We start from the raw sequence: 51,257 nt of genomic DNA, 5'->3' as shown, positions 1-51,257 counted from the left end.
CGCACCAGGAGCACCAGGAGCACCAGGAGCCCCGGGCGGACCCGGAGGCGCAGGCCGGCCCGTCACGGCCGGACCCGCCAGCATCGTCGCCGCATGATCCAGCCCACCCCCCAGCGAACCCGGAGCACCGGGCGGACCCGGAGGCGCCGGCGGCTGACCCGCACCAGGAGCACCAGGAGCACCAGGAGCCCCGGGCGGACCCGGAGGCGCAGGCCGGCCCGTCACGGCCGGACCCGCCAGCATCGTCGCCGCATGGTCCAGCCCGCCGCCAGGCACACCGGGAGCCCCGGGAGCACCAGCCGCACCGGGAGCCCCCGGCGGCCCGGGCGGCGTCACCGGCTGCGCGCCCGGCCGGGAGACCTGGGCCTTGCTCGTCGGCGCATCGGCGATGGACCCGGAATCCGGGCCCGCGTCGGCCCCGAGGTGCAGCGCCGGCGCGATCGCCGTCTTCGGGAGCTGGCTGCCCCCGGCCATGAGGGTGGTCTTCGCCTCCGGGGCCGTGCCGGACGGCGGCGCCATGTCCTCCAGGTCCGACCCCGACAGCGGCGGCGCGAACACCGTCGCGGGCAGCGGCACGGACACGTCGTCCGCACCGGGGTTCACATCGGTCCCGGCCCACGGCGTGGCCCCGGCGGGCACCCCGTCGTTGGCGGTCGGCTCGTACGGCACCTCGCGGCGCAGCGGCACCGCCTCCACCGGCCCGGGCGCGGACACCTGAACGGGATCCGGCACAGCCGCCGGAACCGCAGCCGCCGGAACCGCCGGAACCGCAGACTCCGAAGCAGAAACAGGGCCAGGCGCAGCTGCAGGTGCAGGTGCAGGCGCCGCAGGGGCCGGCGCCGCCGGAATCCCCGCCCGGTCCGCCGCCTCCTGCAGCCACTCCGGCGGACTCAGCATGAACGAGGTCTGCTCCGAGTCGATCCGCGGCGTCGGCACCGACGCCTCCGCCACCGGCGCGGCCGCAACCCCGTACTCCTCCTCGTACCGGCGGATCACCTCACCCACCGGCAGCCCCGGCCACAGCGTCACCTCACCGCTGTCCCGCGCGATGACCAACCGCTGCCGGCCACCACCGGACACCGGGCCGGCCGCACGGTCCTCCGCCCACACCACGAACCCGAGCCCGAACTCCCGTACGCGCACCTCCCGGTGCTGGTACGCGGGCACGTCCCCGTTGATCCACTCCTCGGCGCGCTCCTGCGCCTGCGCAAACGTCACCATCGCGCCGTCACCCCTCCACCGGTGCCGCACCCGGCCCGGCAACCGACCCGGACACGGGAACCGAGCGTGCGAATCCGCCGTCCACCATCAGACCGGCCACCGTCTCCAACTCCGGCGGGTTCCCCGCCAACCGCTCGAGGAAGGCATCGAAATCGGCACCGCACGGCAGCAACAACCGCTCCACGCGCTCCTGCACCGACCAGCCGTCCCGGTCACGGGCGTCGTCGTACGGGGAGAACCACACCGAGCCGATGGCCTCGCCCTTCACCTTCACCGCGAGCAGACCCCCCTGGACGAAGGCCACGCACAGGTAGTCCTTCGTCAGATGGTCCCGCAGACACTTGTTGACGTACACGAGGTCGTTGACCGCCGCCTCCTCACGCACCGTGAAGAAGGGCTGGTCCACCAGCAGACCGAGCTCCACGTCGAGGCCCGCACCCACCGGCGCACAGCCACCCGCAGCCTTCAGGAACGCGCGGTACGCCTCCGGCAGCCGGTAGCCGAGGTCCTCCTCGACACCCTGCACCGCCTCCTCGGACACCGACACCACCGACTTCGGCAGCCCCAGGTGCACCGGACGCACCTCCTGCAAGGGCCGCGTCCCACGCTTCTCATGGTCGACCGGCGCCGTCGCCAGCCCCGCGTGATGCCGCAGCAGCGCCTTCACCTCGACCGGGACCAGCTCCATCCGCCGCGTCTTCGCCACGTGGTGCCAGGTCCAGCCGTGCGGGGTCGCCACCGGCCCGACGGTGTCCCACAGCGCATGGCCGGCCGCATGCATCGCCGCGTTCGCGGACACGCAGTCCGTCAGCCGCAACTCGTCCGCGCCGAAACCCTCCGGCGGCTCGGCGATCTCCACCGCCGCACGCGCGTACGGGGAGAGGTCGGGATGTCCGTCCCCGTCCATCCGCACACCGTGGGGATGCCGAGCGGCCCGGACCGGGTCCGGGAAATGCACGACCTGCCCCGAGTACGCGGCGTTGGGTGGCGCGGCCTGCTGCCCGAGCCGACCTGTCGTCATGGCGGTAGCCCCCTGCTGGATCTGGCTGGTTCACCACAGCCTATGTGCTCCGGCAAGAGGGACACCCGCCCGCAACCCCCGCACCCGCGCGAGGGCCAGGAACATCCGAATTGATACGAATATTCGACCCCGCTTCCACACGACAGGTGACATTTGACAGGCTGTCCCCTCAGCACGGGGGCGTGCGCGACAGCGGCCACCACCGCCGCCACGGGAGGGAAGACGCGACCATGCAGAACACCGCCACACGCACAGACACGGCCGACGGCGCCTCAGGAACGGGCGGACAGGCCACACAAGACGGACAGACCACCGGACAGACCGGCGGCCCGGCCGGCGACCCACGCCTGCGCTGGAGCACCACCGACGGCCGACCGGCCGCCCCCGTCCTGCGCTTCCGCCGCGACGGCATCCTCCCCACCGTCGCCGCAGCCCTCTCCGTACGCGGCGAAACCCTCACCGGCACCGCAGGCAAAGCCGACCAGCCACCCGCACTCCACCCCCTCGTCCAGGACTTCCTCGACACCCTCACCAGCGGCCAGCGGGAACGCTTCACCGGCCGCTGCCCAGAGGCGATCCTGCTCTCACGCCACCTCACCGCCACCGAAGGCGCCCGCAGCCGCCGCGCCTCCCGCAAACCCCTCACCGCGAACGAAGCCCGCCGCTCACTCAAACACTCCAAAATCACCGCCCGCCGCATCCGCGAAGACGGCGACCCGCTCCACGGCACCTACGCACCCCCCTGCCGCTCCTGCGAAGCCCTCCTCGCCCACTTCGGCGTACGCGCCGTCGACCTCACCCCCGCCTCAGAGAAGGCCTGACCCCCGACACCATGACCACCTCCTCCGCCTCCTACGACCGCTCCTCGGCCACCCGCTTCCCCACCGCCGTGGACACCGCCCTGCGCACCGCCGGCTGGGAACCCGGCCGCTGGGACATCAAGCAGGCCGAGTTCTGGGCCGACGCCCTCCGGGACCACACCACCCCCGCCGGACACCGGCACACCGTCTTCCCCGCCGCCGTCGAGGCCTGGGCCGAATTCGGCGGGCTCACCGTCACCGCCCCCGGCCCGGGCCGCCAGATAGCACCCGTCCCCGTGCGCCTGGACCCCCTCACCGGACTCCACCTCGCACGCACCTTCGCCGACCTCGGCCGCGCCCTGTCCACCGAGCTCTGCCCCCTCGGCATCGACACCGACGCCGGCTCACACCTCGCCATCGACCGCGAAGGCCGCGTCTACGCCATCGACCACACCGGCGACTGGTACCTCGGCGGCGCCCCGGACGAAGCCCTGACCCTCCTCCTGACCGGCCTCCAACCCACCCGCCTCACCACAACCCCCTGACCCCCACCCCACCCGGGGCCCGGCCAGGGAACGTGAGCCCGCCCCGGGGCGGGCTCACACCTGCCGGGAGCCGCCCGGCAGAACCGCCGAGACCTTGAAACCGCCCTCGTCCGTCGGGCCGGACACGAACACCCCACCCAGCCCGAGCACCCGCTCACGCATCCCGACCAGCCCGTTCCCGCCACTCGGCAGCCCCGGCTGCACCACATCCGCCCCGCACGGCCCGTTCTCCACCTGCATGGCCACCTCACCCTCCCGGTGAGCCAGCCGCACCACGACCCTCGCACCCGGCGCATGCTTGTGGCAGTTGGTCAGCGCCTCCTGCACCACCCGGTACGCCGTCTGCTCCACCTCCGCCGGATACCCCGCCCCCGCACCCCGCACATCCAGCTCCACGACCATCCCCGCCGCCCGCGACTGCCCGACCAGCGCCTCCAGCTCCCCCAGCGAAGGCCCGGGCCCCTCCTCGAAACCCCCCACCAGCGCAGCCACCGGCACCACCGCAGGAGCCCGCTTCGGCGACTCGGCCGCCCGCAGCACCCCCAACATCTCCCGCAGCTCGGTCAACGCCTGCCGCCCCATGTCACCCACCAGCGCCGCGTTCTTCGCCGCCCGCGCCGGATCCTTGACCGCCACCGCCTCCAGCGCCGCCGCATGCACCACCATCAGCGACACCCGGTGCGCCACCACGTCGTGCATCTCCCGCGCGATCCGCGTCCGCTCCTCCTTACGGGCCCACTCGGCCCGCTCCTCCGCCCGGTCCGCGAGCAGCGACAGCTCCCGCTCCAGCGAGTCCGCCCGCTCGTGCAGGCTCTCCATCAACCGCCGCCGCGCCCCTATGTACAGACCCAGCAGCACCGGCGGCACCGTCAGCGCCACCGCCACGAACACCGACAGCACGATGACGAGGGAACGCGAGGCCCCCTGGTCCCCGATGGTCCGCACGTACATCACGACGAACGTCGCGACCAGCGACATCGAGGCCAGCGTCGCGGTGATCCGCCGCGGCACCTCGCAGGCGGCCAGCGTGTACAGCCCCACCACCCCGAGCAGGAACCCCATCGCAGCCGGCGACACGGCGATCCCCACCAGCACCACCGCGATCGGCCACCGCCGGCGCAGCACGAGCGTGGACCCCACCAGGAGCCCGAACAGCACCCCGACCGCCACCGGCACCCCGGCCTCGCGCGCGAAGGGCACCCCCTCGACGGCGCACTCGACGGCGGACACCGCCGCCAGCCCCACATCGAGCACGGCCCCCCGCCGCCGCTCCCACCACAACGGCCCGTCGCGCCCGGCGCCGCCCTGCTCTTCCCCCGTAACGGTCATGCCGTCCAGCGTACGCAGGGCCCCCAGCACACATGCGAACGGAATTCCGGCAATCCGAAGGCAATCGCACGTACGGCTGAATCGTCCGCTGGGCGAGACCTGAATCCCGCATTCCGGACGACATTGGGGACATGACCGAAATCCGACGTCGCCCCGGCGACGGCACAGGCGGCCTCCGCACGGGCGCCGCAACCTTCGAGGATCTCCGCGAGCAGGCCATCGCCCTCCGCCGCGAGGGCCTCAGCCTCCGCCAGATACGTGATCGCCTCGGCGTCCACAACAACGACATCCTGGGCCGCCTCGTCAAGGGCGAGCCCCCGCCCGAATGGACCAAGCGCCCCAACGCGAAGGACGAGCTCCGCGCCAAGGCCCGCGAACTCCGCCTCCAGGGCATGACCTACGACCAGATCCAGGTTGAACTGGGCTGCTCGAAGAGCTCCATCTCCCTCTGGGTTCGCGACCTCCCGAAACCCGAGCCGCGCTACTCAGCCGAAGAACACCGGGCGCGCATGACCGCCGGCTTGGAGAGGCTCCAGAGGACGAGGGAGGAGAACCGCCAAGCGACGAAGGCGTCGGCGGAAGACGAGCTCGGCGGGATGACCGACCGCGAGCTGTTCGTCACCGGCGTCGGCCTCTACTGGGCCGAGGGACAAAAGAGCAAGCCGTACGCACGCCGCGAGCGGGTGATCTTCGTCAACAGCGATCCAGACATGATCCAGCTCTTTCTGGCCTGGCTCGACCTCCTCGGAGTCGAATCCGAGCGACTGCAGTACCGAGTGATGATCCACGAGACGGCCGACGTTCTGGGCGCCGAACGCTTCTGGGCTGACCAGGTACGAGTAGACCATTCACGCCTGCAGAGAACGACTCTCAAGAAGCACAACCCGAAGACCGTTCGCAAGAACGTTGGCGAGGACTACCGGGGTTGTCTGGTGATCGGCGTACTGGACAGCGCCGACCTGTACCGCCGAATCGAAGGGTGGTGGTCCCGTATGGCAGTGGAGGCGCGCCGCAGAAACGCGTAGGCTGACGGCGCGCAATCCCGGGTTGCTCTGTCGGCAGGGGCGACCAGACTTTGAATCTGGGTACGACGCAGGTTCGACTCCTGCCCCGGGAGCCGTCGGTTCGGGTCCTGACCTCCATGGTCGGGACCCGGCTTCGTTTCCGGGGGGCGGCCCCCCGGTATCCTTCACGGGTCCACCACCCGAAGCCGAAGGGCACACCCGTGAGCGCCAACCGCCCGGCAGCCGTCGTCGTACTCGCAGCGGGTGAAGGCACCCGCATGAAGTCGGCCACTCCCAAGGTTCTGCACGAGATCTGCGGGCGCTCGCTCGTGGGCCACGTCGTCGCCGCCTCGCGCGAGCTGGACCCCGAACACCTCGTGGTCGTCGTCGGCCACGCCCGTGAGCAGGTCACCGCGCACCTCGCTGAGATCGACGCCGGCGTCCGCACCGCCGTCCAGTACGAGCAGAACGGCACCGGGCACGCCGTCCGCATGGCCCTCGAAGAGCTCGGCGGCACCGTCGACGGGACCGTCATCGTCGTCTGCGGCGACACACCCCTGCTCACCGGGGAGACGCTGCAGCAGCTCGCGGCCACGCACGAGGCCGACGGCAACGCCGTCACCGTGCTCACCGCCGAGGTGCCGGACTCCACCGGTTACGGCCGCATCGTCCGGGACGGCGCCGGCGCCGTCACCGCCATCGTCGAGCACAAGGACGCCACCGACTCCCAGCGCGCGATCCGGGAGATCAACTCCGGGGTCTTCGCCTTCGACGGCGCCCTGCTCGCGGATGCGCTCGGCAAGGTGCGTACGGACAACAGCCAGGGCGAGGAGTACCTCACCGACGTGCTCGGCATCCTGCGCGAGGCGGGTCACCGCGTCGGCGCGGCGGTCGGCGCCGACCACCGCCAGATCCTGGGGATCAACAACCGCGTGCAGCTCGCCGAGGCGCGCGCGCTGCTGAACGCGCGTCTGCTGGAGCAGGCGATGCTCGCGGGCGTGACGGTGGTCGACCCGGCGAGCACGTTCGTGGACGTGACGGTGACGTTCGGGCAGGACGCGCTGGTCCACCCGGGTACGCAGCTGCTGGGCGCGACGCACGTCGCCGAGGGCGCCGAGGTCGGCCCGAACACGCGGCTCAAGGACACGCAGGTGGGTCCGCGGGCCCGCGTCGACAACACGGTGGCGGACACGGCGGTGATCGGCGAGTCGGCGTCCGTCGGCCCGTACGCGTACCTGCGCCCGGGTACGAACCTGGGTGTGAAGGCGAAGGCCGGTACCTACGTCGAGATGAAGAACGCGACGATCGGTGAGGGCACGAAGGTGCCGCACCTGTCGTACGTGGGTGACGCGACGATCGGCGAGTACACCAACATCGGCGCGGCGAGCGTGTTCGTGAACTACGACGGTGAGCACAAGCACCACACCACGGTCGGCTCACACTGCAAGACGGGTTCGGACAACATGTTTGTGGCGCCCGTCACGATCGGGGACGGCGCGTACACGGCCGCCGGGTCGGTGATCACGAAGGATGTGCCGCCGGGTGCGCTGGCGGTGGCCCGTGGTCAGCAGCGGAATATCGAGGGCTGGGTGGCCCGCAAGCGTCCGGGAAGCGCTGCGGCGACGGCGGCTCAGTCGGCGGTCCAGGAGGACTCCGACCCGCGTTGAGGCCTCGTTGAGGTGAACTGACCGGAAACAGGTACGCCCGGGACGGCGTACCGTGATAGGTGCACGCAATTCGGCTGGCTCACCGTGTGCGGGACGGACGCACACGGGGGCGAGCAGCTTTCAACACGTCTGAGGAGACTGTGCTGTGACCGGGATCAAGACGACCGGCGAGAAGAAGCTGATGCTCTTCTCCGGCCGCGCCCACCCCGAGCTGGCCGAGGAGGTTGCGCATCAGCTGGGCGTTGCCCTCGTGCCGACCAAGGCTTTCGACTTCGCGAACGGTGAGATCTACGTTCGTTTCCAGGAGTCGGCTCGTGGCGCGGACTGCTTCCTGATCCAGAGCCACACGGCTCCGATCAACAAGTGGATCATGGAGCAGCTGATCATGATCGATGCGCTGAAGCGCGCGTCGGCTCGCTCCATCACCGTGATCATCCCGTCGTACGGGTACGCCCGCCAGGACAAGAAGCACAAGGGCCGTGAGCCGATCTCGGCCCGTCTGGTCGCCGATCTGCTGAAGACCGCGGGTGCGGACCGCATCCTGACGGTCGACCTGCACACGGACCAGATCCAGGGTTTCTTCGACGGCCCGGTGGACCACCTTTCCGCGCTGCCGGTCCTCGCGGACTACGTGGGTGCGAAGGTGGACCGCTCCAAGCTGACGATCGTTTCTCCGGACGCCGGGCGCGTACGCGTCGCCGACCGCTGGTGCGACCGTCTGGACGCGCCGCTGGCGATCGTGCACAAGCGCCGTGACAAGGACGTCGCGAACCAGGTGACGGTCCACGAGGTCGTCGGTGAGGTCCGGGGCCGTGTCTGTGTCCTGGTCGACGACATGATCGACACGGGTGGCACGATCTGCGCCGCTGCCGACGCGCTGTTCGCGCACGGTGCGGAGGACGTGATCGTGACGGCCACGCACGGCATCCTGTCGGGGCCGGCTGCGGACCGTCTGAAGAACTCGAAGGTCAGTGAGTTCATCTTCACGAACACCCTGCCGGACCCGTCCGACCTGGAGCTCGACAAGATCACGGTCCTGTCGATCGCTCCGATGGTCGCGCGTGCGGTGCGCGAGGTCTTCGAGGACGGTTCGGTCACGAGCCTGTTCGAAGAGCAGCAGTGACCGGGAGCGGTAACCGGTAGTACAGAGATCCTTTTGGGTGCGGCCTCCGCGCCGGGTAGACTCTACGAGTTGCTCGGCGAGGGAGGCCGCACCTTTTGGTGTCGGTGCTCCGTTATCGACGCGCTCTTCGTAGCAGGCCGTTCAGGCCGGGTGACCGTTGTCCATTTCCGTCACCCCACGAGGAGTGAGCATGTCCGAGGTCAAGCTTTCCGCCCAGCTCCGCAACACCTTCGGCAAGGGCTCTGCCCGCCAGGCCCGTCGCGACGCCCTGGTTCCCGGTGTCATCTACGGCCACGGCAACGACCCGAAGCACGTCAACGTCGAGGGCCACGGCCTGGCGCTGGCGCTGCGTACCCCGAACGTCCTGATCTCCCTGGACATCGAGGGTGACGGCACCGAGCTGGTCATCCCGAAGGCCGTGCAGAAGCACCCCCTGAAGCGTTCGATCTCCCACGTCGACTTCCTGATCGTCAAGAAGGGCGAGAAGGTCACCGTCGAGGTCGCCGTCGTCACCGAGGGCGAGCTGGCCGCCGGCAACAACATGCTGGAGACCCTCCTCAACACCATCACGGTCGAGGCCGAGGCCACCCACATCCCGACCGAGGTCACCGTGTCCATCGCGGGCCTCGAGGCCGGTGCCTCCATCCACGCCAAGGACCTGGTCCTGCCGGCCGGCACCACGCTGGCCGTCGACGGCGAGACCGCCGTTCTGCAGGTCGTCGCCCCGCAGGCCGAGGAGCCGGCCGCCGAGGGCGCCACCGAGGGCGAAGAGGCCTGAGCCTCGCTTTCCCCCCTCAGCACTTGCTGATCGACCGCCGTCCGGCTCCACTGGGAGCGGGACGGCGGTCGTCCTCGTTAAGGAGCATGGATGTCGGACGACGCGGCGCCGTGGCTGATCGTCGGCCTCGGTAATCCCGGGGCGGAGTACGCGGGCAACCGCCACAACATCGGGTTCATGGTGGTGGATCTGCTGGCCGAGCGGATGCGCGGGAAGTTCAAGGCGCACAAGGCGCGGGCGCAGGTGGTGGAGGGCCGGATGGGTCCTCCGGGTCCGGCGAACCGCCGGGTGGTGCTGGCGAAGCCCATGTCGTTCATGAATCTGTCGGGCGGGCCGGTGACGGCGCTGCGCGATTTCTACAAGGTGCCGTTGGACCGGATCGTGGCGGTCCATGACGAGCTGGACATCGACTATCCGACGCTGCGGCTGAAGCTGGGCGGCGGGGACAACGGGCACAACGGCCTGAAGTCGATGACGAAGTCGATGGGGCCGGACTACCACCGGGTGCGGTGCGGGATCGGCCGTCCGCCTGGTCGTATGCAGGTGGCGGACTTCGTGCTGAAGGACTTCTCGTCGACGGAGCGCAAGGAGCTGGACTGGTTCGTGGACCGGGCGGCGGACTCCGTGGAGTGCCTGATCGCCGAGGGCCTGGAGCGGGCCCAGTCCGCGTACAACTCCTGACGGCTACAGCTCGTCGGCCCGGGTCAGGTCGATCTCCATGCGGAAGGGGACGTCGGTCGTGACCACGCCCTGCTGGGCACCCGTGTGCGCGTAGATCCGGTTGACCGGGTCCAACTGGAAGAGGTGCACGAGCGGGGGCCGCTCTCCCCGCTCTCGGCCCGCCGGAAGTTCGGGATGCCCGCGGCTGCATAGTTGTGCGGCTTGGTGCCGGTGTGCCGTGCTTCGGAATCCGGAGCGACCACCTCGAGGACGAGCGCGGTGTCGGCGACGGGGTAGGACCACTGGTCCCGGCCCGTACAGGCGCTTCCCATGGTGCGGTCCTCGTCGCTGCCGGCTGCGGCGGAGCCCGGTATCCGTGTCCGTCATCACAAAGGGTGACGGACACGGACACCGGGGCGCGGTGTCAGCCGGTGTTGCGCAGGCCTGCCGCGACGCCGTTGACGGTGAGGAGCAGGGCTCGGGCGAGCAGCGGGTCGGGGTCTTCGCCGCGGGCGGCGGCGGCGCGCTGGCGGGCCAGCAGGGAGACCTGGAGGTAGGAGATCGGGTCCAGGTAGGCGTCGCGGACGGCGAAGGTCTGCTGGAGGACCGGGTTGGAGTCGAGGAGCTTCTGGCCGCCGGTGATGCGCAGGACCTCGCGGACGGTGAGCTCGTGTTCGGCTTCGATGCGGGCGAAGACGTGCTTGAGGTCGTCCGGGACGAGGGTGTCGACGTAGTGGCGGGCGATCCGCAGGTCCGTCTTGGCCAGCGTCATCTCGACGTTGGAGAGGAAGTTGCGGAAGAAGTGCCAGCGCTCGCCCATCTCGGCGAGGGCGGCTTCGCCGCCTGCTTCGCGCAGGGCCTTGAGGCCGGAGCCGACGCCGTACCAGCCGGGGACGATCTGGCGGGACTGGGTCCAGCCGAAGACCCAGGGGATGGCGCGCAGGCCGTCGAGGCCGGCGCCGGAGTCGGGGCGGCGTGAGGGCCGGGAGCCGAGGTGGAGGTCGGCGAGCTGGTCGACGGGGGTGGCGGCGAAGAAGTACGAGGGCAGGTCCGGGTCCTCGACGAGCTCGCGGTACGCGGTGTGTGCGGCGTCGGAGACGGTGTCCATGGCCGCGTCCCAGCGGGCGAGGTCGTCCTCGGACTGGCGGGGGGCGGTGTGCAGGGCGGAGGCCTGCAGGGTCGCCGCGACGGTCAGTTCGAGGTTCTCGCGGGCGAGGGACGGTACGAGGTACTTGTCGGAGATGACCTCGCCCTGTTCGGTGACCTTGATCTCGCCTTCGAGGGTGCCCCAGGGCTGCGCGAGGATCGCGTCGTGGGAGGGGCCGCCGCCGCGGCCGACGGTGCCGCCGCGGCCGTGGAAGAGCCGCAGGCGCACTCCGTAGCGGTGGGCGACGTCGCGCAGGCGGCGCTGGGCGCGGTGGATCTCCCACTGGCTGGTGGTGATGCCGCCGAACTTGCTGGAGTCGGAGTAGCCGAGCATGACCTCCTGGACGTCGCCGCGCAGGGAGACGAGGCGCCGGTAGGAGGGGTCGGCGAGCATGGCGTCGAGGATGACGTCGGCGGCCTTGAGCTCGTCGGTGGTCTCCAGGAGCGGGACGATGCCGATCTTGGCCCAGCCGGCGTGGAGGTCGATGAGGCCGGCTTCGCGGGCCAGCACCGCGGCGGCGAAGACGTCGTCGGCGCCCTGGCACATCGAGATGATGTAGGACTCGATGACTTCGGGGCCGAACTTCTCGAAGGCGTCCTTGATGGCGGAGAAGACGCCGAGGGTCTTCTGGCCGGCGGCGTCGAGCGGTGCCGGGGTGGGCGCCAGCGGGCGGCGGGAGCGCAGCTCCTTGGCGAGCAGCTTCTGCCGGTAGTCGCGCGGCATGTCGGCGTAGCGCCACGACTCCTCGCCGAGGCGGTCGAAGAGCTGGCCGAGGGCGTGGTGGTGGGCGTCGGCGTGTTCGCGGACGTCCATGGTGGCGAGCTGGAGGCCGAAGGCGGCCAGCGTGCGGATGGTGCGGTCCATGCGGCCGTCGGCGAAGAGGGCGCCGCGGTGTTCGCGCAGGGAGGTCTGGATGAGGGTGAGGTCGGTGAGGAGCTCGGCGGTGCCGAGGTAGTCGCGGCCTTCCTCGTGGGGGGTGCCCTTGGCGAGGCGCTCGCGGGTGTTGACGAGCTTCTGGCGGATGCAGGTGGCCTTGAGGCGGTACGGCTCCTCGGCGTTCAGCCGCTTGTAGCGCGGGCTGATCTCGGGGAGGCGTTCGAGGTCGGCCTGGAGGGAGGAGAGGAGTTCCTCGGTGGCGCCGGTGTAGCGGATGGAGTTCGACAGCAGTCCGCGCAGGTAGTCGACGAGTTCGAGGGCGTCGGTGATGCCGTGCTCGTGCTGGAGGATCAGTACGTCGCGGGTGACGTCGGGGGTGACGTTGGGGTTGCCGTCGCGGTCGCCGCCGATCCAGGTGCCGAAGGTGAGGGGGCGGGTGCCTGCGGGCAGCTCGACGCCGACGCGCTGGAGTTCCGCGGCGAGGTCCTCGAGTACGTCCCCGACGGCGCCGGCGTGGAGCTCGTCGAGGTAGTAGATGGCGTTGCGGGCCTCGTCGGCGGGTTCGGGGCGTACGACGCGGAGCTCGTCGGTCTGCCAGACGAGGTCGATGTTCTCGGCGAGGCGCAGGTCGTGGCGGCGGCGTTCGCCGGCGCCGGAGACGGGCTCTTCGAGGAGGGCGGCGATGCGGCGCAGCTTGTTGAGGACGCTGCGGCGGGCCGCCTCGGTGGGGTGTGCGGTGAAGACGGGCCGGACGTTGAGGTTCCGGACCGTCTCGCGCAGGTGTTCGGGGTCTGCGTCCTTGAGCATGTCGGCGGTGCGGGCGAGCAGCCCGCCTTCGGCGGCTCGGTGGGCGCGCAGTTCCTTGCCGCGGTGTACCTGTTCGGTGACGTTGGCCAGGTGGAAGTAGGTGGAGAAGGCCCGTACGAGCTTGGCGGCGGTCTCCAGGTCGGTGTCGCCGAGCAGTGCGGCGGCGGCTTCGCCGTCGGTGCGCGTCAGGGCGCGCACTTGTTCGACGAGGTCGAGGAGGTCTTGCCCTTCCTGGCGGACGAGGGTCTCGCCGAGGAGGTCGCCGAGGCGGCGGATGTCCGCCCGCAGCTCTGCGTTGGCGGCGACGGCGGTGGCCTGGGCCTTGGCCGGGGTGGAGGAGGCCTGGTCAGCACTGCTCACAGGTGCGGCTCCTTGCAGTGTTCGAGCGCTACTGGGAGGTGGGCTCCGGGGTGCGCGGGGGTGTGCGTCCCGGAATTCCTCCCCCAGCGACGGCTGGGAGGGGCCCCGGGGGTGTCCCCCACCTGATGCGCAGCTCGGCTGCCCGTGCGGACCGCGCTGTCCGACGACACCAGGATAGGTGTCGTTGGCTCGCGCCCCGCTAAACGTCTCATCAGGCGGCGCGCGGCCCAGGGCGGGCGCCGTTTCGAGCGCCCCGGGCCCGGTCGTGCTCCCCTTGCCCCGGGCTGTGGCTTTGCCATACTTACGATGCCGTAGGTTACGCGTCCGTAGCCGGGGCGGGCGCCAGGGCGCCTGCCGATTCCTCACCCCCCAGGGGACCCTCATGACCACCAGTCCCGAGCTGATCGAGGACGCCTCGGCGACCTCCGATTCCGATTCCCCCGCACCCTCCGCGACCCTCGGAGGCGAGAGCAAGCGGTCAGTGGAGCAGATCGCCCTGCTGATGTTCATCGTCGTTCCCTTCCTCGCGCTGCTGGCGGCGATTCCGCTGGCCTGGGGCTGGGGGGTGAGCTGGCTGGATCTCGGCCTGATGGTGTTCATGTACTTCCTGGCCTGCCACGGGATCACCATCGGCTTCCACCGGTACTTCACGCACGGTTCCTTCAAGGCGAAGCGGCCGCTGCGGATCGTGCTGGCCGTGATGGGTTCGATGGCGGTGGAGGGGCCGCTGGTGCGCTGGGTGGCCGACCACCGCAAGCACCACAAGTTCTCCGACCACGAGGGCGACCCGCATTCGCCGTGGCGGTTCGGGGAGAGCGTCCCGGCGCTGATGAAGGGGCTGTGGTGGGCGCACATCGGGTGGCTCTTCGACGAGGAGCAGACGAACCAGCAGAAGTACGCCCCGGACCTGGTCAAGGACCCGGCGATCCGGCGGATCTCGCGTGACTTCGTGCTGTGGACGATCGTCTCGCTGGCGATCCCGCCGCTGGTCGGCGGCCTGGTGACGATGTCGTGGTGGGGTGCGTTCACGGCGTTCCTCTGGGGCTCCCTCGTGCGCGTGGCGCTGCTGCACCACGTGACGTGGTCGATCAATTCGATCTGCCACGCGGTGGGCAAGCGCCCGTTCAAGTCGCGGGACCGCTCCGGCAACGTGTGGTGGCTGGCGGTGCTCTCGTGCGGGGAGTCCTGGCACAACCTGCACCACGCAGACCCGACGTCGGCCCGGCACGGCGTGCTGCGCGGCCAGGTCGATTCCAGTGCCCGGCTGATCCGCTGGTTCGAGCTGGCGGGCTGGGCGACGGACGTGCGCTGGCCGTCCAAGGACCGCATCGATGCCCGGCGCAGGGAAAACGCGTCGAACGCGGCATGATGGGGGACGTGGCGATCGACGGCAGCAGTTCCAGCAGCGACAAGCCCCGGCGTGGCCGCCGGGTCCGGATGACGGGCGCCGAACGGCGTCAGCAACTGCTGGACATCGGCCGCGCCTTGTTCGCCGAGAAGGGCTTCGAGGGCACGTCGGTGGAGGAGATCGCGGCGAAGGCCGGGGTGTCCAAGCCGGTGGTGTACGAGCACTTCGGGGGCAAGGAGGGCCTGTACGCGGTCGTCGTGGACCGGGAGATGCGCCAGCTGCTGGACGGGGTGACGGGCGCGCTGACGGCCGGGCATCCGCGGGAGCTGCTGGAGCAGGCCGCGTTCGCGCTGCTGGACTACATCGAGTCGTACACGGACGGCTTCCGGATCCTCGTCCGGGACTCCCCCGTCGCCCAGTCGACGGGTACGTTCGCCTCGCTGATCAGCGACATCGCCACGCAGGTCGAGGACATCCTGGGACTGGAGTTCAAGGCGCGCGGGTTCGACCCGAAGCTGGCCCCGCTGTACGCGCAGGCGCTGGTCGGGATGGTCGCGCTGACCGGGCAGTGGTGGCTGGACGTGCGCCGGCCGAAGAAGGCGGAGGTCGCGGCGCACCTGGTCAATCTGGCCTGGCACGGGCTGGACGGGCTGGAGTCGAAGCCGCGGCTGGTGGGCCACCGCAAGAGCTGAGGCCGCGGCGGCGGTGTGTACGACGCGACGGCGCCCCGTCACCGGAGATCCGGTGGCGGGGCGCCGTCGCGCTGCACGGCAATGTCAGGCAGCCGGGCAGCCGGGCAGTCAGGCAGTCAGGCAGTCAGGCAGTCAGGCAGTCAGGCGAGGGGCTCCAGGAACTCGATCCGGTTGCCGACGGGGTCCTCGGAGTAGAAGCGGCGGTGCCCGGGCAGGTTGTCGTCCCAGACGACCTCGGCGCCCCGTTCCTCCAGCCTGCGCGCGTAGGCCTCTATCCCGGTCACCCGCAGCCCCGGGTGCGCCTTGCGGGCGGGCCGGAAGTCCTCCTCGACGCCCAGGTGCAGCTGCACCGGCCCGGCGGCGAACCAGCAGCCGCCGCGGGCGGCGAGGACGGGCGGTTTGGGGACCTCGGTCATGCCGAGGACGTGGGTGTAGTACGCGCGGAGCCGGTCCTCCGAGCCGGGCGGCGCGGCGAGTTGGACGTGGTCGACTGCGGTCAGCACGGTCAGAGCTCCTTGCGGGCGACGGTGAAGATGCGGCGGAACGGGAAGACCGTGCCGCGCGGGCCGGGCTGGTAGGCCTCGCGCAGCAGGTCGCGGTACTCGGCGAGGAAGGCGTCCACGGCGTCCCGGTCGCCCCCGAGGGCGGTCAGGACGGGCCGCAGGGCGGTTCCCTTGACCCAGTCGAGCACCGGGTCGGGACCCGACAGCAGCTGGTGGTACGTCGTCTCCCAGGTGTCGACGGCGCAGCCCAGCTCGGTGAACCGGGCCAGGTACTCGGCGGGTTCGAGGAGGTGGGTGTAGCGGGCGCCGTGGCCGGCGAGCCGGCTCCGCCAGCGCGGGGTGTCGCAGAGACCGGCGAGCAGGGCGTGGCTGGGGGCGGTGAAGTTGCCGGGGATCTGGAAGGCGAAGGTGCCGCCGGGGCGCAGTCCGTTGATCCAGGCGGCGAAGGAGCCGGGGTGGCTCGGGACCCACTGGAGGGCGGCGTTGGAGACGATCAGGTCGTACGGCTCCTCGGGGAGCCAGCTCGCGAGGTCTCCGTGGTGGAAGTCGAGGCTGCCGCCGCCGGTGGTCTTGCCCGCGTACTCGTCGGTGGCGCGCCGGAGCATTTCGGGGGAGAGGTCGAAGCCGGTGATGTGGGCCTCGGGCCAGCGTTCGGCGAGCAGCGCGGTGACGTTGCCGGGGCCGCAGCCGAGGTCGGCGATACGGGCGGGGCGGGTGGGGAGTTCGGGTATCCGGTTCAGGAGGTCGAGGAAGGGGCGGGTGCGGTGTCCGGCGTGCCGGAGGTATTGCTGGGGGTCCCAGGTGGGCGCGGCGTGGGTGGTGGCCGTGGGGATCCTTGCCGACGCGGTATCGGAATGCATGTTCGAGCCTCCCTGCTGGCGGGGCGGGCGGAAGCGGAAGCTGTTCCGGCCCCCTCCATGCCCATCGTCGCCCAAAATATATCTTGACGTCAAGATTCCCGTCATCAAGATATCTATTTCCGAGATCCTCGATTTGAAGAGACTTCACGTCGACAGACCCCTTACACTGATCCGCATGGAGGACGAGGTCGACCGATTGGTCGCGGCATGGCGGCGGGAGCGCCCTGACCTCGACGTGGAACCGCTCGAAGTGCTGAGCCGTGTCAGCAGGCTCGCCCGTCACCTCGACCGCGCCCGCAGGCTGGCCTTCTCCGAGCACGGCCTGGAGCCTTGGGAGTTCGACGTCCTGACGTCGCTGCGCCGCGCCGGCGCGCCCTACCAGCTCTCCCCCGGCCAGCTGCTGACACAGACGCTGGTCACCTCCGGCACCATGACCAACCGCATCGACCGGCTCGCGAAGAAGGGCCTCGTCGAGCGGCTGCCCGACCCCAACGACCGGCGGGGGGTGCTGGTCCGCCTCACGCCGGAGGGCCGCGACCGCGCCGACCAGGCCCTGGCCGGCCTGCTGGCCCAGGAGCGGGCGATCCTCGCCCAGCTCTCCCAGGCCCAGCGCGGCGACCTCGCGGCGCTGCTACGCCAGTTGACCGCTCCGTTCGACAACATCCCCGGCTAGATCGGCCGGCCGCACCCCGGCCCGCCGGGCCAGTGCCACCGCCGCGAGCGTGGAGTGCACCCCGAGCTTGCCCAGCACGTTCTGCATGTGCGTGCGGACGGTGTGCGGGGACAGGAACAGCCGCGCCGCCACGTCCTTGCGGCCCAGCCCCGCCACCATGCAGCGCAGCACCTCGTGCTCGCGCGGCGTGAGGGACTCGACGAGCCGCTCGCTGTCCGTACGGTGCTTGCGCGCAGCGGTCAGTTCGCGGAGTACTCCGGTGAGCAGTGCGGGCGGGAGGTGGGTCTCCTCGCGCAGGACCCCGCGGATGACGGCGAGCAGCCGCGAGAGCGAGCAGTCCTTCGCCACCCAGCCGGAAGCCCCCGCCTGCAGGGCGTGCGCGGCCCGGCGCGGGTCGTCGCGCTCGGCGAGCACGACGGTGCGGACCCCGGGGTGGGACACCCGTACCCCGGCGACCAGCGCGATCCCGTCCGCGCCGGGCGGTGGTCCGGAGCCCGGGTCGCGCTGGGCGGGCACGGCCCCGGCGGCGGCGCCGAGATCGGCGTCGACCAGCAGGACGTCGAAGCGGCGGCCCTCGGCCACCGCCCGTTCGAGGCAGCGCAGCGCGGCGGGGCCGCTGCCGGCCGCGGACACGTCCACGTCGGGCTCGGCCGCGAGCGCGGCTGCGAGCGATTCGGCGAAGATGCGGTGATCGTCGACCACGAGAACCCGGATGCGAACCACAAAACCCCCAAGGGTCGGGGAACGGACGACTGCGGGTACGGCGCCCGGACCGGGTGATCCGCAGCTGCCGCGGCCGCCGCCGAGACATCTCTGCACTACCCCGGACCGGACGCCGTACCCGGCGTGTCTCGACCCCTGAATCAACACCGGCCCCCACCGGCGTCACGCATCAGCGTAGAACGGGTCGCGGCTCGCGGTTGGCCGAATAGCAGAAGTTTTCCGAGCGATTTTCGGGTTGGGCTGTGAGGAACGCGGTGCGAGGTGGCTTGAATTCGACGGTGTGGAAGGTCTGGAAGGCGGTTTCCGACCGGCGCGTGCCACGGGCAGTTGCACGGGGGGCATTTCACCCGGCGTGTGCACGCCGGGCGCCCGCGCACCGCGCCCGCCCACGGCGCTGACCCACTCGCACGCGCTCCCTGCGCACGCCGCCGCACGCACCGCGCCCCCCGCACCGTCGGGTGCGGGGGGCGCGGTGAGCGGGTGCGGCAAGGAGTCAGGAACGGTGCTTGCGCGTGAAGTTCCAGGCGTCCGTGATGATGCCGGTGAGGTCCGAGCGGGCCGGGGTCCAGCCGAGCTTCTCGTGGGCGGCGCGCGCGGAGGCGACGAGCACCGCCGGGTCGCCGGCCCGGCGCGGGGCGACGACCTCGGGGATCTCCGCGCCCGTGACCTTGCGGACCGTCTCGACGACCTCGCGGACCGAGAAGCCGTTGCCGTTGCCGAGGTTGCAGATCAGGTGCTCGCCCTCGGTGGCGGCCTCCAGGGCGGCCAGGTGGGCCTCCGCCAGGTCGGCCACGTGGATGTAGTCGCGGACGCAGGTGCCGTCGGGAGTCGGGTAGTCCTCGCCGAACACCGAGATCGACTCCCGCTCGCCGAGGGCGACCTGGAGCACCAGCGGGATCAGGTGGGTCTCGGGGTCGTGCCGCTCACCGAACTCCCCGTACGCCCCGGCCACGTTGAAGTAGCGCAGCGAGACCGCCGCGACGCCGTGCGCCGCGCACTCCCCCGCGATCATGTGGTCGACGGCCAGCTTCGAGGCGCCGTACGGGTTGGTGGGCTTGGTGACCGATTCCTCGGTGAGCAGGCCCTCGGTGGGTTCGCCGTAGGTCGCGGCGGTGGAGGAGAACACCAGCTTGCGCACCCCGGCCCCGCGCATCGCGGCGAGCAGGGCGAGCGTGCCGCCGACGTTGTTCTCCCAGTACTTGCCCGGGTTGACGACGGACTCGCCGACCTGCGAGGACGCCGCGAAGTGCAGCACCGCGTCATAGGAAGCGTCCAGGTAGCGGCCGGCGTCCTGGATCCGGCCCTCGATGAAGGCCGCGCCCGCCGGGACGCCCTCGCGGAAGCCGGTGGAGAGGTCGTCGAGGACCGTGACCTCGTGCCCGGCCTCCAGGAGGTGCGCCGCGACGACACTGCCGACGTATCCGGCGCCGCCGGTGACCATGAACTTAGAAGACGCCGTCTTACTCACTCGCCTACTGCCTCTCGCAGGGGGGTCCACGCGGGGTGCGTGCACATGCCGGTCACTGGCTTACCGGATTACGGGCCTCCGGGGAAATCGGCGGCCACCGGCACCGGCCCCGCCCGGTCCAGCAGACCGGTCCGGGCGGCCAGCGCCGCCGCCTCCAGCCGGGAGCCCACCCCCAGTTTCATCAGCACCCGCTGGACGTGCGTACGGGCGGTGCTCGGTGCGATCTCCATGCCCGCGGCGATGAGCCGGGTGTCCTCGCCCTCGGCGACCCGGACCAGCACCTCCACCTCGCGCGGGGTCAGCAGCCGCAGCAGCCGGCTGCCCTCGTCGTCGGGCTGGGCGGCGGGGTTGAGCAGCTCGGCGAAGGCCCCCTGGAGCAGCTGCGGGGAGATCGCGACCTCCCCGGCCCGTGCCTTGGCCAGCGCCCGCTCCACGCCTTCGATCCGCTCGTCGTGGCGTACGTACCCCGAGGCGCCGGCGGCGAAGGCGGCCGCGATCCCTCGCGGGCTCGGCACCGGGCCGAGGACGACGACGGCGATCTGCGGCCGTTCCCGCTTGATGCGCACGACCGGCTCGAACACCCCCGGCTCTGCGGGCGTGGCGGTGCCCAGCAGGCAGACCTCCGGCGCCCGGCTGATGACCAGCTCGGCGGCGCCCGCGGCCGGGGCGGCCGCGGCCAGCACCCGGTGCCCGCGCAGCTTGAGAGCCGAGGCCAGCGCCTCGGCCAGCAGCCGGTGCTCGTCGAGCACCATGACCCGTACGCCCATCGCGCACCCACCCCCGACCCTTCTGCCCCGGCAAGCTACACGCTTGTTCGACGGTGCGCGGCGGTTACTGCGCAGAAGCCCCCGGAAGGCGGACCTTCCGGGGGCTCGAGCCGTCTGCGGGGACCGGCCGTGATCGGCCGGGGATCAGCTGGCGCTGAAGGAGACGAACAGGTACTCGGGGTCGCCCTTGTCCGAGTACGGCTTCCTGGCCGTCGTGCGGGAGATGAAGAGCTTGCCGTTGTGGTAGCGGTATTCGGAGTAGTCGGGCGAGAAGCCGGTCTCGGCGGTCCGGCTGGCCTTCTCGGCCGGGTTCTCCATGAGGACGGTCTCCTTCATGGTCATACCGTCGATGCTGACGATCTGGCCGCCCTTGTCGTACGGGGGCTCCTTGTACGCGATGACGTTCGACCCGTCCATGCGGAGCGGGAACATGGTGTACCGCTCGCCCGCGTCGGCGCGGTCGGTGGTCTGCTTGCCGGTCTCCAGGTCGAAGGAGAGCAGCTCGTTGGTGCGGCCGGCCGACGCCTGGCCCTGGTGCTCGATCGAGGGCAGGTAGAGCTTGCCGTTGCCGACCACGAAGCCGGAGCACTTCTCGACCTCGGTGCCGCCGCACTTGCCGCCGAAGTTGCCGGAGGCGAGCGAGATGCGCGCCTTCAGCTCGCCCTTGGGGTCGACGACGAAGAGGTCGCTGACGCCGGAGGCGTTCTTGGCGGTCTTGCCGACGTCGGCGGCGACGATGAGGGGCTTCGTGGAGACGATGGACGCCCACTCGATGCCCGGGGAGAGCTTGTACGAGGCCGTCTGCGCGCCGGTGGCCGGATCCAGGGTCTGGGCGTACAGGGTCTGGGCGTCGCCCCGGCCGCACTTGCGGATCACGCCGAGGGCCTCGCCGCCGGCGTAGCCGCTGTCGTAGCAGCCCTCGCCGTCGACCTTGGGCGTCCACAGGGGCTTGCCGTCGGCGAGGTTCCAGGCGGCGCCGCCGCTGGTGCCGCCCGCGGCGACGGTCTGGCCGCTGAGCGTGACCTCGTAGTAGGAGGCCGGCTTGTCACCGGTGGTGGCGCCCTTGGCGTTGCCGGACCAGAGGAGCTTGCCGGCGTTCAGGTCGATGACGCCGACCTCGGTGCACGCCGGGTACTTGACCTCGGGCGTGGGCTGCGCCGGCCGGAAGAGGACCGCCGTCTTGTTGTCGCTGACGTGCTTGGTCGCGCCGCACAGCTCGCCGGGGAACGGGATCTCCCACTTCTTGGCGCCGTCGACGGTGTTGTAGCCGACGACCTTCGACACGTCGGACTTGATGTAGGTGGAGTCGGTGAGCCAGGAGCCCGCGACGGTGACGACGTCTTCCGGGGTCGGGTTCGGCTGGTTGAACAGCGGCTTCGACTTGACGTTGGCGGGCACCTTCTCCGAACCGGGGGTGCCGGCCGCCGGCTTGCCGCTGGGGCTGCCGTCCGCGGTGGGCTTCTTGTCGTCGCCGCCGCCGTCGCCGGAGACGTACCAGAAGCCGCCCGCGACGATCAGGACGATGGCCAGCAGGGCCGCGCCGACGATCATCAGCTGGGTGCGCTTGTCGTTGGCGCCGCCCGGGCCGCCCGGGCCAGGGGGCTGGGCCGCCTGCATCGGGGCCGTGGGCGCGCCGAACTGCGGCGGGGCGCCGGCGCCGGGGGCCGGCTGCTGCTGCGGGTAGCCGTATCCCTGCTGCGGATAGCCGTACGCCGGCTGCCCCTGCGGGGGCACGGCCGGCGCGGCCGGCGCGGCCGGCACGGTCGGCGGTACGGGCGGCTGCTGGGGGGCCGTCGGCGGAACGGGCGGCACCGGCGGCGGCGCGCCGAAGCCTCCGGACGGCGGGGCCTGCGGCGCCCCGAAGCCCTGGGGCGGGGGATCCTGCGGCGCTCCGAAGCCGCCGGCGGGCGGCTGGTTGGGGGGCGGCGGGGTACTCATCGCTTGCTACTGCCTCTCGGTGGGCGGCTCGGTGGACTCGTTCACTTGCCGAAGACCATCAGGAGCTTCTCGTCCGTGCCCTTGGCGAGAAGGCGGGTTTGGGAGATGTAGAGCCGGCCGCCCACGTAGTCGATCTTCGGGCTGTAGAAGCTGCTCTCGATGGGAGCGGAGGTTCCCGACGGGTTGCGCAGCAGCGCGGTGGGCGTGCCGCCGGCGGCCGGGATCGAGACGATCTCGCCGCCCTGGTCCGAGGTGGCCTTGCGGTAGGCGAGCAGCTGGCCGTTCGCGGCCCCGATCGGGGTGAGGGTGCGGCCGTCGCCGGCGGGCGTGCGCCACTTGACCTTGCCGGTGCCCAGGTCGAAGGCGACGATCTCGTTGGCCTTGCCGGACTCCGCGACGGTCGGCATGTAGAGGGTGTTCGCGTCCACGGCGGTGGTGGAGCAGACCGCGACGGAGACGAAGAGGCCGTTGTCGCACTCGGTGGCGAACCCACCCTCGCCGTTGACGGTGGCACGCTGCTTCCCGTCGGGTCCGAGGACCACGATGGCGCGTTCCTTCTTGTCCTGGTTGCCGATGTCGAGGACGACGGGGTCCAGCGAGTAGACGGCGGCGACCTTGTACTTCGCGGGCAGCTTGAAGGTCCAGCTCTTCTTGCCCGTGACCGGGTCGGCGCCCGACACCTCGTTGGAGAGCTCCTCGTCGTAACAGGCGGAGAGGGCGATCATCTTGCCGTTGTCCACGGTGTACGAGCCGGGCTTGCAGCCCTCGGCGGTGGCGCTGCCGAAGAGCTTGTCGCCGGTGCTGACCTTGAAGGCGCTGGCGGTGCCGCTGCGGCTGACGGCGACGGTGTCGCCGGTGATGCCCAGGCTGGGGAACGTCATGATGTCGAAGAGGCCCTCCGAGGGGACCTCCTTCGTCCAGCCTTCCTTGCCCGCCTTGAGGTCGACCTGCTTCATCTGGTTGCAGGTGGCGTTGTCTCCGTCGCCGTCCTTGAACATGACGACGGTCTTGCTCTCGGCGGTGGTCTGCCGGGTGACGGAGCAGATGGGAGTGGGGAACGCGAGCGTCCACTTCTCCTTGCCGTCGGTGGCCCCGTAAGCGGTGAGGTTCTTCCAGACGCTCTTGACGACGGTGTCGCCGACGATCCACTGGCCGGCGGACTCCACGCCCATGCCGGGGCCGTCGATCTTGGCGGTCCTGAGCCAGAGGGCCTTGTCCTCGCCCTGCTTGCGGCCGGCGTTGAGGTCCTCGCCCGCCTTGGACCCGTTGCCGCTGCCGTCGCCCTTGTCCACCTCGCCGGAGGGCTTGGCGTCGGCCGGGGCGGAGCTCTGCGCGACGGGCTTCTTCGGGTCCTCGTCGCTGCCGCCGGCGAAGGCGAAGTAGCCGCCGGTGCCGAGGACGAGTACGCCGGCGACGGCTGCGGCGATGAGCACGGCCGTCTTCTTCTTGGGCGCCGTGCCCCCGGCCTGCTGCATCGCGGCGGTCGGCGCGCCGGGCGGCGGCGGGAGGTAGCCCTGCTGCGGCATCGGCGGCGCGGGCTGCACCGGGTGCATCGGCTGCGTCGGGGGCTGCTGCGCGTAGGGGTTCTCGCCCTGCTGCGGGTAGCCGTAACCGGGCTGCGGCGGGCCGGGCAGGTGGCCGTAACCGGAAGGTGTGGGCTGCTGGTTCGGCGGCTGGGGCGGCTCGGTCATCAGCGCATACCTTCGGCTTCGGGTGGCGTAGGGGGATCACCTTTCTATCACTGACAGCGCTCATACATCGGGCCGGTCCAGCCCCTGTTCCCAAGGGAGGACCGGCCCGTGACAACGCCGTTATCAGGTCAGTTGAGGCCGGCGGATGGCGGAATCTAGGCCTCCTCGGCCAGCTCCAGCCAGCGCATCTCCAACTCGTCCCGGTCCGAGATGAGTTCGCGCAGCTCCGCGTCGAGCTTGGCGACCTTGTCGAAGTCGGTGGCGTTCTCGGCGATCTGGGCGTGCAGATTCGTCTCGCGGTCCGCCATCTTGTTGAGCTGGCGCTCGATCTTCGCGAGTTCCTTCTTCGCCGCGCGCGAGTCGCCCGAGGCGCTCGACTTGGCGGCGGCCGGGGCGGGCGCCGGGGCGGCCGCCTCGATCATCTTCTGCCGGCGCTCCAGGTACTCGTCGAGGCCGCGCGGCAGCATCCGCAGACTGGCGTCGCCCAGCAGCGCCATCACCGTGTCGGTGGTGCGCTCGATGAAGAACCGGTCGTGGGAGATCACGATCATCGAGCCCGGCCAGCCGTCGAGGAGGTCCTCGAGCTGGGTGAGGGTCTCGATGTCGAGGTCGTTGGTGGGCTCGTCGAGGAAGAGCACGTTGGGCTCGTCCATCAGCAGCCGCAGGATCTGCAGTCGGCGCCGCTCACCACCGGAGAGGTCGCCGACGGGCGTCCACTGCTTCTCCTTGGTGAAGCCGAACTGCTCGCACAGCTGACCGGCCGTCATCTCGCGCCCCTTGCCGAGGTCGACGCGGTCGCGTACGCGCTGCACCGCCTCCAGGACCCGCAGGGACGGGTCGAGTTCGCCGACCTCCTGGGAGAGGTAGGCCAGCTTGACCGTCTTGCCGACGGTGACGCTGCCGGCGGCCGGCTGGACGTCGCCCTGGGTGCGGGCCGCTTCCGCGAGCGCGCGCAGCAGGGAGGTCTTGCCGGCGCCGTTGACGCCGACGAGGCCGACGCGGTCGCCGGGGCCGAGGTGCCAGGTGAGGTGCTTGAGCAGGGTCTTCGGCCCGGCCTGGACGGTGACGTTCTCCAGGTCGAAGACGGTTTTGCCGAGGCGGGCGTTGGCGAACTTCATCAGCTCGGACTTGTCGCGCGGCGGCGGCACGTCGGCGATGAGCTCGTTGGCGGCCTCGATGCGGTAGCGCGGCTTGGAGGTGCGGGCGGGGGCGCCGCGGCGCAGCCAGGCCAGTTCCTTGCGCATCAGGTTCTGCCGCTTGGACTCCTCCGTGGCGGCGATGCGGTCGCGTTCGGCGCGGGCGAAGACGTAGTCGCTGTAGCCGCCCTCGTACTCGAACACGGAGCCGCGCTGCACGTCCCACATGCGGGTGCAGACCTGGTCGAGGAACCAGCGGTCGTGGGTGACGCAGACGAGCGCGGAGCGGCGTTCCTGGAGGTGCTTGGCCAGCCAGGAGATGCCCTCGACGTCGAGGTGGTTGGTGGGCTCGTCGAGGACGAGCAGGTCCTGGTCGGCGATGAGCAGCTTGGCGAGCGCGATGCGGCGGCGCTCACCGCCGGAGAGCGGGCCGATGACGGTGTCGAGGCCCTGGCCGAAGCCGGGGAGGTCGAGGCCGCCGAAGAGTCCGGTGAGCACGTCGCGGATCTTGGCGTTGCCGGCCCACTCGTGGTCGGCCATGTCCCGGATGATCTCGTGGCGGATGGTCGCCGCGGGGTCGAGGGAGTCGTGCTGGGTGAGCACGCCCATGCGCAGGCCGCCGCTCTGGGTGACCCGGCCGGTGTCGGGCTCCTCGAGCTTGGCGAGCATGCGGATGAGGGTGGTCTTGCCGTCGCCGTTGCGGCCCACGACACCGATCCGGTCCCCCTCGGACACGCCGAGGGAGATGCCGTCGAGCAGGGTACGGGTGCCGTACACCTTGCTGACTGCCTCGACATTGACCAGATTGACGGCCATCAGGAGCGCTCCAGGTGGGGGTCCCCCCGGACGGGTCCCGGGGGAGGGTGTGGATCAGCCCCCCAGCCTAACCCTCCGGGCCGCTCCGGAACGTTCCACCAGGAGCCAGCCGCCGAGCGCCATGGCGATCGCGGCGGGCGCCGTGACCGGAAGGGCGATCAGGGTGGCGCTGTGGCCTTCGAGGAGGCCGCCGAGGCCGGTCGTGGACAGGCCGAGGATGCCGAGCAGGCAGAGGGTGGTACCGAGGGCGGCCAGCGGTCCGCTGCCGGGTCCGGCGGCGGTGCGCGCCGGGGCTTCGAACCTGCGGAAGAGGGCGACGAGTACGGCGGTCAGCCCGGCGGCGGCGAGCAGCCGCAGCGGCACCTGGGCCCACCAGGCGGCGGAGGCGGGCGCAGGGAGCGCGATGCCGAGCGCGAGCTGGGCCGCGTACACGGCGAGCATGGCGGTGAGGTGCCAGAGGAAGGCGGTCATGGCGATGCCGTTGGCGGCGACGACCGTGCGCCAGACTCGGGGGCGGGCGAGCCAGGCGGTGGCGGGGGCCGCGAGCAGCTGCACGGCGCCGACGAGCCACATCCCGTGCGCCAGCAGGGCGAGGGTGGGCGGGGCCATGTTGGAGACCTTCTCGCCGGGCATCCCGACCATGGACAGCGGGTACGGGCCGTACGCGACGAGCAGCACCGCGCCGGTGAGCCCGGCGGCGGCGAGCAGGCCGGGTCGGGTGATCCGGCCGTCGGCGCGCAGGAAGCCGAGCTGGTGGACGGCGAGCCAGACGAAGGCGAAGTTCAGGAACTCGGCGTACGGGACGGCGAGTACGAAGCGGAGCACGTCGACGGCGGCCGCGGACCCGGCGAGGAGGGCGAACGCCCCCCAGCCCCACCGCCGGTGGAGCGTCAGCAGGGCCGGGGTGAAGGCGACCATGGCGAGGTAGATCCCGATGAACCACAGCGGCTGGGTGACCAGCCGCAGGGCGGCACCGGTCAGCCGCCCCTGCCCGCCGCCGGCGAGCTGCACGGCCAGCGCCCCGGCGGTCCAGACGAGGACGAAGACGAGGGTGGGGCGCAGCAGCCGCTGGAGCCGGGCCCGCAGGAAGGCGGCGTAGACGGGCCGCCCTTCGGCCTTCCGGGCGAGGGAACGGTACGACAGGGCGTGCGAGAACCCCCCGACGAAGAAGAACACCGGCATGATCTGCAGGCCCCAGGTGAGCACCTGGAGCGCGGGGACGAGGGCGAGCAGGTTCCCTATGCCGTCGCTGCTGACGGCGGCCATCAGCCAGTGCCCGAAGAGCACGGTCCCGAGCGAGGCGACCCGCAGCAGGTCGACGTAGCGGTCGCGGTCGGCGGGGGTGGCGTCGGCCATGGCCCGTGCGGTGGCTGTCATGGAGCCACGGTCGCCCCCGCGGGCCGTCTCCCGACAGGGCGCGGGTACTCAACTCCGGTATGAGTACCCGGCGCGGCACGGCGGCCGGCCCTGCGGGGTCAGGACGGCAGGACGGTGGCTCCGGGGGCCGGGCTGGACGCCACGCGCGTGGCCCGGCACGTGCCGGAGGCGGACAGGGCCGCCGCCACCTTCTCGGCGGACTCCGCGTCCCGGCACAGGAAGGCCGTCGTGGGCCCCGAGCCCGAGACCAGCGCGGCGAGCGCACCGCCGTCGGTGCCCGCCGCCAGCGTCCCGGCCAGCTGCGGGCGCAGCGAGAGCGCCGCGGGCTGGAGGTCGTTGGCCAGGGTGGCCGCCAGCGCGTCCGCGTCGCCCGAGGCGAGGGCCGCCAGGAGCGCCGGGGAGGCATCGGGCTCCGGGATCTGCGTACCCTCCGCGAGGCGGTCGAACTCGCGGAACACCGCCGGGGTGGACAGGCCGCCGTCGGCCACCGCGAACACCCAGTGGAAGGTGCCCGCCTCGACCGGGGTCAGCAGCTCGCCGCGGCCGGTGCCGAGCGCGGCTCCGCCGACCAGGCTGAAGGGGACGTCGCTGCCGAGCTCCGCGCAGATGTCGAGGAGCTCGGCACGCGGGGTGTGCAGACCCCACAGGGTGTCGCAGGCCAGCAGGGCCGCCGCGCCGTCCGCGCTGCCGCCCGCCATGCCGCCCGCCACCGGGATGTTCTTCGCGATGTGGAGGTGGACGGCGGGTTCGATGCCGGCCCGGGCCGCGAGGATCTCGGCGGCGCGCGCCGCCAGGTTCGTCCGGTCCAGCGGGACCTGGCCGGCGTCCGGGCCCGCGCAGGTGACGGTGAGGGCGTCGGCCGGGGCGGCCGTGACCTCGTCGTACAGCGACACGGCCAGGAAGACGTTGGCCAGGTCGTGGAAGCCGTCCGGCCGCGCCGCGCCCACCGCCAGCTGGACGTTGACCTTCGCGGGGACCCGTACGGTCACGGCCCGGCGGCTCTCGGCGTGGTTCACAGCGCGGGCCTCTCCTGCGCGGGCTTGTGCTCGGCGATCGCCGCGAACTCCTCCACCGTCAGCGACTCGCCGCGCGCCTGCGGGGAGATCCCGGCGGCGACCAGCGCCGCCTCGGCGCCCGCCGCCGAGCCGGCCCAGCCGGCCAGCGCGGCGCGCAGCGTCTTGCGGCGCTGCGCGAAGGCCGCGTCCACGACGGCGAAGACCTCCGCCTTCGTGGCGGTCGTCTTGATCGGCTCGGCCCGCCGCACCAGCGACACCAGGCCCGAGTCCACGTTCGGCGCGGGCCAGAAGACCTTGCGGCCGATGGACCCGGCGCGCTTGACGTGCGCGTACCAGTTCGCCTTGACGGAAGGCACTCCGTACACCTTGTTGCCCGGCTCGGCGGCCAGCCGGTCGGCGACCTCCGCCTGCACCATCACCAGCGTGCGCTCGATGGTCGGGAAGCGGTCCAGCATGGTCAGCAGCACCGGCACGGCCACGTTGTACGGGAGGTTCGCGACGAGCGCGGTCGGCGGCGGGCCGGGCAGCTCCTCGACCAGCATCGCGTCGGAGTGCACCAGCGCGAAACGGTCCTTGCGCGCGGGCATCCGCGCCTCGATGGTGGCGGGCAGCGCCGCGGCCAGGACGTCGTCGATCTCGACGGCGGTGACCCGGTCGGCGGCCTCCAGCAGCGCGAGCGTCAGCGATCCCAGCCCCGGCCCGACCTCGACGACCACGTCGTCGGGCCGCACCTCGGCGGTACGCACGATCCGGCGCACCGTGTTGGCGTCGATGACGAAGTTCTGCCCCTTCTGCTTCGTCGGCCGTACGCCGAGTACGGCGGCCAGTTCCCGGATGTCTGCCGGTCCGAGAAGGGCGTCGGGGGGCGTGCCGGTCGTACGCTCGGGCTGCTGCTCTGCGGTGCTCACCGGTAAAGCGTCTCAGATCGGCCCGGGTTTCACCCAGGCCGGTCCTGCGCCGCGTCAGCCGCGGTAGAGGCGGCGGCCGCAGTGGGGCCAGGGGGTCGCGCCCCGTTGTACGTAGAGCTTCTTCGCCCGGTACGTCTGTTCCGCGCCCGAGGCGTCCTGCGGGCGTCCGGAGCCGCCGAGGCTCTGCCAGGTGCGGACGTCGAACTGGTACAGGCCGCCGTAGGTGCCCGAGGCGTCGGTGGCTGCGGGGCGGCCGCCGGACTCGCACTGGGCCAGTGCCCCCCAGTCGAGGCCGTCCGCCCCGGAGACGGAGGTCGGCAGTGGTTTCGTGCCGACCTTGACCAGCTGGGTGACGGGCTCGCGGACGATCTCCTCGGCGATCTTGCGGGGCTTCTGCCGGACCCCGTTGACGGTGCGCAGGGCGTAGGTGGCCCGGCGCGCTCCGGGGCGGCCCGCCCGTTCGACGACCTCGGTGCCGGCGAAGAGGCCGTCGTCCTCGGTCTTCTCGGTCTCGTACGGGATGCGCTCCTCGCGGACCTCACGGGTGCCGGTGATGCGGAGCACGGTGACGGTCTGCCCGTCGCGCGGGAAGGAGGCGGGCGGGACGGAGGTGGTGTCCTGGCCCTGGAGGGTGATCCCGGCCTGGCCCAGGGCCTCCTGGATGGTGGCGGCGTTGGTGCGGATGGTGCTTTCGCGGCCGTCCGCCATGAAGGTGACGCTGCGTTCGGTGCGGACGGCGAGGGTGAGGCCGGCGCGGGGCACGGGGGCGGTGCGCGCGGCGGAGAGGTACGCGCCCTCGACGCGGATGCCGAACTGGCGCAGCGCACCCTCGACGGTGCCGGCGGTGGTCCACACCTGGCGGCTCTGTCCGTCGAGGGTCAGGCGCACGGGGCGGCCGTAGCGGACCACGATCTCGTCGCCGTCGTCGAGGGCCTCGCCCCGGGCGGGGGCGACGAGGTCGTGGGGGCCGACGCCGACCCCTTCGGCGGCGAGGAGTTCGCCGACGTCGTCGGCGAAGGTGTGCAGGGTCCTGGGCTCCCCGTCCACGGTGAGGCGTACCGACTTGTCGGCGGCGACGAAGGCCGTGGTGCCGCCGGCCAGGAAGGCGACGACGAGGGCCTGGGGGACGATCCGCCGCCAGCTGTCCCGCCCCGCGGCCGTCCCGGCGGGGGCGGGGCGGCGCCGACGGCCGGTCCCGGCGGGGATCGTATGGATGCCGGTACCGGCTCCGGCGCCGGGGCGGGTGCCCTGTCCGGGGCCGAAGGTTGCGCCGTTGCCCGGGGGGACGGGGTCCGGGCTGCGGCGGCGCCCGGTGCCGGGTCCGGCGGGCGCCGCGGGGTCCGCGCCCGCGGCGGGCGCGGCCCGGCGCCGCCCGGTGGGGGCGGCGGGTACGGGGGCGGCCTCGGCGCTCCGGCGGCGCCGGGCGGCCCGCCGGTCGCCGGTGCGCGGGGCGGGTACCACGGCCGGCTCCGGGTCCGGGGCGGCTTCGTCCCCGTACACCCCGGTGAAAGGACTCTCGCTCACGACGCTCGCTCCACTGGTCCGGCCCCATCGGTTCGGGCACGGCACCCTAGCGGACGTCCGTCACTCACCAAAGTCGATCGACTACCCGGCGTGTCGGGTGTCGTTGCGGGCCCGGTGGTCCTCAGTAGTCGAAGGCGCGCGCCGTGTTCGCCGCCAGGGCGGTGGCCATCGCGTCCTCGTCGATGTCCCGCACCGCCGCCATCGCCCGTACGGTCAGCGGAATGAGGTACGGCGCGTTCGGCCGTCCGCGGTACGGCGCCGGGGTGAGGTAGGGGGCGTCCGTCTCGACGAGCACCAGCTCCAGCGGGGCCACGGCGAGGGCCTCGCGCAGCGGCCGGGCGTTCTTGAACGTCACGGTCCCGGCGAACGACATGTAGTACCCGGCGGCGGCGCATTCGCGTGCCATGGCGGCGTCCCCGGAGTAGCAGTGGAAGACGGTGCGCTCGGGCGCGCCCTCCTCGCGCAGGATGCGCAGCACGTCCGCGTGGGCCTCCCGGTCGTGGATGACCAGGGCCTTGCCCTGCCGCTTCGCGATCTCGATGTGCGCGCGGAAGGAACGCTCCTGCGCCGCCATCCCCTCGGGCCCGGTGCGGAAGTGGTCGAGCCCGGTCTCGCCGACGGCCTTGACGTGGGCGAGCTTCGCGAGCTCCTCGATCTCGGCCAGCGCCTCGTCGAGCGCGGCCTCGCCGCCCCCGGACCGCGCCCCCTGCCGGGACCAGCCGTCAGGATCTCCGTGGACGATGCGGGGGGCTTCGTTCGGGTGAAGGGCCACGGCCGCGTGGACGTTCTCGTACGCGGCGGCGGTCTCGGCCGCCCACCGGGAGCCCTTCACGTCGCAGCCCACCTGGACGACGGTGGTCACCCCGACCGAGGCGGCCTTGGCGAGGCCCTCCTCGACGGTGCCGCCCTGCATGTCCAGATGGGTGTGGGAGTCCGCGACCGCCACCCGCAGGGGTTCGGGCAGCGGCGGCGGGGTGTCCTTCGAGGCGTCCTTGGCGGCAGTGCTCATACGGCCGATCTTATGACCGGCGGAAGATCCTCATCAGGCGGGAGAGCCAGCCCCCGCGCTCGGCGGCCGCGTCCACCGGGACGGGTCCGGGGGCGTCGTGCGCCGGGGCCTTGCGCGGCTTCGGGGTGCGCGGGACGTTCGCGCCGGCCGGCACCGGGCCGGCGATCCCGGGCGAGATCTGGTGGTGGTAGATCTTGTCGATCGTGCCGAGCACCGACGACACCTGGCCTTCCCGCATGATCCGCACCACGTGCCCGCCGCAGTTGTGGCAGGTCGGGTTCGACAGCGGGGAGGGGACCCGCTCGCCCTTGACGGTGTAGATGATGAAGGGCTGGCCCTTGCCGTCGACGTGGTGCTCGATCTCGTAGCCCTGCTCCCAGGCGTACCCGCACTTCATGCACGCGAACGAGTAGGCCTCGTGCACGGTGTGCACCGCGGACCTCGGCACGGAGACGGGTGCTGCGGGGGCGGGGACGGGGGCGGGGACGGGTACCGAGGTGTCTGCGATCTCACTCATGCCAGCTCCTCTTGTTCCACTGGTGCCATTGCCAGTGGACGCCTCTTCGGGCGGGAGCGCATCAGGCCCTGTCTACTGTTGGACGGCCTTTGGGCGACTCATGTCCCAAAGCGCCCGGTGCGCGGTCTGAGCTTTGCTTTTCAGGTTAGCTCTTTACCGTCTTACAGCACCTTTTGAGCCGCATTCTTTGCCGCGACCACTGCGTCGAAGACCTCCCGCTTGGGTACTCCGGCCTCGGCCGCGACCGCCGCGATGGCCTCCTTCCGCCGCTCCCCGGCCTCCTCGCGCACCCGCACCCTGCGCACCAGCTCCTCGGCGTCCACGTCTCCGGGCCCGGCCGCCGGGGCGCCCTCCACGACGACGGTGATCTCTCCGCGGACGCCCTCCGCGGCCCAGGCCGCCAGCTCGCCGAGCCCGCCGCGCTTGATCTCCTCGTAGGTCTTGGTCAGCTCGCGGCACACGGCGGCCCGCCGGCCCGCGCCGAAGACCTCGGCCATCGCGGCGAGGGTGTCGTCGAGCCGGTGCGGGGCCTCGAAGTAGACGAGCGTGCGCCGCTCGCCCTCGACCTCGCGGAGCCGGCCGAGGCGCTCGCCCGCCTTGCGCGGCAGGAACCCCTCGAAGCAGAAGCGGTCCACCGGCAGCCCCGACAGGGCGAGCGCGGTGAGCACTGCGGACGGCCCGGGCACGGCGGTGACCTTGATGTCCTTCTCCACGGCGGCGGCGACCAGCCGGTAGCCGGGGTCGGAGACGGACGGCATGCCGGCGTCGGTCACCAGCAGCACCCGCTTGCCGTCCTCCAGCGCCTCGACCAGCTCCGGGGTGCGTGCCGACTCGTTGCCCTCGAAGTACGAGACGACCCGCCCGGTGGTGTGCACGCCGAGCCCCTGGGTCAGCCGGCGCAGCCGCCGGGTGTCCTCGGCGGCGACCACGTCGGCCCGCTCCAGCTCGGCCGCGAGCCGCGGCGGGGCGTCGGCGAGATCGCCGATCGGGGTGCCGGCGAGCACGAGCACGCCCGCGGAGGAGGAGGTCGAGGAGGGGGTTTCGGAGCCGGTGGGCTGGTCAGTCGTCACCCGCCCATCCTCTCAGCCGTCCCACCGGCACACGTCATCCGTCCCGCCCGGCACACGCACCGAGGGTCCCCGGCGCTGGGGTTCGCACAGGTGCGTTCCCTACGATGACCCGGTGACCAGTACCGCGACGCCGCCGCCCAGCCCCGCGGGGGCTCCGCCCGCCCCTCCGGCGGGGCGCGAAGAACAGCCGTCCACCTGGCTGCGCCGCCTGCGCAGCTTCGGCTACGCGACGCCCGCCGACACCGGGCGGCGCCCGGACGTCCGCGCCCGCCTGGTGCCCCCGTACGCCCGGCCCTCCGAGCAGTTGTGGACGGCGCTCGGGATCCCGCTCTCCGCGGTGGGGGCCTGGCAGCGCGTGCTGGCGTGGGCGGGGCCGGTGCTGGTGGCGCTGGTGGCCGGGGTGCTGCGCTTCGCGCACCTGGGCAGCCCGAAGGCGGTGATATTCGACGAGACGTACTACGCCAAGGACGCCTGGGCCACGATCCGGCAGGGCTACGAGGCCAGCTGGCCCAAGGACATCGACAAGTCGATCCTCGCCAACCCCGACGGGGTCGCCCTCCCGCTGGACCCCGGCTACGTCGTGCACCCGCCGGTCGGCAAGTGGGTCATCGGACTCGGCGAGTGGATGTTCGGCTTCACGCCGTTCGGCTGGCGGTTCATGACGGCCGTGCTCGGCACCCTGTCGGTGCTGATGCTGTGCCGGATCGGGCGCCGCCTGTTCCGCTCGACCTTCCTGGGCTGCCTGGCGGGCGCGCTGCTCGCGGTGGACGGCCTGCACCTGGTGATGAGCCGGACCGCGCTCCTCGACCTGGTGCTGATGTTCTTCGTGCTGGCCGCGTTCGGGGCGCTGCTCGTCGACCGGGACCGGACCCGGGCCAGACTCGCGGACGCGCTCCCGGTGGACGAGGAGGGGCGCACCCGCCCGGACGTCGCCGTCGCCGAGACGCTGCGCCTGGGCTGGCGCCCGTACCGGATCCTGGCGGGCGTGTGCCTGGGCCTGGCCTTCGGCACGAAGTGGAACGGCCTGATCGTGCTGGCGTTCTTCGGTGTGCTGACCGTCCTGTGGGACGCGGCCGCACGCCGCACCGCCGGCGCGGGCGCCCCGTACGCGGCGATGCTGCGCCGCGACGCGCTGCCGGGCTTCCTGTCGACGGTGCCGGTGGCCATCGCGGTGTACCTGGCCTCGTGGACGGGCTGGATCCTCTCCCCCGACAACGGCAAGGGCGGCTACTTCCGCGACTGGGCGGCCAAGAACGACCAGGGCAGTTCGCTGTCGTTCCTGCCGGAGTGGCTGCGTAGCCTGTGGCATTACGAGACCGAGGTCTACAAGTTCCACGTCGGCCTGACCTCGGGTCACACGTACGAGTCGAACCCGTGGAGCTGGCTGGTCCTGGGCCGTCCCGTCTCCTACTTCTACGAGTCCCCCGACCCGGGTACGGACGGCTGCCCGGCGACGGAGGCGGGCAAGTGTGCGCGCGAGGTGCTGGCCCTGGGCACGCCGATGCTGTGGTGGGCGGGCTGCTTCGCGCTGCTGTACGTGCTGTGGCGGTGGTTCTTCCGGCGCGACTGGCGGGCGGGCGCGATCGCGTGCGCGCTGGCTGCGGGCCTGCTGCCCTGGTTCAACTACCAGGAGCGGACCATCTTCTTCTTCTACGCGGTGGTCTTCGTCCCGTACCTGTGCCTGGCGGTGGCGATGATGATCGGCGCCCTGCTGGGCCCGTCGGGCTCGACGGAACGCAGACGCGCGCTGGGCGCGATCGCGGCGGGCGTGCTGGTCCTCCTGATCATCTGGAACTTCATCTACTTCTGGCCGATCTACACGGGCCAGACGCTCCCGATGGACTCCTGGCGCGGCCGCATGTGGATGGACAGCTGGGTCTAGCAGCCGAACCGTTGGCTCCGGCGCCCACCGGTGCCGGAGCCATCACGGCTGTTGTAGGTCGTTGGCGGGTGTCGCTGGCCACCCCTGGACGGCCCACAGACGGCCCAAATCTTTGTCTAACCACGGCCCGTCACAGATTTCTCAACGGCATCGGGGTGCTTTCGCCGCCAAGACAGCATCGCGCGCCCGCCACCCTAGGCTTTCGCTCCCGCCTACGCCCCGCTCCAGCCCTGAAAGCCGGCCTCGTGCCAATGGCTAAGAGCTTCATTGGCAAGGGCCGAGCCTGATCTGTCGTCCGACTGTCAGAACGGATGCCTCCTTCGGAGGCGCTCAAACTCCGGGCTGGAGGGGCCCCGTCCTGTGACTGCGGGCCGCTTTGCGGGTGGGGGTGAGCGCTGCCATCCCGTCTGCCGTCGACCCAGGACAAGCCGTAGCAGGGCAGGCGGGTGGCGGCTGACGCAACCTTCACCGCGCGTCTCGCCGGCCCGGAAGAAGTTGCCCAAGTTGCGGGACACCTTGCGGACTCCTGCATCCTTTCGCCACCAGCCCGGGTGGACCGGCGGTCAGAACGGCTCCACCAACGTCGGCCAGCTGTGTCACCTTTTGATGTCGCTGCCAAAGTAGAAGCCAAAGGCGGCGCTGGCTAGGGCAACAACGGGAGTGAAAATGATGCTCAGTTCTCGCAGTTGGGCATCCGTGAAGTGGGTCCAGTGTCCGAGTATCAAAGCGACTGTCGGCAGCGCTGCTAGTGCCGCAACAAGCCACAACAAGCGGACAGCGATTTGGTGCCGTGTCTCGTCTGGGTCCGGCACATCCGTCTCACGCCACGGCACCCCTACGTATGGAGTAAGCGGCTCGGTTATTTCCTGTGCTCCACGAGGTGTGACTGCTCCACCCGACGCCCCTTTGGATGTCCAGGGCACCCCCTGTTGCGGTGCGGTGTCCTCATTGAGCGTTGGGTCTGGATTTGCGTTCGCCACGGCAGCCCTCTCCTTCCGGGCACAGCAACGGACCCCTAGGGACCTGTTTCAACCAGCCAGGATCGCTGCCAGGGAGAATGACCTCCGACTCCACCCACTCCTCGTGGGCATGGGCATCCGAAGGAGGCTCAGATGAGCCCGAGAAGATTCTTTCTGGCACGTGGTCCGGAGCCCGGAAGCGCGGGCAAACGACTTCCACCGATACGGAGACAGTGCCCGAGCGTTGGGGAGAGCGGCGGCTGTACATGCAAGGATCCCCGTCCTTGCTGAAGTCGCTCATGTGGGTTGGCATGCGGGCCGTCCAAAGGCACGGCAACAGACATACACTTCTATTTCGAATTTATCACCCGAGGCGGTGTCGCTCGAGTGGACCTAGACAGCCAGGGGCATCGGATGCGCACTCGATGTGCATCCGATGTGGATTGCATTGACACCTGATACGCGTCTCTGCATCATGGAGTGGTCAAGGAGGGCCAGGACGCCCTCCCGCGTCACCGTGAGTAGCGGCAGCGCGATAGGGCCCTAGTCGATACGTCTGTCGAACTGCGCTCCCGACGTGGACGCTACTCAACGTAATCGGAGGGCCGAAACATGAGTGAGCCGACGCAGGAAGCCGCAGGTGTCCAGACGGTCACGCGACTTAGCGTGAACATCAACCAGGAGACACGAGAGGCGCTGGAAAGGTTCAAGGGTAGGAACCTGTCAATCACCGAGGTCGTGCGGCGTGCCATCACCCTCTACGACCTCGTGGACCGAGAAATCTGCAGCGGAGGTAGGCTGCAGCTCGTAGACGCCTCGGGCAACGTGCGCGAACTAATGCTGCTTTCTTGAGGCCACAGCATGCTCGCGGCATGGGTCATCGGCTTGTCTGGCACTCGTGTAGCAGGCGCCGTACCGCAACCAGAGCAACCGGCACCGCCCCGAAGTGTTCCCTCGAGAGCGCAAGGTGACCGGCATGACCGTTGCAGACCGATGTCGCTAGAGCTACGGCTCGGGACGTGATCGTGCCCTTCCCGTGCCCGTTCGGCGGGGAACAACGGTCGCCAGCGGACAGCACTCACACGAATGACCCCTGACCATCTTTGCTGGTCAGGGGCCATTCATGCCGTGAGTGTGGGATTTGCACCCACCGTGACTCGCGCCACGCGGGTATTCAAGACCGCCTGGCCGGAGAAACCGGCATACAGCCTGTGCACTTCAAGAGACTTTCACCCGACCGAACCCCACAAGTGGTCAAAGGTTGGCCGCGAACCGTGATCAGGCGCAGTTCGGCAGCCGGTGCCGTCGGCGGGTACCGGGGAGACGGAGACTCCGCCACTCGCCGCCGCGGCTGCTAGGCGGTCTCCGGCGCAGTGGCATTGAGGTGCGTTCGGGCCGCCAGGATGAAGCTGTTGAGAGCCGTGTCCATCTTTCTCTGAGTCGAGCCCAGCAGGTCTCCGACGCTGCACTCCTGCGTACCAGCGTGCCGGACTATGGCCTCCACCTCTCCCTCAGTGATGACCCTCTCCTCCACGTAGGGCAGCAGCAGGGACTTGGCGCGCAAGAATTCTGTGCGCCATCGGGTACCGATCTCCCCGATCGTGTCTGCAGTCGACAGGATGTCCGGGCTGCACATCAGGTGCATGCGATCGCGCTGGGACAGCTCCCCAGTGATGACTCGCAATCGATCAAGAGACTCGATGGCTGGGAACTCCCTGAGAGCGTCGTCGAAGTGAAGCGCCCAGAGCTTGTTCATTGCACGGTAGACATGCCCGCCAATTTCGAGACGTTCTTGAAAGACGAAGGATTCGCGCGCGAACTCTCGGGCCCTCACCAGTACCACCTCAGGCCCTTCCAACTCCACTGCAGCAAAAGCTGTTTGGACCTGATGAAGGGGCTCACTCAGGTCCTGAGCGCTACCGTCGCGATCCCCCTCAGAGGTGCGTGTGTACTCAGCACGACGCACGAAGTCTCTGGCCACGGCCAAGAAGCCGACGTATGCAGTCCTCTGAGCAGCTCGATTCTGCTGCTCCAGAGCGGCTGCATACTGCGTGGTAGCCGTCGTCTGGGCTGCCCGAAAGGTCGCGTCCGCCTGAGCGTGGCTGCCCTTGGCCTGGATGCGTGCGGCAGACAGGGTGCCTGCGATGCCTAGTGCCACGCCGGCCAGGGTGGCTACCGCGGTGATCAGTTCCGGGGACATGCCCGGCATCATCCCCCGAGCCGCCAAGGGCGCGCTGCCCTTCGGCCGGACTGGGACGGAGTACCGACGAGACGACCCGGGCAGCCTCCGGACGCTTACCCCGATGCCCCAATACCAACGGGAAGAGAGACAGGTATGGCCGAGTCGCCCGAGCAGACACCCGACTACGCTGGCTGGTACCGGCCGACAAACGGGGAGAGCGCTCTGAGGATGGGACCGAAGTCGACGAGGGTCTACCAGACCATCCGGTCTTGGATCGAGTCGGGCAAGTACGGCCCCGGCGAAAAGCTTCCCTCTGAGCGGACCATGAGCGCTGAGCTGGAGATTGGCCGTACCGCCCTCCGCCAGGTGCTCGCCCGACTGGCGAGTGAGCGGCTCATCAAGGCGTACGACCGCAGCTCGTACCGAGTCGTGGGTGGCGAGACCGTCCCTACGCCGGCAGAGCTCGAGGCCTGGAAGATCCACGGCAGCAGGACGGTCTACGAGAACCGGTGGGTGAACCTCGACCTCGTCGACGTTGAGCCGCCCGGGGTCGAGCGGTTCGAGCACCACGTGGTGCGCCTCCATCACGTGGCGGTCACTGCTGTGATCGATGAGCAGCAGCGCGTCCTGATGCTGTGGCGCTATCGCTTCGTCCCGCAGCAGTGGGGATGGGAACTCCCCGGCGGGATCGTGGACGAAGGCGAGGATGCGGCGACCACGGCGGCGCGGGAGACCGAGGAAGAGACCGGTTGGCGTCCGACGAACGTCGAACACGTTGTGACGTATCAGCCGATGATCGGCATGGTCGATTCGCCTCACGAGATCTTCGTGGCACAGGGCGCGGTGAAGTAGGGCGAACCCACGGACATCGAGGAAGGCGGACAGATCGCCTGGGTGCCACTTGCGGACATCCCCCAGCTCATGACCGAGGGGAAGCTCATGGGGTCAGGAACCCTGGTCGCCCTGCTGCACGTCCTCGCGTCGCGGGCTACAGCCGCCCCGTAAGTAGTTCCACACGCCGGCGGTGCCGCACGGACCCCGTGCTGCTCAGCATGTCGGAGTCACGAACGTGCGCGCCTTCCGGCAACTCGGCCGCCGCCCGTTCCAGCACATGCCGGGCGTCGTCGTGCATGCTGGCGGCGGCGCACAGTTCGGCCTCGGCCGCGCTCAGCCAAGCCCGAAGGCGAGGCGATTGCCGCTCCGCATGGGTGCGCTGCGCGTCGCGAATGAGCTCCACCGCCATTTCGGGTCGGCCGGCATCACCCAGGACGTACGCCTGCTCCCCCATGGCGTGGGCCAAGTACTGGGGCGCATCAGCGTCCTGCGCAGCGCGCTTCGCCAGCTCGTAGTGCCGCCATGCGCGCTCCACAGAACCTGCGTCCAGCGCTTGCCAGGCTGCCAGGGTTGCTGCCCCTGCCAGGGCGGTCGCGATGGGACGGCGCGTTCCTGGCAGGACCGCGAAGGTAAGCGCGTCCTCCATTGCCGCCAGGTGGCCGTTCATCTGGTCCACCAGGCCCGATGCACCCATCTGCCGGTCCATGGTTCGTAGTAGCTCGGTCTGGTCCATGAAGGTGCTCACCATGGAATCGCTGACGCTCCGCGCCGAGTCGATCCGGCTCAACAGGTCCTCGTAGCCATAAGCTTGCTGGGGGACTGGGCGAGCAGGCTCCCCGCCCAGCTCGGCATCCGTCACCCCAAGCAGCGGCCGGAGGATCACGGCGTACCGCTCCGTGATGGCCCGTCGGCCGTTTTCCCACTCCGACACGTAGGTCTTCAGGCTCGCGCTGGATGCGACGTTCAACATGTGCTGCCGCGCGTAGCGCTCAATCTCGAAGATCAGCCGCTCCTGCGACCACCCCCGCGCCGTACGAACAGGCTGAGGCTTCACGCGTACCCGCATATCGGCAACCGTCCCATGCCCTCGTTCCAGCCGGGACACATCCGTACATGGCTCGGCGCGCTGGAGCGGAACGGCCTGGCCGCGTCCCACCGGCGGATCATCTTCGGAACCATCTCTGCAGCGTTCACGGCCGCGGTGGACGACGGGCTGATCACCAAGAACCCGTGCCGGGCGCGATCCGTGCAGGTCCCGAAGCCCGAAAAGGTCCGCGTCACCCCGTGGACTCCCCCGCAGGTGCTGGCCGTCCGCGCCGCGCTGCCTGAGCATCTCCGAACGGCGGTGGACCCTGCTGCGGGGTGCGGACTGCGGCAGGGAGAAGTCTTCGGGCTTTCCGAGGAGGAACTGGACTACGACGGTGAGTGGATCCACGTGGGGCACCAGCTGAAGCGCATCCGAGGGAAGTACGTGCTCGCCCTCCCCAAGGGAGGCAAGACGCGTTCGGTTCCCCTGCCCCGATCGGTGGCCGCCGGCCTCGTGGCCCACTCAAAGCTGCATCCACCGGTCCGCGTCACTCTGCCCTGGCGGACACCGGACGGTCCGCCGGTGACGAAGTCGCTCCTGTTCACCGGGACCGGGGGCAGCTTCGTCCGGGTGAGCTACTTCAACGACTTCATGTGGAAGCCCGCTCTGGCCCTCGCAGGAGTCATCCCGCCTGCCAAGGAGGGGCAACGATTCGTGGCCTCGCCTCACGACGGGATGCACGCCCTTAGGCACTTCTACGCGTCCGTACTGCTGGATGCGGGCGAGAGTATCCGGGCTCTGAGCCAGTACCTCGGACATGCCGATCCGGGCTTCACGCTCCGCACCTACACACACCTGATGCCGAGCAGCGAGAGCCGGACCCGGAAGGCAGTCGACGGGCTATTCGAACGGCCACAGCGAGCGTGATCGCGGCACAGGGGCAGCCCAGTAGAGCAACCCACCGGCCCTGGCTGGCCAGGAGAGCGGCCATCTACCTGCATGAGGGCCAATGCCATACCGTGCTGACATGTCCTTCGGGGAGCTTCTCGGGCCGTCGATGGGTGCGGTGGCCACGTTGCTAGGTGTCTTAGCTGGAGGCCACATCGGAAGCCGGTCACAAGAACGTCACTGGACAAGAGACGCCTGTCGCACTGGGTATGCGGAAGTACTCAACGCTTACGGCCAGATTCGGGATCAACTCGGCCATTGGGCACGTCGGGGGGAACGGCCCGACATCGACTGGTCTCAGTGGAACCGCGCAATGAATCTGGTCCGACTTGTCGCGACACCAGAGGTCGTTGGCGCTGGGGATGCGATTAATGCCGTTTTCTGGGAGATCGAACGTGAGCTCAAGGCGGGACGCGGAGGGCTCGATAGGTGGCTTGCGTTCCAGGAACGGCTGGACGCCAAGCAGCTGGACTTCGTCAATGCAGCAAGGAGGAGCCTACGGGGAGGCAGCGAAGGTCTCAGCAGGGCAGTAGGAAGGCCACCCGGGGACCATCCGATGTGGCGTTCAGGCTGAACGTCGTTCGCGCCGGGAGCCATGATCACGGCCCAGAGACGGCCCAGTAGGCCGTAACGGCCCCTAACCCATGCTGAACTCGCTGGTCAGGGGTCATCTCGCCTCTCACCGCGAAGCTTCATCTACTTCTGGCCCATCTACACGGGCCAGACGCTCCCGATGGACTCCTGGCGCGGCCGCATGTGGATGGACAGCTGGGTCTAGCAGCCGAAACGTCGGCTCCGGCGCCCACCGGTACCGGAGCCGACGTGGCTGTTGCCGGTCGTTAGTGGGGGGCGGTCAGCCCGCGGACCTCACATGTGACCCTCGGCGTCCTTAGCTGCGGGGTGTAACCCTCGATCGTCGGACTCCGTGACACCGTGCCGTGCGATCGGCCGGCCGTTCTCTCAGCGTTCGCCGACGTAGTGGCAGCGTTCAGGGGGCACCGGGTCGGTGGCGGTTCCTAGTCCGCGCAAGCTGCGAGTTTGCATGAGCTGTCGCCGGTGACGCACGCTCCAGCGCCTTGACAGAGTTGCACCGATGCGCTGCTGAGAGACGATGGGAGATGGCCGTCACGACCGAATTCTGAGGCAGGAGCACACCATGGCTACTTCTTCGTTGCTCCCGGCGCCGGTCCTGGAGCCCGCGGCCCAGGAACTGGTGGATTCCACGAAGCCGCACCCGCGCCTCTACGAAGTCCCACCGGAGAATGGCCGAGGGATCCTTGATGATCTGCAGGCGGGCCAGGGGGTGGTCAAGCCCGCGGTGGACGAGGAGTGGGCGAGCGTCGACGCAGGCCAATACGGCCAGGTCCGAGCCCGAATCATCCGCCCCCAGGGGGCGACGAAAACCCTCCCGGTGGTTTTGTACATCCACGGCGCCGGATGGGTGTTCGGCGACGAGAACACTCACGACCGACTAGTCCGGGAACTGGCGACCGGATCGGATGCCGCGGTGGTCTTCCCGGTCTACGACCTGGCCCCTGAGGCGAAGTATCCCACTCAGATCGAGCAGAACTACGCGGTCGGTAAGTGGCTCATACAGAACGGCGAGGAGCGAAACCTCGATGCCTCCCGGATGGCGGTCTGCGGCGATTCGGTAGGCGGCAACATGTCCGCCGTCTTCGCGCTGATGGCCAAGGAACGCGGCGATGTCCGACTGGCGGCCCAGGTGCTGCTGTACCCGGTCACCGATGCCAACTTCGACACCTCTTCGTACCAGCAGTTCGCCGATGGCTACTACCTCACCCGCGACGGGATGAAGTGGTTCTGGGACGCCTACACCACCGACCCCGGGCAGCGCGCCGAAATCTATGCCTCACCACTGCGCGCCGACATCGAGCAACTCCGTGGTCTTCCCCCCACCTTGGTCATCACCGATGAGGCCGATGTGCTGCGTGACGAAGGCGAGGCGTACGCGTCCAAGCTGCGCGAGGCGGGAGTGGACGTCACGGCGGTACGAGTGCTGGGGATGGTCCATGATTTCCTCATGCTCGACAGCCTCCGCGACTCCAAAGCGACCGTTGTTGCACGCACGATGGCCATCGAAGCGCTACGCCGAGCACTCCACGAATAGCCCGCGGTTGGGCTTGGGCACTGGTGCCTTGCCCCATGCATGCCCGATCGAGCGGGGAATCACGGGAAGCATTGGGCGATCACGGGGGCTCCCAGTCCCGCGCTGGCGCGATGTCCTGCAAATCCTCTGCCGGGAGCAGGGCTGCGTTTAGCTGACTCTCGGCCAACCTGCGAGCACGTCGGCTGAACGGAGGGACGGAGAGGTTCACGTGCGCTCTCGCGATCTGGCGCCTCAAGGCACCGAGCGCCCTGAATAGCTCGTTCACATTCGGGAGATCGTTTACGCGCCCCGCCTGTCCGTACACGGTGGGCTGCCAGCACGACGGCATGAACCCGACCGTGTACTACGAAGTCGCTCTCCTGTTGACGCGCACGCTCAGCTCGCTCCTTCCCCCGGCGGTGCCCTGCGCCATGGTGGGCGAGCGCTGGCACGGCACGCGGGAAGTGCTGACTGTGGTCGAGCTCGTAGTCACATCGGCTGCGCAGGCAGCAGTTGCCGTGTGCTCGCGAGTCGGGGCCGGTCTGTCCAGCCACCGCTCGCGGGCGTGGCGGGCAACTCCCATGCTGGAAGGAGGACGCCCTTGGCTTCAGGAACCGGTCGCCCTCAGAGGGGACCGGGCCCGGGGCACCGGAGAGGTGGCGCGTCATGCGCATGCGACGACTGCTCGGGCTGGCTCTCGCCACGGCGGCCCTGGCCGGCGTGAGTGCCCTCGGCGCCGCGACGGCCCAGGCAGCGGCGACCCCGACCATCACGTCCGCGGAGTGCACGGATCAGGGCGGAACGGTCAGGACCATCCCCTACGGCGGATCCGTGTGCGTGCTCCCCGACGGAAGCCAGGTGAGGCTGGACTGACCGGCCGCGGTGTTCCGGTCTGGTAACAAACCGTACGCGTTCCGTTCGCGCAGAGTAAGGTCCGCACCAGAGGTTCTTTGAACACGTTCAGAGAAAACGGGGATCTGGGGAGGAAGGTACGTGAACGGGGCGACGAAGGGGGCCATCGTCGGCGGGGTGTTTCTCGCGATGGTCGGCGGGGCCGGGTACGGGGTGTACGCGCTGGTCGGGGACGCCGGCGACAAGGAGGGCGACAAGGGCGGCGGCAGCGCCGTCCAGGCGGAGAAGGGCAGCGGGCCGGTCACCGACAAGGAGGCCGCGCAGACCGCGAAGGCCTTCTTCGCCGCCTGGGCGGCCGGGGACGCGCGCGCGGCCGCCGAGCTGACGAACAACGTGCAGGCCGCGCAGACCGCCGTGGCCGACTACCGGGCGAAGGCCTACGTGTCCAAGGCCGTGATCACTCCGGGGACGCAGACGGGTACGACCATCCCGTTCAGCGTCGCCGCGGAGGTCACGTACGGGGGCACCGGCAAGCCTCTCGCGTACGAGTCCAAGCTGACCGTCGTACGCGGGCTGACCAGCGGGAAGCCGCTCGTCGACTGGCAGGCCTCGGTGATCCACCCGCAGCTGCAGAAGGACGAGAAGCTGCGCGCGGGCGCCCCCGCGGCTCCGCCGGTCAAGGCCGTGGACCGCAACGGCGAGGAGCTGAGCGCGGAGAAGTACCCCTCGCTGCGGCCGGTCCTCGACCAGCTGCGCCAGACGTACGGCGGCAAGGTGGGCGGCAAGTCCGGGGCCGAGCTGTGGATCGAGCCGGCCGCCCAGGACGCGCCGAAGCGGACCCTGCTGACGCTGGTGGAGGGCGAGCCGAGCACGCTGAAGACGTACCTGGACGCCAAGGTGCAGGCGGCGGCCGAGAAGGCGGTCGCCAAGTACCCGGAGTCCTCGGTGGTCGCCGTCCAGACGGGCAACGGACACATCCTGGCCGTCGCCAACAACCGCAAGGACGGCTTCAACGCGGCGATGGAGGGGCGGCGGGCGCCCGGCTCGACGATGAAGATCGTGACGGCGGCGATGCTGATCGACCGGGGCAAGGCGGCGGCCGACCAGCCCGCGGAATGCACCAAGGACGCCATGTGGGGCGGCCGCACCTTCCACAACCTGAACAACTTCGAACTGCCCGGCGCGAACTTCGCGACCAGCTTCGCCAAGTCCTGCAACACCGCCTTCATCAAGCAGATCGACAACGTCGACGACGACGCGGCGCTGGCGAAGGAGGCCAGGGAGGTCTTCGGCCTCGGTCTGGACAACTGGAAGACGGGCATCCGCTCGACGGACGGCCAGGTGCCGGAGGCGAAGGGCGCGGAGGCCGCAGCCGAGTACATCGGGCAGGGCCGGATCACCATGAACCCGCTGAACGTCGCCTCCTTCACCGCCACCGCGCGCAGCGGGTCCTTCCACCAGCCGCTGCTCGTCTCGCCGGAGCTCGACGGGCGGCCCGTCGCGCAGGCCTCGCGGCAGATGAAGCCGTCGGTGCAGCAGCAGCTGGTGCGGATGATGAAGCTGACGGCGACCAGCGGCACGGCCCAGCAGGCGATGAGCTCGGTGGGCGGCTCCGACAAGGGAGCCAAGACCGGCTCCGCGGAGGTCGACGGCGCCGGCAGCCCGGACAGCTGGTTCACGGGCTTCAGCGGGGACGTGGCCGCGGCGGCGATGGTCGAGGCCGGCGGCCACGGCGGCGACGCGGCGGGCCCGATCGTGGCGACGGTCCTGAACGCCTCCTGACGCCCCGGCGTTGCGGGGCTGCGCCGGAAACGGCGTCGCGGGGGTGGCGTGCGGGGCGTTAGCGTGCCCGCATGACGACCAGCACCCATCCCCGTTTCGCGGAAGCCCTGGCCGAGCTGGGGCTCGAGGTGACCGTACGCACCTTCCCGGACGGCACCCGGACCGCCGCCGACGCGGCAGCCGCGATCGGCTGTGACCTCGGCCAGATCGCGAAGTCGCTGATCTTCGCCGCGGACGGGGTGCCCGTGGTGGTCCTGATGGACGGGGCCTCGCGGGTGGACGTGGAGGCGGTGCGCCGGGAGCTCGGCGCGCACGAGGTCACCCGGGCTGATGCGGCGCTGGTCCGGGAGACCACGGGCTACGCGATCGGCGGCGTCCCGCCCTTCGGGCACCGGATCCGGACCCGGGTCCTGGCGGACCGGTCGCTGCTGGCCCACGAGGTGGTCTGGGCGGCGGCGGGAACCCCGCACTCGGTGTTCCCGATGGCCCCGCAGGACCTGATCACCCACGCGGGCGCCACCCTGACCGACGTCCGCGAACGCCGACCCGCGCAGCGGCGCTCGGACGGGGCCCCGGCCGACGGGTCACAGTGAGGTCTGGACGGCTCTGACCAGGGACTGGGCCCGGGGGTCGGCGGTGACCGACTTGGCGTGGGCGTTCGTCACGTAGCCGAAGCCGATCCCCGCCTCCGGATCCGCGAAGCCCAGTGAGCCGCCCCGCCCCGGGTGGCCGAACGACGCCGGGGACAGCAGCGGCGAGGCCGGGCTGTGCAGCATGTAGCCCGGTCCGAAGCGCGTGTTGACCACCAGCACCCGGTCCGGCCCGGACGAGAGCTCCGTACCGGCCAGCCGGACCGTCTCCGGGGTGAACAGCCGCGGTCCGTCCTCCGTGTCGCCCAGCAGGGCCGCGTACAGGCCGGCCAGGCCACGGGCCGTGCCGATGCCCGCCGATGCCGGGAGTTCGGCCGCCCGGAACTCGGGGTCGTTCTCGTCCGCGAGCGGCGTGATGGCCGCGAACGCCCGCCGGGTCAGCGAGGACGGGTCCGCCCAGGCCTCCGAAACGTTTCGCCTGGGTCGCGTCCGAAGACCCCCCGCCGTCTGCGGCGGGTCCACCGGGCCCACCCGGCCGACGCGCGCCGTCTCCGCCTCCGGCAGGCCGATCCAGAACTCCAGCCCCCGCGGGCCCGTGACCTCCTGCGCCAGCCACTGCCCCGGCGAAGCCCCGGTCACCCGCAGCACCAGCTCCGACAGCAGCCAGCTGTACGTCTGCGCGTGGTAGCCGTGCGCGGAGCCCGGCTCCCAGAAGGCCCGCTGCCCGGCGACGGCACGCGCCCCGGAAAGCCCGTCCACCGCCTCGGCCGGGGTCAGCGGTACGTCCAGCGCCGGCACCCCGGCCCGGTGTGCGAGCAGGTCCCGGACCAGCGCCCGCTCCTTGCCGCCCGCCTTGAACTCCGGCCAGTACGCCGCCACGGGCGCATCCAGGTCCAGCAGCCCGCGCTGGTGCAGCAGCAGCGGTACGACGGCGGCCACGCCCTTGGTGGCCGAGCGCACCACCTGCGCGGTCCCGGCCGCCCACGCCTCGCCGTCGACGTCGCCGTCATCGCCGTCGACGTCCCTCGGGCCCGCCCACAGGTCCACGACCTTCCGGCCGTCCCGGTACACGGCCACCGCCGCGCCCCGGTCCCCGAGCACCTCGAAATTGCGCACGAAGGCGTCCCGGACGGCCTCGAAGCCCTCCGCCACCTCACCCTGGATGTTCACGAGCGGTCCAACAATCGCCTGATCCGACTTATGCCACCGACACCGAGCGCGGGTCGAAGCCGAACGGGAGCTCCAGCCGGTGGGCCCGCATCAGCCCCTCGTCGCACAGCAGGTCCTGCGTGCGCCCGTCGGCCGCGATGACGCCCTCGCTCAGGATCACCGCGCGCGGGCACAGCTCCAGCGCGTACGGCAGGTCGTGGGTGACCATCAGCACCGTCACGTCCAGCGAGCGGAGGATGTCCGCGAGCTCGCGCCGCGACGCCGGGTCCAGGTTGGACGAGGGCTCGTCCAGGACCAGGATCTCCGGCCGCATGGCCAGTACGGTCGCCACCGCGACCCGGCGGCGCTGCCCGAAGGACAGGTGGTGCGGCGGCCGGTCCGCGAAGGCCTCCATGCCGACCTGCTCGAGCGCCTCGCGGACCCGCGTCTCCAGTTCCGCACCCCGCATCCCGGCGGCCGCCGGCCCGAAGGCCACGTCCTCGCGGACGGTCGGCATGAACAGCTGGTCGTCCGGGTCCTGGAAGACGATGCCGACCCGGCGCCGGATCTCGGCGAAGTTCCGCTTCTCGACCGGCAGCCCGGCCACCGCCACCGTGCCGACCCCGCCGCCGAGGATGCCGTTGAGGTGCAGCACCAGCGTGGTCTTGCCGGCGCCGTTCGGGCCGAGCAGGGCAACCCGCTCGCCCTTCCCGACGGTCAGGTCCACCCCGAAGAGTGCCTGGTGCCCGTCCGGGTAGGCGTACGCGAGGCCGGAGACCTCCAGGGAAGGCGCATGGGTCACAGCAGTCACAGGATCCATCCCATCAGACAGACGGCGAGCGCCGCCGCCGGGAGTACGGCCGCGTACGCCCACTGGGCGCGGGTGGCCACGACTTCGTCGATCACCGGCATCGAGCCGGCGTAGCCGCGGCTGACCATCGCGAGGTGGACCCGCTCACCGCGTTCGTAGGAGCGGATGAACAGGGCTCCGGCGGTCTTGGCCAGCACCCCCCAGTGCCGGACGCCGCGGGCCTCGAACCCGCGCGAGCGCCGGGCGATCGACATCCGCCGCAGCTCGCCGGTGATCACGTCGCCGTACCGGATCATGAAGGAGGCGATCTGCACCAGCAGCGGTGGCAGCTTCAGCTGCTGGAGCCCGAGCAGCAGCGCCCGCAGTTCGGTGGTGGAGGCGAGCAGGACGGACGCGGCCACCCCGAGGGTGCCCTTGGCCAGCACGTTCCAGGCGCCCCACAGTCCGGAGACGCTGAGCGACATGCCGAGCACCTCCACCCGCTCGCCCTGCGCCACGAACGGCATGAGCACGGCGAAGGCCACGAACGGGATCTCGATCAGCAGCCGCCGCAGCAGGAAGCCGGCCGGGATCCGGGCCGCGGCCGCGACGGCCGCGATCAGGACCGCGTACAGCCCGAAGGCCCACACCGCCTCGCGCGGGGTGGACACGACGACCACGACGAACGCGAAGGCCGCGGCCAGCTTGCAGTGCGGCGGCAGCGCGTGGACCGGCGAGTGCCCGTGCCGGTAGAGCTTGTGGGCATGGCCCGCGCCCACCTCAGACCGCCGAGGTCGAGGCGGCCCCGGCGGCCGTCACGTCCTGCGCGCGGCGGCGGCGCACGGTCCAGAAGATCCCGGTGCCGACGGCGACGGTCGCGCCGACGCCGATGACACCGGCGAGGCCGCCGGAGAGGCGGGCGTCGTCGACGTCCTTGACGCTGTAGTCGGCGAGCGGGGAGTCTGCGGCGGCGTGCTCCTTCACGTTCTGGTCGATGCCCTTGTCGGCGGCTACCTTCTCGAGGCCGTCGGGGCTGGCGGAGGCGTAGAAGGAGACGAAGCCGGCCAGTACGAGGGCGGTGACCAGGCCGGTGATCCACACGGGCTTCGTCGAGCGGGCGGCCACGGCCGTCGGCACCGCAGCCGGGGCAGCGGCCGGAGCGTCGACCAGCTCGCCGCCGATGCGCAGCTTCAGGGGCGCGGCCAGCCCGCGCGCGCCGTGCACCAGGTCCGGCCGTACGGCCAGTACGGCGCCCACGGTCGCCGCGGTGATGACCGCCTCGCCGATGCCGATCAGCACGTGCACGCCGACCATGGCGGTGAACACCTTGCCGAGCGGGACGTCGGTGGTCCCGCCGAGGGCGTACAGGAGGCTGAACATGACGGCCGCGCCGGGCACCGAGAGCAGTGCTCCGGCGAAGGCGGCGACGGTGACCGAGCGGCGGGTGTCCGGCAGGAGCTTGAGCAGCCCGCGGAAGACGGCGTAGGCGACGACCACGGTCACGACGCCCATGGTCATGACGTTGACGCCGAGGGCGGTCAGCCCGCCGTCGGCGAACAGGACGCCTTGCATGAGCAGCACCACGGACACGCACAGCACGCCTGTGTAGGGACCGACGAGGATCGCGGCGAGCGCCCCGCCCAGCAGGTGTCCGCTGGTGCCGGCGGCGACCGGGAAGTTCAGCATCTGGACGGCGAAGATGAACGCGGCGACGAGTCCGGCGAGCGGCGCCGCCCGTTCTCCCCCAGAGCCTTCGGCCTGGGAGGTGCCCCCGAGCTCTCGGCGGGCACCGCGGAGGCTGACGGCCACCGCGCCTGCGGCGGCGACACCTGCGGCGATGGAGACGGGGGCGTCGATGAAGCCGTCGGGCACATGCATGGGGCTGCTCCGCTTCCTGCGGTCTTTGAGCTGGCAAAGTCTTTAACCGCTCAAGAATAGTGCCCAATTGCAAATCCTTGGCAAGAGCGTCCGCACCACAAATACGGCCGCGCAGATTCGTGGGAATGTGCGAGGCTGGGGGCAATACGGACTCATATGTTCCGATTTGAGGAGTCTTGTCGTGTCAGCCACCGCCGAGAATCCCCCCACGGCCTCAGCCGCCACCGCCGTCGCCACCGCCGTCGTCGCCGCCGCTGTCGAGGAGCGCGTCACCGCCCGCGTGATCACCGACGACCCGCTCTACCGGAAGATCCCGGTCGCCCTGCGCTTCGCCCCCGCCGAGCCGCTCGCCGTACGGATCGTCTTCCCCGCCGGGCTCTCCCCCGAGGGCACCGACAACGAGTGGGTCTTCCCCCGGGCCCTCCTCGAGGCGGGCCTCCAGGCCCCGACCGGCACCGGCGACGTGCGCGTCTGGCCCTGTGGCCGCGTCCAAGCGGTCGTCGAGTTCCACTCCCCCGAGGGCGTCGCAGTGATCCAGTTCGACATCGCCGCGCTGCGCCGCTTCCTGCGCCGCACGAACGCCCCCGTCACCCGGCAGGCGTAACAGGACGAGACGAAACGGGCCCGGCCCCGCACTGGTGATCAGTGCGGGGCCGGGCCGACGTGTACGTAGGGTCAGGCGTTGACCAGCTCGCGGTCCTTGTCCGGGCCCTCCGCCTTCGGGGACCGGTCCGCACCCTCGAGGTGCTTGCGCAGGCTCTCGCCCTCCACGTCCACGTTGGGCAGCAGCCGGTCCAGCCAGCGCGGCAGCCACCAGGCCTTGTGGCCGAGCAGCGCGAGCACCGCCGGGACGATCGCCATGCGGACGACGAAGGCGTCGAAGAGGACGGCGATGGCGAGGCC

The 51,257-nt window shown here is 70.8% G+C and carries 43 protein-coding genes, 1 tRNA gene and 3 pseudogenes (1 of these 47 running past the window's edge); 20 read left to right on the top strand and 27 right to left on the bottom strand.

Annotated elements, in window-relative coordinates; translation table 11 throughout:
- Both ACZ5WG_RS18800 and ACZ5WG_RS18795 read right to left on the bottom strand, forming a co-directional pair.
- A pseudogene (locus tag ACZ5WG_RS18800) lies at positions 1 to 1,221 on the bottom strand (SUKH-4 family immunity protein); the annotation flags it as partial.
- 7 nt (positions 1,222 to 1,228) lie between these two features.
- On the bottom strand, positions 1,229 to 2,242 hold the full coding sequence (locus ACZ5WG_RS18795) for an SMI1/KNR4 family protein (protein ID WP_468724429.1): 1,014 nt from the start codon (positions 2,240 to 2,242) through the stop codon (positions 1,229 to 1,231).
- Positions 2,243 to 2,472: 230 nt separating this feature from the next.
- Between ACZ5WG_RS18795 and ACZ5WG_RS18790 the strand changes: the two genes are divergently transcribed.
- Positions 2,473 to 3,063: a YwqJ-related putative deaminase gene (locus tag ACZ5WG_RS18790; protein WP_468724427.1), complete on the top strand. Its 591-nt coding sequence runs from the start codon at positions 2,473 to 2,475 to the stop codon at positions 3,061 to 3,063.
- 11 nt (positions 3,064 to 3,074) lie between these two features.
- On the top strand, positions 3,075 to 3,587 hold the full coding sequence (locus tag ACZ5WG_RS18785) for an SUKH-3 domain-containing protein (protein ID WP_468724426.1): 513 nt from the start codon (positions 3,075 to 3,077) through the stop codon (positions 3,585 to 3,587).
- A gap of 54 nt (positions 3,588 to 3,641) precedes the next feature.
- Here ACZ5WG_RS18785 and ACZ5WG_RS18780 read toward each other — a convergent pair whose 3' ends face one another.
- Positions 3,642 to 4,916, bottom strand: a complete 1,275-nt coding sequence (locus ACZ5WG_RS18780) for a sensor histidine kinase (RefSeq protein WP_468724424.1) — start codon at positions 4,914 to 4,916, stop codon at positions 3,642 to 3,644.
- Positions 4,917 to 5,047: 131 nt separating this feature from the next.
- Here ACZ5WG_RS18780 and ACZ5WG_RS18775 point away from each other — a divergent pair, with 131 nt between their 5' ends.
- The 6 genes from ACZ5WG_RS18775 to pth all read left to right on the top strand — a co-directional run bounded on the left by ACZ5WG_RS18775 (position 5,048) and on the right by pth (position 10,169).
- Positions 5,048 to 5,941: a hypothetical protein gene (locus ACZ5WG_RS18775; RefSeq protein WP_468724422.1), complete on the top strand. Its 894-nt coding sequence runs from the start codon at positions 5,048 to 5,050 to the stop codon at positions 5,939 to 5,941.
- 15 nt (positions 5,942 to 5,956) lie between these two features.
- Positions 5,957 to 6,033 (top strand) — tRNA-Gln (locus ACZ5WG_RS18770).
- 108 nt (positions 6,034 to 6,141) lie between these two features.
- Positions 6,142 to 7,587 carry a bifunctional UDP-N-acetylglucosamine diphosphorylase/glucosamine-1-phosphate N-acetyltransferase GlmU gene (gene glmU, locus ACZ5WG_RS18765; protein WP_468724421.1) on the top strand — a complete coding sequence of 482 codons (1,446 nt, stop codon included), beginning with the start codon at positions 6,142 to 6,144 and terminating at the stop codon, positions 7,585 to 7,587.
- A 145-nt stretch (positions 7,588 to 7,732) separates the two neighbouring features.
- The gene (locus ACZ5WG_RS18760; protein WP_030156542.1) at positions 7,733 to 8,710 is read left to right on the top strand and encodes a ribose-phosphate diphosphokinase; all 978 of its coding nucleotides are present in this window, start codon (positions 7,733 to 7,735) and stop codon (positions 8,708 to 8,710) included.
- A 190-nt stretch (positions 8,711 to 8,900) separates the two neighbouring features.
- Entirely contained in the window at positions 8,901 to 9,488 is a 588-nt protein-coding gene (locus ACZ5WG_RS18755; protein ID WP_468724420.1) for a 50S ribosomal protein L25/general stress protein Ctc, read from the top strand.
- Positions 9,489 to 9,578: 90 nt separating this feature from the next.
- A complete protein-coding gene (gene pth, locus ACZ5WG_RS18750; protein WP_390791117.1) occupies positions 9,579 to 10,169 on the top strand; it encodes an aminoacyl-tRNA hydrolase in 591 nt (196 codons plus the stop codon).
- A gap of 3 nt (positions 10,170 to 10,172) precedes the next feature.
- Here pth and ACZ5WG_RS18745 read toward each other — a convergent pair whose 3' ends face one another.
- Both ACZ5WG_RS18745 and ppc read right to left on the bottom strand, forming a co-directional pair.
- Complete coding sequence (locus tag ACZ5WG_RS18745; protein WP_468724418.1) at positions 10,173 to 10,298, bottom strand: hypothetical protein; 126 nt, start codon at positions 10,296 to 10,298, stop codon at positions 10,173 to 10,175.
- A gap of 274 nt (positions 10,299 to 10,572) precedes the next feature.
- A complete protein-coding gene (ppc, locus tag ACZ5WG_RS18740; protein WP_468724416.1) occupies positions 10,573 to 13,338 on the bottom strand; it encodes a phosphoenolpyruvate carboxylase in 2,766 nt (921 codons plus the stop codon).
- Positions 13,339 to 13,720: 382 nt separating this feature from the next.
- Here ppc and ACZ5WG_RS18735 point away from each other — a divergent pair, with 382 nt between their 5' ends.
- Together ACZ5WG_RS18735 and ACZ5WG_RS18730 are read left to right on the top strand one after the other, a co-directional pair.
- On the top strand, positions 13,721 to 14,707 hold the full coding sequence (locus ACZ5WG_RS18735) for an acyl-CoA desaturase (protein WP_468724414.1): 987 nt from the start codon (positions 13,721 to 13,723) through the stop codon (positions 14,705 to 14,707).
- Positions 14,704 to 15,378, top strand: a complete 675-nt coding sequence (locus tag ACZ5WG_RS18730) for a TetR/AcrR family transcriptional regulator (protein ID WP_030297040.1) — start codon at positions 14,704 to 14,706, stop codon at positions 15,376 to 15,378. The genes ACZ5WG_RS18735 and ACZ5WG_RS18730 overlap by 4 nt, the downstream gene beginning before the upstream one ends.
- Positions 15,379 to 15,518: 140 nt before the next feature.
- On the opposite strand, the gene ACZ5WG_RS18725 is transcribed toward ACZ5WG_RS18730, so the two are convergent.
- Complete coding sequence (locus ACZ5WG_RS18725; protein ID WP_468724412.1) at positions 15,519 to 15,881, bottom strand: VOC family protein; 363 nt, start codon at positions 15,879 to 15,881, stop codon at positions 15,519 to 15,521.
- Positions 15,882 to 15,883: 2 nt separating this feature from the next.
- Complete coding sequence (locus ACZ5WG_RS18720) at positions 15,884 to 16,741, bottom strand: trans-aconitate 2-methyltransferase (RefSeq protein WP_468724411.1); 858 nt, start codon at positions 16,739 to 16,741, stop codon at positions 15,884 to 15,886.
- A 175-nt stretch (positions 16,742 to 16,916) separates the two neighbouring features.
- Between ACZ5WG_RS18720 and ACZ5WG_RS18715 the strand changes: the two genes are divergently transcribed.
- A complete protein-coding gene (locus tag ACZ5WG_RS18715; protein ID WP_030297045.1) occupies positions 16,917 to 17,414 on the top strand; it encodes a MarR family winged helix-turn-helix transcriptional regulator in 498 nt (165 codons plus the stop codon).
- Here the strand turns inward: ACZ5WG_RS18715 and ACZ5WG_RS18710 are convergent.
- The 13 genes from ACZ5WG_RS18710 to rsmI form a co-directional block, all read right to left on the bottom strand.
- On the bottom strand, positions 17,373 to 18,137 hold the full coding sequence (locus tag ACZ5WG_RS18710; protein ID WP_468724409.1) for a LuxR C-terminal-related transcriptional regulator: 765 nt from the start codon (positions 18,135 to 18,137) through the stop codon (positions 17,373 to 17,375). The two genes, ACZ5WG_RS18715 and ACZ5WG_RS18710, sit on opposite strands and share 42 nt — an antisense overlap.
- Positions 18,138 to 18,630: 493 nt before the next feature.
- Positions 18,631 to 19,578, bottom strand: a complete 948-nt coding sequence (gene galE, locus ACZ5WG_RS18705) for a UDP-glucose 4-epimerase GalE (protein ID WP_468724552.1) — start codon at positions 19,576 to 19,578, stop codon at positions 18,631 to 18,633.
- Positions 19,579 to 19,673: 95 nt separating this feature from the next.
- Complete coding sequence (locus ACZ5WG_RS18700) at positions 19,674 to 20,372, bottom strand: response regulator transcription factor (RefSeq protein ID WP_266666338.1); 699 nt, start codon at positions 20,370 to 20,372, stop codon at positions 19,674 to 19,676.
- Between the two features lie 144 nt (positions 20,373 to 20,516).
- Positions 20,517 to 22,310 (bottom strand): outer membrane protein assembly factor BamB family protein, encoded by a 1,794-nt coding sequence (locus ACZ5WG_RS18695; protein ID WP_468724407.1) that lies wholly within the window; start codon positions 22,308 to 22,310, stop codon positions 20,517 to 20,519.
- Between the two features lie 41 nt (positions 22,311 to 22,351).
- Positions 22,352 to 24,001, bottom strand: a complete 1,650-nt coding sequence (locus tag ACZ5WG_RS18690; RefSeq protein ID WP_468724405.1) for an outer membrane protein assembly factor BamB family protein — start codon at positions 23,999 to 24,001, stop codon at positions 22,352 to 22,354.
- 155 nt (positions 24,002 to 24,156) lie between these two features.
- Positions 24,157 to 25,953: an ABC-F family ATP-binding cassette domain-containing protein gene (locus ACZ5WG_RS18685; RefSeq protein ID WP_468724404.1), complete on the bottom strand. Its 1,797-nt coding sequence runs from the start codon at positions 25,951 to 25,953 to the stop codon at positions 24,157 to 24,159.
- A gap of 54 nt (positions 25,954 to 26,007) precedes the next feature.
- Positions 26,008 to 27,330 (bottom strand): acyltransferase family protein, encoded by a 1,323-nt coding sequence (locus ACZ5WG_RS18680; RefSeq protein WP_468724402.1) that lies wholly within the window; start codon positions 27,328 to 27,330, stop codon positions 26,008 to 26,010.
- A gap of 98 nt (positions 27,331 to 27,428) precedes the next feature.
- Positions 27,429 to 28,346, bottom strand: a complete 918-nt coding sequence (locus tag ACZ5WG_RS18675) for a 4-(cytidine 5'-diphospho)-2-C-methyl-D-erythritol kinase (RefSeq protein ID WP_468724401.1) — start codon at positions 28,344 to 28,346, stop codon at positions 27,429 to 27,431.
- On the bottom strand, positions 28,343 to 29,254 hold the full coding sequence (rsmA, locus tag ACZ5WG_RS18670) for a 16S rRNA (adenine(1518)-N(6)/adenine(1519)-N(6))-dimethyltransferase RsmA (protein ID WP_468724399.1): 912 nt from the start codon (positions 29,252 to 29,254) through the stop codon (positions 28,343 to 28,345). Before rsmA ends, ACZ5WG_RS18675 begins: the two co-directional genes overlap by 4 nt.
- Positions 29,255 to 29,308: 54 nt before the next feature.
- On the bottom strand, positions 29,309 to 30,778 hold the full coding sequence (locus ACZ5WG_RS18665) for a ubiquitin-like domain-containing protein (protein WP_468724397.1): 1,470 nt from the start codon (positions 30,776 to 30,778) through the stop codon (positions 29,309 to 29,311).
- Between the two features lie 121 nt (positions 30,779 to 30,899).
- Positions 30,900 to 31,787: a TatD family hydrolase gene (locus tag ACZ5WG_RS18660; RefSeq protein WP_468724395.1), complete on the bottom strand. Its 888-nt coding sequence runs from the start codon at positions 31,785 to 31,787 to the stop codon at positions 30,900 to 30,902.
- A 10-nt stretch (positions 31,788 to 31,797) separates the two neighbouring features.
- Positions 31,798 to 32,304: a hypothetical protein gene (locus ACZ5WG_RS18655; RefSeq protein ID WP_468724393.1), complete on the bottom strand. Its 507-nt coding sequence runs from the start codon at positions 32,302 to 32,304 to the stop codon at positions 31,798 to 31,800.
- Between the two features lie 161 nt (positions 32,305 to 32,465).
- Positions 32,466 to 33,374, bottom strand: a complete 909-nt coding sequence (gene rsmI / locus ACZ5WG_RS18650) for a 16S rRNA (cytidine(1402)-2'-O)-methyltransferase (protein ID WP_468724391.1) — start codon at positions 33,372 to 33,374, stop codon at positions 32,466 to 32,468.
- A 112-nt stretch (positions 33,375 to 33,486) separates the two neighbouring features.
- Here rsmI and ACZ5WG_RS18645 point away from each other — a divergent pair, with 112 nt between their 5' ends.
- Together ACZ5WG_RS18645 and ACZ5WG_RS18640 are read left to right on the top strand one after the other, a co-directional pair.
- The gene (locus ACZ5WG_RS18645; RefSeq protein ID WP_468724389.1) at positions 33,487 to 35,256 is read left to right on the top strand and encodes a dolichyl-phosphate-mannose--protein mannosyltransferase; all 1,770 of its coding nucleotides are present in this window, start codon (positions 33,487 to 33,489) and stop codon (positions 35,254 to 35,256) included.
- A gap of 1,571 nt (positions 35,257 to 36,827) precedes the next feature.
- Positions 36,828 to 37,067, top strand: coding sequence for a hypothetical protein (locus ACZ5WG_RS18640; protein WP_468724387.1), 240 nt, complete (start codon positions 36,828 to 36,830; stop codon positions 37,065 to 37,067).
- Positions 37,068 to 37,569: 502 nt separating this feature from the next.
- Here ACZ5WG_RS18640 and ACZ5WG_RS18635 read toward each other — a convergent pair.
- Positions 37,570 to 38,415, bottom strand: a complete 846-nt coding sequence (locus ACZ5WG_RS18635; RefSeq protein WP_468724385.1) for a hypothetical protein — start codon at positions 38,413 to 38,415, stop codon at positions 37,570 to 37,572.
- 210 nt (positions 38,416 to 38,625) lie between these two features.
- Between ACZ5WG_RS18635 and ACZ5WG_RS18630 the strand changes: the two are divergent.
- Positions 38,626 to 39,402 (top strand): annotated as a pseudogene (locus ACZ5WG_RS18630) (NUDIX domain-containing protein).
- A 40-nt stretch (positions 39,403 to 39,442) separates the two neighbouring features.
- Here ACZ5WG_RS18630 and ACZ5WG_RS18625 read toward each other — a convergent pair.
- A pseudogene (locus ACZ5WG_RS18625) lies at positions 39,443 to 40,201 on the bottom strand (XRE family transcriptional regulator); the annotation flags it as partial.
- 111 nt (positions 40,202 to 40,312) lie between these two features.
- On the opposite strand from ACZ5WG_RS18625, the gene ACZ5WG_RS18620 reads away from it, so the two are divergent.
- The 5 genes from ACZ5WG_RS18620 (at position 40,313) to ACZ5WG_RS18600 (ending at position 46,540) form a co-directional block, all read left to right on the top strand.
- On the top strand, positions 40,313 to 41,185 hold the full coding sequence (locus tag ACZ5WG_RS18620) for a tyrosine-type recombinase/integrase (protein ID WP_468724383.1): 873 nt from the start codon (positions 40,313 to 40,315) through the stop codon (positions 41,183 to 41,185).
- Between the two features lie 1,177 nt (positions 41,186 to 42,362).
- Positions 42,363 to 43,334, top strand: coding sequence for an alpha/beta hydrolase (locus ACZ5WG_RS18615; RefSeq protein WP_468724382.1), 972 nt, complete (start codon positions 42,363 to 42,365; stop codon positions 43,332 to 43,334).
- 645 nt (positions 43,335 to 43,979) lie between these two features.
- Entirely contained in the window at positions 43,980 to 44,186 is a 207-nt protein-coding gene (locus ACZ5WG_RS18610) for a hypothetical protein (RefSeq protein WP_468724380.1), read from the top strand.
- A 120-nt stretch (positions 44,187 to 44,306) separates the two neighbouring features.
- Positions 44,307 to 45,947 (top strand): penicillin-binding transpeptidase domain-containing protein, encoded by a 1,641-nt coding sequence (locus ACZ5WG_RS18605; RefSeq protein ID WP_468724379.1) that lies wholly within the window; start codon positions 44,307 to 44,309, stop codon positions 45,945 to 45,947.
- A 71-nt stretch (positions 45,948 to 46,018) separates the two neighbouring features.
- Positions 46,019 to 46,540 (top strand): YbaK/EbsC family protein, encoded by a 522-nt coding sequence (locus ACZ5WG_RS18600; RefSeq protein WP_468724377.1) that lies wholly within the window; start codon positions 46,019 to 46,021, stop codon positions 46,538 to 46,540.
- On the opposite strand, the gene ACZ5WG_RS18595 is transcribed toward ACZ5WG_RS18600, so the two are convergent.
- From ACZ5WG_RS18595 to ACZ5WG_RS18580, 4 genes are read right to left on the bottom strand one after another with little or no spacing between them, the layout of a single operon-like run.
- A complete protein-coding gene (locus tag ACZ5WG_RS18595; RefSeq protein WP_468724375.1) occupies positions 46,532 to 47,707 on the bottom strand; it encodes a serine hydrolase domain-containing protein in 1,176 nt (391 codons plus the stop codon). The genes ACZ5WG_RS18600 and ACZ5WG_RS18595 overlap by 9 nt on opposite strands.
- 28 nt (positions 47,708 to 47,735) lie before the next feature.
- Positions 47,736 to 48,506 carry an energy-coupling factor ABC transporter ATP-binding protein gene (locus ACZ5WG_RS18590; protein ID WP_468724373.1) on the bottom strand — a complete coding sequence of 257 codons (771 nt, stop codon included), beginning with the start codon at positions 48,504 to 48,506 and terminating at the stop codon, positions 47,736 to 47,738.
- Entirely contained in the window at positions 48,494 to 49,255 is a 762-nt protein-coding gene (gene cbiQ / locus ACZ5WG_RS18585) for a cobalt ECF transporter T component CbiQ (RefSeq protein ID WP_468724371.1), read from the bottom strand. Before cbiQ ends, ACZ5WG_RS18590 begins: the two co-directional genes overlap by 13 nt.
- Before the next feature lies 1 nt (position 49,256).
- Entirely contained in the window at positions 49,257 to 50,354 is a 1,098-nt protein-coding gene (locus tag ACZ5WG_RS18580; protein WP_468724369.1) for an energy-coupling factor ABC transporter permease, read from the bottom strand.
- Positions 50,355 to 50,535: 181 nt separating this feature from the next.
- Here ACZ5WG_RS18580 and ACZ5WG_RS18575 point away from each other — a divergent pair, with 181 nt between their 5' ends.
- Positions 50,536 to 50,958, top strand: coding sequence for an SsgA family sporulation/cell division regulator (locus ACZ5WG_RS18575; protein WP_468724368.1), 423 nt, complete (start codon positions 50,536 to 50,538; stop codon positions 50,956 to 50,958).
- 71 nt (positions 50,959 to 51,029) lie between these two features.
- Here ACZ5WG_RS18575 and ACZ5WG_RS18570 read toward each other — a convergent pair whose 3' ends face one another.
- Positions 51,030 to 51,257: the 3' end of an MMPL family transporter gene (locus ACZ5WG_RS18570; protein WP_468724366.1), read on the bottom strand. It continues 1,980 nt past the right edge of the window; the window shows 228 of its 2,208 coding nt (coding positions 1,981-2,208); its start codon lies off the right edge, out of view; its stop codon occupies positions 51,030 to 51,032.

The sequence above is a fragment of the Streptomyces sp. NPDC032745 genome (assembly GCF_055579465.1).
Note: the sequence above shows the minus strand (reverse complement) of the source record. Positions and strands in the feature narration are given on the sequence as shown.

Bases quoted from the DNA above. Each gene is read 5' to 3' on its own strand.
- ACZ5WG_RS18795 (WP_468724429.1), bottom strand. From the start codon at position 2,242: ATGACGACAGGTCGGCTCGGGCAGCAGGCCGCGCCACCCAACGCCGCG.
- ACZ5WG_RS18790 (WP_468724427.1), top strand. From the start codon at position 2,473: ATGCAGAACACCGCCACACGCACAGACACGGCCGACGGCGCCTCAGGA.
- ACZ5WG_RS18785 (WP_468724426.1), top strand. From the start codon at position 3,075: ATGACCACCTCCTCCGCCTCCTACGACCGCTCCTCGGCCACCCGCTTC.
- ACZ5WG_RS18780 (WP_468724424.1), bottom strand. From the start codon at position 4,916: ATGACCGTTACGGGGGAAGAGCAGGGCGGCGCCGGGCGCGACGGGCCG.
- ACZ5WG_RS18775 (WP_468724422.1), top strand. From the start codon at position 5,048: ATGACCGAAATCCGACGTCGCCCCGGCGACGGCACAGGCGGCCTCCGC.
- ACZ5WG_RS18755 (WP_468724420.1), top strand. From the start codon at position 8,901: ATGTCCGAGGTCAAGCTTTCCGCCCAGCTCCGCAACACCTTCGGCAAG.
- pth (WP_390791117.1), top strand. From the start codon at position 9,579: ATGTCGGACGACGCGGCGCCGTGGCTGATCGTCGGCCTCGGTAATCCC.
- ACZ5WG_RS18735 (WP_468724414.1), top strand. From the start codon at position 13,721: ATGACCACCAGTCCCGAGCTGATCGAGGACGCCTCGGCGACCTCCGAT.
- ACZ5WG_RS18730 (WP_030297040.1), top strand. From the start codon at position 14,704: ATGATGGGGGACGTGGCGATCGACGGCAGCAGTTCCAGCAGCGACAAG.
- ACZ5WG_RS18720 (WP_468724411.1), bottom strand. From the start codon at position 16,741: ATGCATTCCGATACCGCGTCGGCAAGGATCCCCACGGCCACCACCCAC.
- ACZ5WG_RS18715 (WP_030297045.1), top strand. From the start codon at position 16,917: ATGGAGGACGAGGTCGACCGATTGGTCGCGGCATGGCGGCGGGAGCGC.
- galE (WP_468724552.1), bottom strand. From the start codon at position 19,578: ATGGTCACCGGCGGCGCCGGATACGTCGGCAGTGTCGTCGCGGCGCAC.
- ACZ5WG_RS18700 (WP_266666338.1), bottom strand. From the start codon at position 20,372: ATGGGCGTACGGGTCATGGTGCTCGACGAGCACCGGCTGCTGGCCGAG.
- ACZ5WG_RS18695 (WP_468724407.1), bottom strand. From the start codon at position 22,310: ATGAGTACCCCGCCGCCCCCCAACCAGCCGCCCGCCGGCGGCTTCGGA.
- ACZ5WG_RS18690 (WP_468724405.1), bottom strand. From the start codon at position 24,001: ATGACCGAGCCGCCCCAGCCGCCGAACCAGCAGCCCACACCTTCCGGT.
- ACZ5WG_RS18685 (WP_468724404.1), bottom strand. From the start codon at position 25,953: ATGGCCGTCAATCTGGTCAATGTCGAGGCAGTCAGCAAGGTGTACGGC.
- ACZ5WG_RS18680 (WP_468724402.1), bottom strand. From the start codon at position 27,330: ATGACAGCCACCGCACGGGCCATGGCCGACGCCACCCCCGCCGACCGC.
- ACZ5WG_RS18660 (WP_468724395.1), bottom strand. From the start codon at position 31,787: ATGAGCACTGCCGCCAAGGACGCCTCGAAGGACACCCCGCCGCCGCTG.
- ACZ5WG_RS18655 (WP_468724393.1), bottom strand. From the start codon at position 32,304: ATGAGTGAGATCGCAGACACCTCGGTACCCGTCCCCGCCCCCGTCCCC.
- ACZ5WG_RS18640 (WP_468724387.1), top strand. From the start codon at position 36,828: ATGAGTGAGCCGACGCAGGAAGCCGCAGGTGTCCAGACGGTCACGCGA.
- ACZ5WG_RS18635 (WP_468724385.1), bottom strand. From the start codon at position 38,415: ATGTCCCCGGAACTGATCACCGCGGTAGCCACCCTGGCCGGCGTGGCA.
- ACZ5WG_RS18620 (WP_468724383.1), top strand. From the start codon at position 40,313: ATGCCCTCGTTCCAGCCGGGACACATCCGTACATGGCTCGGCGCGCTG.
- ACZ5WG_RS18615 (WP_468724382.1), top strand. From the start codon at position 42,363: ATGGCTACTTCTTCGTTGCTCCCGGCGCCGGTCCTGGAGCCCGCGGCC.
- ACZ5WG_RS18610 (WP_468724380.1), top strand. From the start codon at position 43,980: ATGCGCATGCGACGACTGCTCGGGCTGGCTCTCGCCACGGCGGCCCTG.
- ACZ5WG_RS18600 (WP_468724377.1), top strand. From the start codon at position 46,019: ATGACGACCAGCACCCATCCCCGTTTCGCGGAAGCCCTGGCCGAGCTG.
- ACZ5WG_RS18590 (WP_468724373.1), bottom strand. From the start codon at position 48,506: ATGGATCCTGTGACTGCTGTGACCCATGCGCCTTCCCTGGAGGTCTCC.
- ACZ5WG_RS18580 (WP_468724369.1), bottom strand. From the start codon at position 50,354: ATGCATGTGCCCGACGGCTTCATCGACGCCCCCGTCTCCATCGCCGCA.